This is a genomic window from Streptomyces sp. NPDC093097 (genome assembly GCF_044754325.1).
Classification (GTDB): domain Bacteria; phylum Actinomycetota; class Actinomycetes; order Streptomycetales; family Streptomycetaceae; genus Streptomyces.
Window position 1 is genome coordinate 167,720 of the sequence record NZ_JBIVOW010000003.1, and the last position, 56,518, is coordinate 224,237.

The 56,518-nt window shown below is 72.2% G+C and carries 49 protein-coding genes (1 of these 49 only partly in view); 23 read left to right on the forward strand and 26 right to left on the reverse strand.

Annotation, left to right across the window (positions count from 1 at the left end):
- Window positions 1-172: 172 nt before the first annotated feature.
- Window positions 173-706: a hypothetical protein gene (locus ACIQE0_RS06200; protein WP_366340088.1), complete on the reverse strand. Its 534-nt coding sequence runs from the start codon at window positions 704-706 to the stop codon at window positions 173-175.
- A 234-nt stretch (window positions 707-940) separates the two neighbouring features.
- Between ACIQE0_RS06200 and ACIQE0_RS06205 the strand changes: the two genes are divergently transcribed.
- Genes ACIQE0_RS06205 through ACIQE0_RS06215 form a run of 3 tightly spaced genes read left to right on the forward strand, consistent with a single transcriptional unit; the run spans window position 941 to window position 3,962 of the window.
- Entirely contained in the window at window positions 941-2,200 is a 1,260-nt protein-coding gene (locus ACIQE0_RS06205) for an ABC transporter substrate-binding protein (RefSeq protein WP_402329440.1), read from the forward strand.
- Entirely contained in the window at window positions 2,197-3,120 is a 924-nt protein-coding gene (locus ACIQE0_RS06210) for a sugar ABC transporter permease (RefSeq protein ID WP_366340084.1), read from the forward strand. The genes ACIQE0_RS06205 and ACIQE0_RS06210 overlap by 4 nt, the downstream gene beginning before the upstream one ends.
- Before the next feature lie 5 nt (window positions 3,121-3,125).
- Window positions 3,126-3,962, forward strand: a complete 837-nt coding sequence (locus ACIQE0_RS06215) for a carbohydrate ABC transporter permease (protein WP_402329442.1) — start codon at window positions 3,126-3,128, stop codon at window positions 3,960-3,962.
- 442 nt (window positions 3,963-4,404) lie between these two features.
- Here the strand turns inward: ACIQE0_RS06215 and ACIQE0_RS06220 are convergent, their stop codons facing one another.
- The 4 genes from ACIQE0_RS06220 to dusB all read right to left on the reverse strand — a co-directional run bounded on the left by ACIQE0_RS06220 (window position 4,405) and on the right by dusB (window position 11,055).
- Window positions 4,405-5,247, reverse strand: a complete 843-nt coding sequence (locus ACIQE0_RS06220) for a winged helix-turn-helix domain-containing protein (RefSeq protein ID WP_366340080.1) — start codon at window positions 5,245-5,247, stop codon at window positions 4,405-4,407.
- A gap of 645 nt (window positions 5,248-5,892) precedes the next feature.
- Window positions 5,893-8,628, reverse strand: a complete 2,736-nt coding sequence (ppdK, locus tag ACIQE0_RS06225; RefSeq protein ID WP_402329444.1) for a pyruvate, phosphate dikinase — start codon at window positions 8,626-8,628, stop codon at window positions 5,893-5,895.
- Window positions 8,629-8,953: 325 nt separating this feature from the next.
- Window positions 8,954-9,685, reverse strand: coding sequence for a glutamine amidotransferase-related protein (locus ACIQE0_RS06230; RefSeq protein ID WP_366340078.1), 732 nt, complete (start codon window positions 9,683-9,685; stop codon window positions 8,954-8,956).
- Window positions 9,686-9,867: 182 nt separating this feature from the next.
- Window positions 9,868-11,055, reverse strand: coding sequence for a tRNA dihydrouridine synthase DusB (dusB, locus tag ACIQE0_RS06235; RefSeq protein WP_402329446.1), 1,188 nt, complete (start codon window positions 11,053-11,055; stop codon window positions 9,868-9,870).
- Window positions 11,056-11,120: 65 nt separating this feature from the next.
- Here dusB and ACIQE0_RS06240 point away from each other — a divergent pair, with 65 nt between their 5' ends.
- A complete protein-coding gene (locus ACIQE0_RS06240; RefSeq protein ID WP_402329448.1) occupies window positions 11,121-12,578 on the forward strand; it encodes an MFS transporter in 1,458 nt (485 codons plus the stop codon).
- A gap of 24 nt (window positions 12,579-12,602) precedes the next feature.
- Here the strand turns inward: ACIQE0_RS06240 and ACIQE0_RS06245 are convergent, their stop codons facing one another.
- Window positions 12,603-13,586 (reverse strand): helix-turn-helix transcriptional regulator, encoded by a 984-nt coding sequence (locus tag ACIQE0_RS06245; protein ID WP_366340072.1) that lies wholly within the window; start codon window positions 13,584-13,586, stop codon window positions 12,603-12,605.
- Window positions 13,587-13,676: 90 nt separating this feature from the next.
- On the opposite strand from ACIQE0_RS06245, the gene ACIQE0_RS06250 reads away from it, so the two are divergent.
- Window positions 13,677-15,155: an MFS transporter gene (locus tag ACIQE0_RS06250; protein ID WP_366340070.1), complete on the forward strand. Its 1,479-nt coding sequence runs from the start codon at window positions 13,677-13,679 to the stop codon at window positions 15,153-15,155.
- 608 nt (window positions 15,156-15,763) lie between these two features.
- On the opposite strand, the gene ACIQE0_RS06255 is transcribed toward ACIQE0_RS06250, so the two are convergent.
- On the reverse strand, window positions 15,764-17,146 hold the full coding sequence (locus ACIQE0_RS06255) for a glycine--tRNA ligase (protein ID WP_366339970.1): 1,383 nt from the start codon (window positions 17,144-17,146) through the stop codon (window positions 15,764-15,766).
- A 221-nt stretch (window positions 17,147-17,367) separates the two neighbouring features.
- On the opposite strand from ACIQE0_RS06255, the gene ACIQE0_RS06260 reads away from it, so the two are divergent.
- From ACIQE0_RS06260 to ACIQE0_RS06275, 4 genes are all read left to right on the forward strand, one after another.
- On the forward strand, window positions 17,368-18,330 hold the full coding sequence (locus ACIQE0_RS06260; RefSeq protein WP_402329450.1) for a metal ABC transporter substrate-binding protein: 963 nt from the start codon (window positions 17,368-17,370) through the stop codon (window positions 18,328-18,330).
- A gap of 64 nt (window positions 18,331-18,394) precedes the next feature.
- Window positions 18,395-19,219: a metal ABC transporter ATP-binding protein gene (locus tag ACIQE0_RS06265; protein ID WP_402329452.1), complete on the forward strand. Its 825-nt coding sequence runs from the start codon at window positions 18,395-18,397 to the stop codon at window positions 19,217-19,219.
- Window positions 19,219-20,115: a metal ABC transporter permease gene (locus ACIQE0_RS06270; RefSeq protein ID WP_366339976.1), complete on the forward strand. Its 897-nt coding sequence runs from the start codon at window positions 19,219-19,221 to the stop codon at window positions 20,113-20,115. Before ACIQE0_RS06265 ends, ACIQE0_RS06270 begins: the two co-directional genes overlap by 1 nt.
- Window positions 20,116-20,264: 149 nt before the next feature.
- Window positions 20,265-20,702, forward strand: coding sequence for a transcriptional repressor (locus ACIQE0_RS06275; RefSeq protein WP_366339978.1), 438 nt, complete (start codon window positions 20,265-20,267; stop codon window positions 20,700-20,702).
- Window positions 20,703-20,802: 100 nt separating this feature from the next.
- On the opposite strand, the gene ACIQE0_RS06280 is transcribed toward ACIQE0_RS06275, so the two are convergent.
- Together ACIQE0_RS06280 and recO are read right to left on the reverse strand one after the other, a co-directional pair.
- A complete protein-coding gene (locus ACIQE0_RS06280) occupies window positions 20,803-21,627 on the reverse strand; it encodes an isoprenyl transferase (protein WP_366339980.1) in 825 nt (274 codons plus the stop codon).
- A gap of 87 nt (window positions 21,628-21,714) precedes the next feature.
- Window positions 21,715-22,461, reverse strand: coding sequence for a DNA repair protein RecO (gene recO, locus ACIQE0_RS06285; protein ID WP_366339982.1), 747 nt, complete (start codon window positions 22,459-22,461; stop codon window positions 21,715-21,717).
- Between the two features lie 693 nt (window positions 22,462-23,154).
- Here recO and ACIQE0_RS06290 point away from each other — a divergent pair.
- From ACIQE0_RS06290 to ACIQE0_RS06315, 6 genes are read left to right on the forward strand one after another with little or no spacing between them, the layout of a single operon-like run.
- Window positions 23,155-24,744 carry an ATP-binding protein gene (locus ACIQE0_RS06290; RefSeq protein ID WP_402329454.1) on the forward strand — a complete coding sequence of 530 codons (1,590 nt, stop codon included), beginning with the start codon at window positions 23,155-23,157 and terminating at the stop codon, window positions 24,742-24,744.
- Window positions 24,741-25,169 (forward strand): roadblock/LC7 domain-containing protein, encoded by a 429-nt coding sequence (locus ACIQE0_RS06295; protein ID WP_366339986.1) that lies wholly within the window; start codon window positions 24,741-24,743, stop codon window positions 25,167-25,169. The genes ACIQE0_RS06290 and ACIQE0_RS06295 overlap by 4 nt, the downstream gene beginning before the upstream one ends.
- Window positions 25,166-25,528, forward strand: coding sequence for a DUF742 domain-containing protein (locus ACIQE0_RS06300; RefSeq protein ID WP_016575340.1), 363 nt, complete (start codon window positions 25,166-25,168; stop codon window positions 25,526-25,528). The genes ACIQE0_RS06295 and ACIQE0_RS06300 overlap by 4 nt, the downstream gene beginning before the upstream one ends.
- A gap of 22 nt (window positions 25,529-25,550) precedes the next feature.
- Complete coding sequence (locus tag ACIQE0_RS06305) at window positions 25,551-26,129, forward strand: GTP-binding protein (RefSeq protein WP_402329456.1); 579 nt, start codon at window positions 25,551-25,553, stop codon at window positions 26,127-26,129.
- Complete coding sequence (locus tag ACIQE0_RS06310) at window positions 26,126-27,535, forward strand: cytochrome P450 (protein WP_402329458.1); 1,410 nt, start codon at window positions 26,126-26,128, stop codon at window positions 27,533-27,535. The genes ACIQE0_RS06305 and ACIQE0_RS06310 overlap by 4 nt, the downstream gene beginning before the upstream one ends.
- Entirely contained in the window at window positions 27,451-28,683 is a 1,233-nt protein-coding gene (locus ACIQE0_RS06315) for a cytochrome P450 (protein ID WP_402329460.1), read from the forward strand. Before ACIQE0_RS06310 ends, ACIQE0_RS06315 begins: the two co-directional genes overlap by 85 nt.
- A 138-nt stretch (window positions 28,684-28,821) precedes the next feature.
- Here ACIQE0_RS06315 and ACIQE0_RS06320 read toward each other — a convergent pair whose 3' ends face one another.
- Window positions 28,822-29,541 carry a TerB family tellurite resistance protein gene (locus ACIQE0_RS06320; protein ID WP_366340001.1) on the reverse strand — a complete coding sequence of 240 codons (720 nt, stop codon included), beginning with the start codon at window positions 29,539-29,541 and terminating at the stop codon, window positions 28,822-28,824.
- Window positions 29,542-29,778: 237 nt separating this feature from the next.
- Window positions 29,779-31,536 carry a 2-isopropylmalate synthase gene (gene leuA / locus ACIQE0_RS06325; RefSeq protein ID WP_402329463.1) on the reverse strand — a complete coding sequence of 586 codons (1,758 nt, stop codon included), beginning with the start codon at window positions 31,534-31,536 and terminating at the stop codon, window positions 29,779-29,781.
- Between the two features lie 292 nt (window positions 31,537-31,828).
- Between leuA and ACIQE0_RS06330 the strand changes: the two genes are divergently transcribed.
- Complete coding sequence (locus ACIQE0_RS06330; RefSeq protein ID WP_402329465.1) at window positions 31,829-32,917, forward strand: M4 family metallopeptidase; 1,089 nt, start codon at window positions 31,829-31,831, stop codon at window positions 32,915-32,917.
- A gap of 76 nt (window positions 32,918-32,993) precedes the next feature.
- Window positions 32,994-33,269 carry a protealysin inhibitor emfourin gene (locus ACIQE0_RS06335; RefSeq protein WP_402329467.1) on the forward strand — a complete coding sequence of 92 codons (276 nt, stop codon included), beginning with the start codon at window positions 32,994-32,996 and terminating at the stop codon, window positions 33,267-33,269.
- Between the two features lie 354 nt (window positions 33,270-33,623).
- Here ACIQE0_RS06335 and era read toward each other — a convergent pair whose 3' ends face one another.
- The 6 genes from era to ACIQE0_RS06365 form a co-directional block, all read right to left on the reverse strand.
- On the reverse strand, window positions 33,624-34,571 hold the full coding sequence (era, locus tag ACIQE0_RS06340; RefSeq protein ID WP_402329469.1) for a GTPase Era: 948 nt from the start codon (window positions 34,569-34,571) through the stop codon (window positions 33,624-33,626).
- Window positions 34,572-34,669: 98 nt separating this feature from the next.
- Window positions 34,670-35,032 carry a cytidine deaminase gene (locus tag ACIQE0_RS06345; RefSeq protein WP_366340250.1) on the reverse strand — a complete coding sequence of 121 codons (363 nt, stop codon included), beginning with the start codon at window positions 35,030-35,032 and terminating at the stop codon, window positions 34,670-34,672.
- Window positions 35,033-35,871: 839 nt separating this feature from the next.
- Entirely contained in the window at window positions 35,872-37,191 is a 1,320-nt protein-coding gene (locus ACIQE0_RS06350; RefSeq protein WP_366340251.1) for a hemolysin family protein, read from the reverse strand.
- A gap of 11 nt (window positions 37,192-37,202) precedes the next feature.
- The gene (ybeY, locus tag ACIQE0_RS06355; protein WP_366340253.1) at window positions 37,203-37,700 is read right to left on the reverse strand and encodes an rRNA maturation RNase YbeY; all 498 of its coding nucleotides are present in this window, start codon (window positions 37,698-37,700) and stop codon (window positions 37,203-37,205) included.
- Window positions 37,701-37,740: 40 nt separating this feature from the next.
- Complete coding sequence (locus ACIQE0_RS06360) at window positions 37,741-38,742, reverse strand: PhoH family protein (protein ID WP_402329471.1); 1,002 nt, start codon at window positions 38,740-38,742, stop codon at window positions 37,741-37,743.
- A 186-nt stretch (window positions 38,743-38,928) separates the two neighbouring features.
- Window positions 38,929-40,122, reverse strand: coding sequence for a carbohydrate kinase family protein (locus ACIQE0_RS06365; protein WP_402329473.1), 1,194 nt, complete (start codon window positions 40,120-40,122; stop codon window positions 38,929-38,931).
- A gap of 67 nt (window positions 40,123-40,189) precedes the next feature.
- Here ACIQE0_RS06365 and ACIQE0_RS06370 point away from each other — a divergent pair, with 67 nt between their 5' ends.
- Window positions 40,190-41,530, forward strand: a complete 1,341-nt coding sequence (locus tag ACIQE0_RS06370) for a 6-phospho-beta-glucosidase (RefSeq protein WP_366340259.1) — start codon at window positions 40,190-40,192, stop codon at window positions 41,528-41,530.
- A 9-nt stretch (window positions 41,531-41,539) separates the two neighbouring features.
- On the opposite strand, the gene ACIQE0_RS06375 is transcribed toward ACIQE0_RS06370, so the two are convergent.
- From ACIQE0_RS06375 to ACIQE0_RS06385, 3 genes are all read right to left on the reverse strand, one after another.
- A complete protein-coding gene (locus ACIQE0_RS06375; protein ID WP_402329475.1) occupies window positions 41,540-42,169 on the reverse strand; it encodes an MBL fold metallo-hydrolase in 630 nt (209 codons plus the stop codon).
- Window positions 42,169-43,254 (reverse strand): S-(hydroxymethyl)mycothiol dehydrogenase, encoded by a 1,086-nt coding sequence (locus ACIQE0_RS06380; RefSeq protein WP_366340263.1) that lies wholly within the window; start codon window positions 43,252-43,254, stop codon window positions 42,169-42,171. Before ACIQE0_RS06380 ends, ACIQE0_RS06375 begins: the two co-directional genes overlap by 1 nt.
- A gap of 162 nt (window positions 43,255-43,416) precedes the next feature.
- Complete coding sequence (locus tag ACIQE0_RS06385; RefSeq protein ID WP_402329478.1) at window positions 43,417-44,721, reverse strand: enolase C-terminal domain-like protein; 1,305 nt, start codon at window positions 44,719-44,721, stop codon at window positions 43,417-43,419.
- Between the two features lie 209 nt (window positions 44,722-44,930).
- Between ACIQE0_RS06385 and ACIQE0_RS06390 the strand changes: the two genes are divergently transcribed.
- Window positions 44,931-45,725 (forward strand): HAD family acid phosphatase, encoded by a 795-nt coding sequence (locus ACIQE0_RS06390; protein ID WP_402329480.1) that lies wholly within the window; start codon window positions 44,931-44,933, stop codon window positions 45,723-45,725.
- A 92-nt stretch (window positions 45,726-45,817) separates the two neighbouring features.
- On the opposite strand, the gene ACIQE0_RS06395 is transcribed toward ACIQE0_RS06390, so the two are convergent.
- Entirely contained in the window at window positions 45,818-46,723 is a 906-nt protein-coding gene (locus ACIQE0_RS06395; protein WP_366334712.1) for a ribonuclease Z, read from the reverse strand.
- Window positions 46,724-46,729: 6 nt separating this feature from the next.
- Window positions 46,730-47,089 (reverse strand): histidine triad nucleotide-binding protein, encoded by a 360-nt coding sequence (locus ACIQE0_RS06400; RefSeq protein WP_366334710.1) that lies wholly within the window; start codon window positions 47,087-47,089, stop codon window positions 46,730-46,732.
- Between the two features lie 195 nt (window positions 47,090-47,284).
- Here ACIQE0_RS06400 and ACIQE0_RS06405 point away from each other — a divergent pair, with 195 nt between their 5' ends.
- Window positions 47,285-47,716, forward strand: a complete 432-nt coding sequence (locus tag ACIQE0_RS06405) for an OsmC family protein (protein ID WP_366334708.1) — start codon at window positions 47,285-47,287, stop codon at window positions 47,714-47,716.
- Window positions 47,717-47,894: 178 nt separating this feature from the next.
- Window positions 47,895-50,375 (forward strand): hypothetical protein, encoded by a 2,481-nt coding sequence (locus ACIQE0_RS06410; RefSeq protein ID WP_402329483.1) that lies wholly within the window; start codon window positions 47,895-47,897, stop codon window positions 50,373-50,375.
- A 156-nt stretch (window positions 50,376-50,531) separates the two neighbouring features.
- On the opposite strand, the gene ACIQE0_RS06415 is transcribed toward ACIQE0_RS06410, so the two are convergent.
- The 4 genes from ACIQE0_RS06415 to hrcA all read right to left on the reverse strand — a co-directional run bounded on the left by ACIQE0_RS06415 (window position 50,532) and on the right by hrcA (window position 54,723).
- Window positions 50,532-51,275, reverse strand: coding sequence for a 16S rRNA (uracil(1498)-N(3))-methyltransferase (locus tag ACIQE0_RS06415; protein ID WP_402329485.1), 744 nt, complete (start codon window positions 51,273-51,275; stop codon window positions 50,532-50,534).
- A complete protein-coding gene (locus tag ACIQE0_RS06420) occupies window positions 51,272-52,381 on the reverse strand; it encodes a nitronate monooxygenase (protein WP_402329487.1) in 1,110 nt (369 codons plus the stop codon). The genes ACIQE0_RS06415 and ACIQE0_RS06420 overlap by 4 nt, the downstream gene beginning before the upstream one ends.
- A gap of 188 nt (window positions 52,382-52,569) precedes the next feature.
- Window positions 52,570-53,706: a molecular chaperone DnaJ gene (dnaJ, locus tag ACIQE0_RS06425; RefSeq protein WP_366334701.1), complete on the reverse strand. Its 1,137-nt coding sequence runs from the start codon at window positions 53,704-53,706 to the stop codon at window positions 52,570-52,572.
- The gene (gene hrcA / locus ACIQE0_RS06430; protein WP_366334699.1) at window positions 53,707-54,723 is read right to left on the reverse strand and encodes a heat-inducible transcriptional repressor HrcA; all 1,017 of its coding nucleotides are present in this window, start codon (window positions 54,721-54,723) and stop codon (window positions 53,707-53,709) included.
- 320 nt (window positions 54,724-55,043) lie between these two features.
- On the opposite strand from hrcA, the gene ACIQE0_RS06435 reads away from it, so the two are divergent.
- Entirely contained in the window at window positions 55,044-55,778 is a 735-nt protein-coding gene (locus ACIQE0_RS06435; protein ID WP_366334697.1) for an MBL fold metallo-hydrolase, read from the forward strand.
- A 144-nt stretch (window positions 55,779-55,922) separates the two neighbouring features.
- On the forward strand, window positions 55,923-56,518 hold the 5' portion of the coding sequence (locus ACIQE0_RS06440) for a DUF3097 domain-containing protein (RefSeq protein WP_366334695.1). 247 nt of this gene lie beyond the right edge of the window; the window shows 596 of its 843 coding nt (coding positions 1-596); the start codon lies at window positions 55,923-55,925; its stop codon lies beyond the right edge, outside the window.

The following is a 56,518-nucleotide window of genomic DNA, read 5'->3' on the forward strand; positions in this document are numbered from 1 at the left end:
GGGGGGGGGGGGGGGGGGGGGGGGGGGGGGGGGGGGGGGGGGGGGGGGGGGGGGGGGGGGGGGGGGTGGGGCCGCGGCGGGCCCCCCCCCCCCCCCCCCCCGGCCCCGAACCCTCCCGCCGGTGGATGCGCCCCCGCCCGGTGGGGGTGAGGGATGCGGAGCGGGGCCACGTTCACGTGCGGGTCGTCCAACCCGTGGCGGTGACCAACTCGGTTGCGATGTCCGGGACGGAGCGGTTGTCGGTCACCACCCGCAGCGTGTCGGCGGTTGCCCGGTCGTCCAGCATGCGGGCCTTGCGGGCGCTGTTCGCCAGCTCCCTGGCCAGTTCCGAACCACGCTCCCGGCCGGTCAGCCGGGCCTCGGCGGTGGCGTCGGTGGCGGTCAGCAGCACCCGGACGATCCGTACTCCGGGGCCCAGGGCCCGTTCGAAGATCCCGGCGCTCTCCGGCAGCACGCTGACGGTGTTGGTGTAGATCAGTCGTCGGCAGCCGACCCGGGCGTAATTGGCCCATACGGCGGCCAAGTTGAGCTCCGTGATCCTGGAGCGCGACGGGTCGCCCTCCGGAGCCGGATGCACCTGCCCCATGAAGTCCCCGTCCATCACGGCATGCCCCACCTCCGCGGCCCGCAACAGCGCAGAAACCTCCCACCCCACCGACGTCTTCCCGACCCCGGACCGCCCACCGATCAGCAGTAGTTCCGCCACCTGGCCGCTCTCTCTCCGTCGACTCCCCCCAGGGTGGCAGGCCCCACCGCCCGCGGACGAATGATTTCCAGCACCCCGTCCCGGCCTCTCTCCCCCACCCCCACCGGGGGGGGTGCGCGCCCACCGGCGCCCCGCCCAACACCCCTCCGCCGAAGGCGAAAGAAACCGCACCCCCACGGTGGGATAGCCAACAACCTGCTGCGCGCCCACGCCAGTTGCGGCAAAGTACCTGCCATGACGGTGATCGGCAGAAGACGGCTCCTCGCCGCCGGAGGCGGCATCGCGCTCACGGGGGCGCTGGCGACGGCGTGCGGGTCCAACACCGGCCGGAACGGCGGCGGTTCGGGCCCGGCGCTGGCGCAGTGGTACCACCAGTACGGCGAACCGGGCACCCAGCAGGCGGTGCAGCGCTACGCCGCCGCGTACAAGAAGGCGAGCGTCACCGTCCAGTGGCGGCCGGGCGACTACGACCGGCAGACCGCGGCGGCGCTGCTGACCGACGCCGGGCCCGATGTCTTCGAGGTCAACGGGCCGCTGCTGGAGCAGATCCAGACCGGCCAGGTGGTCGATCTGACCGACCTCGTCGAGCCGGTCAAGGACGACTTCAACCAGGCGGTGCTGGCGCCGAAGATCTGGCAGGACAAGATCTGGGGCATCCCCCAGGCCGTCGACACGCAGGTGCTCTACTACCGCAAGAGCCTGCTGAAGGACGCCGGGGTCCAGCCGCCGCAGAGCGTCGACGAACTGGTCGACGCCGCGGCCAGGTTGACCACCGGCAAGGTCAAGGGGCTGTTCCTCGGCAACGACGGCGGCGTCGGGGTGCTCAGCGGGACACCGCTGTTCGCCGCCGGGCTGAGCCTGATCACCGAGGACGGCAGGCCCGGTTTCGACGATCCGGCCGCGGCCCGGGTGCTGGCGAAGATGCGGCAGCTGTACGCCGACAGGTCGCTGCTGCTGGGGGCGCCCACCGACTGGTCCGACCCGGCCGCCTTCGTCCAGGGGCTGACCGCCATGCAGTGGTCGGGGCTGTGGGCGCTGCCGCAGATCAAGAAGGCGCTGGGCGACGACTTCGGCGTGCTGCCGTTCCCGAAGGACGGCGCGCACGGGAAGCCGACGGTGCCGGTGGGGGCGTACGCGTCCGCGGTGAGCGCCCGCAGCGGGCACCGGGCGGAGGCCAAGGCGTTCGCCGAGTGGCTGTGGATCGAACGGACCGACTTCCAGCAGGACTTCGCGCTGTCCTACGGGTTCCACATCCCGGCCCGGATCTCCCTGGCGAAGAAGGCCCGGCAGCTCCAGCAGGGGGCGGCGGCCGACGCGGTGCGGCTGGCCACCGAGCACGGCTACGCCGAGCCGCTGCTGTGGACCGGCGCGGACCGCAACGCCTATCAGGACGCGCTGAGCCGGATCATCAAGGACGGGGCGCATCCGGAGACCGAGCTGAAGGCCGTGCTGCGCACGGTCGACGCCGAGCTGTCGCGGGTCAAGAAGAAGTGAGCGCGCGCACGGCCCGGCTGCTCGGCCCGCAGCGGCGGAATCTGTGGTTCTGGGTGTTCGTCGGGCCGTTCGCGGTCGGGCTCGGGCTCTTCACCTACGTACCGCTGCTGTGGAGCGTCTACCTCAGCTTCTTCGACGCGCACAACACGGTGAACCCGACCGACTTCATCGGGCTCGACAACTACACCGCGATGCTGAGCGACGGCGCCTTCCTCAGCAGCCTCGGCACCTTCCTGCTCTTCACCGCGTTCATCGTGCCGGCCACCTTCGCGCTGTCGCTGGCGCTGGCCCTGATGGTGAACCGGCTGCGGGTGGCCCGCGCGTTCTTCCGGTCGGTGTTCTTCCTGCCGACCGCGTGCTCGTACGTCGTGGCGTCGCTGATCTGGAAGCTGTCGCTCTTCAACGGGGTGCGCTTCGGGCTGGCGAACACCGTGCTCGGGTGGTTCGGGATCGACCAGACGGCGTGGCTGTCCACGACCAGTCCGCCCTGGTACTGGCTGGTCATCGTGACCGTGCGGCTCTGGCTCCAGGCCGGCTTCTACATGATCCTCTTCCTGGCCGGACTCCAGCGGATCTCCCCGCAGTTGTACGAGGCGGCGGCGGTGGACGGGGCCCGGCCGGGCTGGCAGGTCTTCCGGCACATCACCTTCCCGCAGCTGCGGGCCACGTCGGTGGCGGTGGTGCTGCTCCTGGTCATCAACGCCTTCCAGGCGTTCGACGAGTTCTACAACCTGCTGAGCGACGCCCGCGGCTACCCCCCGTACGCCCGGCCACCCCTGGTGTACCTCTACTACACCGCGCTCGGCCGGGACCAGAACCTCGGTCTGGGCAGTGCCGGCGCGGTGATCCTGGCCCTGATCATCGCCGTGGCGACGGTGGTCCAGGCCCGCTGGTTCGGACTCGGCCGCAAGGAGGACTGAACGCCGTGCACGATGCCCTGACCCGGGCCGGCCGGGCCCTGCGGGTGGTCCTGCTGATCGCCCTGGCGCTGCTCTTCCTCGTCCCGTTCTATCTGCTGGTCCGCAACGGCCTGGCGAGCGAGGCCGACATCACCGCCCCCAGCTGGACGTTCTTCCCGCACGCACTGCACTGGTCCAACCTCACCGAGGTCTTCACCGACCCGAACCTGCCGCTGGCCCGGGCGCTGCTCAACTCCACGGTGATCGCGGTGTCGACGACGGTGGGCACGGTGGTGCTGGCCTCGATGGCCGGCTACGGCCTGGCCCGCGTCCCCTACCGCCACGCCTCGGCGGTCTTCTACGCCATCCTGGGCACGCTGATGGTCCCGGCGGCGGTGACCTTCGTCCCCAGCTTCGTCCTGGTCTCCACCCTCGGCTGGATCTCCACGCTCCGCGGCCTGGTCGTCCCGACCCTGTTCAGCGCCTTCGCCTGCTTCGTCTTCCGCCAGTACTTCCTCGGCTTCCCCCGGGAGTTGGAGGACGCGGCGCGGGTGGACGGCCTGGGCTACTGGCGGACGTACTGGCGGATCGTGGTGCCCAACGCACGGCCGGTGTTCGCGGCGGTCGGCACCATCGTCTTCATCGGGGCGTGGAACTCCTTCCTGTGGCCGCTGGTGATCGGCCAGGACCAGTCGGCGTGGACGGTGCAGGTGGCGCTCTCCACGTTCACCACCGCACAGAACCTCAACCTCCACGAGCTGTTCGTCGCCGCGGGCGTCTCGATCGTCCCGCTGGTGGTCGTCTTCCTGCTGCTCCAGCGGTACATCGTGGCGGGCGTGGAGCGCAGCGGCATCGACGACTGAGGGGTGGGCGCCGTTCTTCCACGACCGGCGCCCGCCCTCGGGACACCGCATCAATTCACGGCCCATTCAAGGGTGTTGACAATCACGCCCCAGCCGCCGATGACAACACGAAGAGTAGTGACGGGGTTTGGCAAGGGCCGTTCGGGGCGCCGGTGTTCGAGAACGAATGGCATACGCACGCAACTTCTCCGAACGGGCCGTGAGGGGGCGGTGTTGCGGTCACGAGAAGCATCGGCATCGGGCGAGGACACACCACGACCAATAAGTCCGCAGGGAATCTCTATTTGCCGCCGAAAATCCGGGCACGGATCAATGGCGTGCGGACGGTTTCGACTAACTCCGGTGGTTCCCCCTCATATTCCGCCGCTCAACCATCGCGGCGGGGGCGGCCGGGCGGGCGGCACGCTCCGCGCAACGGCCGTGCCGGGGGCCGCGGTCGGGCTCACCGCTCGAAGGCCGCCGTCCCGTCGAGCCGGGAGCCGCGCAGCAGGGCGGCGCCGAGCGGCGTCAGGGTGTGCAGCACGGCGTTGCCCTGGCGCAGCGTGGACAGCAGGCCGGCGTCCCGCAGGACGGTGGCGTGCTGGCTGGCGGAGGCCAGCGAGACGTCGACGCGGCGGGCGAGTTCACTGGTGGTGCAGCCGACGCCGATGCCGTGCAGTATCGCCGAGCGGGTCTGGCCCACCAGGCGGCCCAGCGAACGGTCCGGCGGGGCGGGCGCGGTGAGCCGGGGGGTGGGGTGCTCGACCGGGTAGACCAGGACGGGCGTCAGATCCGGATCGCAGTAGGTCACGGGGGTGCGGCGGCAGAAGTACGACGGCAGCAGGAGCAGTCCCCGGCCGCCGAGGTGGAGGTCCCGGTCCACCGGGTAGTCGGCCTCCAGGACGGGCGGGCGCCAGCGCATCATCGGGGGCAGCGACGCCAGCAGCCGGTCCGCGCCGCCGTCCAGGAGGGCCCGGCCGCGGGCCGCCCGGTCGGCCTCTATGCGGCTTTGCACCCGGTGCCAGTAGGGGGCGACGGCCGCATCGTGGTAGCGCTGGAGTATCCCGGCGAGCCGGCCCAGCGCGTGGCTCTCGCCGTCCGCCATGGCGCGTATCCAGGCGGGGAGCGGGCGGCCCGCGACGGGCGCGAGCCGGGAGAGTTCGCCGTGCAGACGGGCGGCGGGGGTCTCGCGCAGCGCGGCGAGCGCCTCGTCCATGCCGAGCAGTCCCTCGGCGGGCGTCAGGAAATCGGGGAAATACCCGCGGGCGGGCACCAGCGGCGCCAGCAGACGCGTTTCGCCATTCAACCTTCCGCGGGTTTCCGATCGCCAACCGCCGAAGGTGGAATCGTCACGCCGGTCGCGAAGTCGGTGAAAGCTTAAGACCGTCTCCCACAGGGCATCGGGGCGCGTGGCAATCCGCACCCGGGCCAGATCGAGTCCACTGAAATGGACGCGTAACACCGAACCCCCACTCTTTGGTTATCTCCGTCGCCCCCCGGCACGCCTGAGTATGCACGCCAACACGTGCGGTCACCATGCCCTTTTGGCCAGACTTGAAAAGGGTCGCGCGGGCCCCGCCGGGACGGAATGCTGGAGGCAATTCAACGGCGGTGCGCACGGCTCGGATTGCTCGATCCCGTGGGGGGTGATGGGCAAACAACCGGCCGCGCAGCCCCCCCGTTGGAGGCCGCCTCCCACGCCGACTGGGAGGACGGCAGCTCCCGAGGGGGGAGTCCGGAGAAAAGCGAAGGCGGCGCCCGTGCGCACGGGCGCCGCCTTCGCCGTCCCCGCGGACGCACGACGTATGACCCCGACGCGCACAAGGCCGAGGGCGGCACCTCCGCACAAGGTGCCGCCCTCGTCGGGTTCCGGAAGTGGTGGCGGGCGTTGAGGGTTGCGGGGTGCCCGCCGCCGGATCCGGGGGTTCGTAGGGCCGACGGCCCCGTGGGGTCAGCGGCTGTCGCTGCCGTGGGACTCGGCTGCCGCGCGCCCCGCTTCCAGGCGGGCGACCGGGATGCGGAACGGGGAGCAGGAGACGTAGTCCAGGCCGACCTCGTGGAAGAAGTGGACCGAGTCCGGGTCGCCGCCGTGCTCGCCGCAGACACCGAGCTTGAGGTCGGGACGGGTGGCCCGGCCGGCCTCGGCGGCGCTGCGGACCAGGGAGCCGACGCCGTCCCGGTCGATGGTCTCGAAGGGGCTGACGCCGAAGATGCCCTTCTCCAGGTACGCGGTGAAGAAGCTGGCCTCCACGTCGTCGCGGGAGAAGCCCCAGACGGTCTGGGTGAGGTCGTTGGTGCCGAAGGAGAAGAAGTCGGCGGACTCGGCGATCTGACCGGCCGTGAGGGCCGCGCGGGGCAGCTCGATCATGGTGCCCAGGGTGAGCTTGAGGTCGACGCCGCGGGCCTGCTCGACCTCGGCGATGACCTGCTCGGCCTCCTCGCGGACGATCTCCAGCTCCTGGACGGTGCCGACCAGCGGGATCATGATCTCCGCCCGCGGGTCGCCGTTGGCGTTCTTGCGCTCGGCGGCGGCCTCCGCGATGGCCCGGACCTGCATAGCGAACAGGCCGGGGATGACCAGGCCGAGGCGGACGCCGCGCAGACCCAGCATCGGGTTCTGCTCGTGCAGCTTGTGCACGGCCTGGAGGAGGCGGAGGTCGTTCTCGTGCTTCTCGTGGCGGGCCTCGGCGAGCGCGACCCGGACCGAGAGGTCGGTGATGTCGGGCAGGAACTCGTGCAGCGGCGGGTCGAGCAGCCGGACGGTGACGGGCAGGCCGTCCATCGCCTCGAACAGCTCGACGAAGTCGGCCTTCTGGAGCGGCAGCAGCTCGGCGAGGGCGGCGTCCTTGTCGGCGTCGGTGTCGGCCAGGATCAGGTGCTCGACCATCTCCCGGCGCTCGCCGAGGAACATGTGCTCGGTGCGGCACAGGCCGATGCCCTGGGCGCCGAACCGGCGGGCGCGGGCGGCGTCCTCGGCGTTGTCGGCGTTGGCGCGGACCCGCAGGCGGCGGACCCGGTCCGCGTACGCCATGATCCGGTGCACGGCCTGCACCAGCTCGTCGGCGTCGTCGGCGCCGGCGTGCATCCGGCCCTCGAAGTACTCGACGACCGGGGACGGCACGACCGGGACCTCACCGGCGTAGACCTTGCCGGTGGAGCCGTCGATGGAGACGACGTCGCCCTCCTCGATGACGGTGCCGTCGGAGGTGGTCAGCCGGCGGGTCTTGGTGTCGACCTGGAGTTCCTCGGCGCCGCAGACGCAGGTCTTGCCCATGCCGCGGGCGACGACGGCGGCGTGCGAGGTCTTGCCGCCGCGGGAGGTGAGGATGCCCTCGGCGGCGATCATGCCGTTGAGGTCGTCGGGGTTGGTCTCCCGGCGGATCAGGATGACCTTCTCGCCGGAGCGCGACCACTTGACGGCGGTGTAGGAGTCGAAGACCGCCTTGCCGACCGCCGCGCCCGGCGAGGCGGCGATGCCGCGGCCGATCAGCTCGGCCTGGGCGTTCAGGTCGAAGCGGGGGAACATCAGCTGCGCCAACTGCGCGCCGGTGACCCGCTGGAGGGCCTCGGCCTCGTCGATCAGGCCCTGGTCGACGAGCTGGGTGGCGATGCGGAAGGCGGCGCCGGCGGTGCGCTTGCCGACCCGGGTCTGGAGCATCCACAGCTTGCCGCGCTCGATGGTGAACTCGATGTCGCACAGGTCCTTGTAGTGCGTTTCGAGCGTCTCCATGATCCGCATCAGCTCGTCGTACGACGCCTTGTCGATCGACTCCAGCTCGGCGAGCGGAACGGTGTTGCGGATACCGGCGACGACGTCCTCGCCCTGCGCGTTCTGCAGGTAGTCGCCGTAGACGCCCTGGTGGCCGCTGGCCGGGTCGCGGGTGAAGGCGACGCCGGTGCCGGAGTCGGGGCCGAGGTTGCCGAAGACCATCGAGCAGACGTTGACCGCGGTGCCGAGGTCGCCGGGGATGCGCTCCTGGCGGCGGTAGAGCTTGGCGCGGTCGGTGTTCCAGGAGTCGAAGACCGCGCGGACGGCGAGGTCCATCTGCTCGCGGGGGTCCTGCGGGAAGTCCCGGCCGGTCTCCTTGGTAACGATCTGCTTGAACCGGTCGACCAGCGCCCGGAGGTCGGCGGCGTCGAGGTCGACATCGACGGTGACGCCCTTGGCGTGCTTGGCCTCCTCCAGCGCGTCCTCGAAGAGGTCGCCGTCGACGCCCAGCACGGTCTTGCCGAACATCTGGATGAGGCGGCGGTAGGAGTCCCAGGCGAACCGCTCGTCGCCGGCCTGCGCGGCGAGGCCGGAAACCGACGCGTCGGAGAGGCCGATGTTGAGGACGGTGTCCATCATGCCGGGCATGGAGAACTTCGCACCGGAACGTACCGATACCAGCAGGGGGTCATCGGCCTGACCGAGCTTCTTGCCCATCTTCTGCTCAAGGGCGGTGAGGTGCTCGGAGACCTCGGCACGCAGTGCCGCCGGCTCGCTGCCGCTCTCCAGGTACACCTTGCAGGCTTCGGTGGTGATCGTGAAGCCGGGCGGGACGGGAAGCCCGAGGTTGGTCATCTCCGCGAGGTTGGCGCCCTTGCCACCGAGGAGGTCCTTGAGGTCCTTGTTCCCCTCGGTGAAGTCGTAGACGAACTTCACCGACGAAGACTGGTTGACGTGGGGATCTTGTGTTTCCGACACGGCTCTGACTCCTCGCCGACGGGCTGCCCTGACGGCGAGGAACATACCCAGATCGAAGGCATATGGGTACGTCCACTTGGTCGACATGCGTGCGTAACCCGGTGTCAGCCAGCAGATCGAATGCGGTCGCACGTTTTCCACAGCGTTTACTTCCTGAACGCATGACTGCACTGTGCAGTCACAGGCAAGGCTTTCACTACACGGTGCAGCGGTTCACTTGATGGATTGAACGGGCTAGCAGTGGCACCGGGTGCCACCTATGCGAGAGATGGAGCCCGCCCCCACGTGCTCATTTGAGCGCAACCCCTATCAAGGGTGGCGAGAATCACGCGCTCATGTGTGCGCCAGTACCGTCATATGGACCCCCCGCCGCGATGTGATCAAGGAATGCGTCGACCAGTGCGCGGGCCCGTTCCCGGACCGCGGGAAGATCGGCGCGCAATTCGGCCACCAGTCGGTCCGGGTCGGCGCCGGCCCTGACCGGGAGCTGCGGATCGACCCCGTCGAACCAGGCCCGCAGCACCTCCGGCGTCAGTTCCGGGTGGAACTGCACGCCCAGCGAGCGGCCGCAGACGAACGCCTGGGAGCCGACCTCGTTGCGGGCCACCTCGCGGGCGCCGGGCGGCAGCTGCCAGCGGTCGCCGTGGAACTGGAACCACGGCCCGGGGCCCACCAGTTCCGGCGCGTCGGTGGCTATCCGGCTCCAGCCCAGTTCGAAGCGGGGCGCCGGCGCCACCTCGCCGCCCAGCGCGGCGGCCAGCGCCTGTCCGCCGAAGCAGATGCCGAGCACCGGGATGCCGGCGTCGTGGGCGGTGCGCAGCAGGGCCAGTTCCGCCTCGATCCAGGCGTTGCGGCGGGTCACCGACCACGGCGCGCCAAGCGTCAGTATCAGGCCATAGTTCGCCGCAGGCGGGAACACCACCTCGACGTCCGGAGCCGTATACCGGTCGGCGGGGACGACCAGCATCTCGTCGAGCCGATAGCCCCGCTCGGCCAGCCGTTCGCCGACGTGGCCGGCGGTGGACATGTGGTCGTGGGCGATGACCAGGGCGCGCATGGCCGTCACTTCCCTCCCCGAGGCGCGGGCCCGAGGGCCCGTGGCGGACAGCGCCCGTCGGGGCGCCTGTGCCGCATGCTGCCGCTCAGGGGGTCTGCTCGGAAGGGGTCGGGGCCGCGGGGCCGGACCGCCGCGGACCGGGCGGGCGCGCCGCGGCCCGGGAGCGGTCGGCCCGGGAGCGGTCAGCCGCCGGAGGTGTCCAGCTCGGCGTCCTCGCCGACGCCGGCGCAGTCGTACGGGTCGCGCAGCCAACCGTCCGGCAGCACCACGCGGTTGTTGCCGGAGGTCCGGCCGCGCGGGCCGTCGGCGCCGGTCGGCCACTGCTGGTCCAGGTCGAGTTCGTGCAGCCCCTCTTCCAGCTCGGCCAGCGACGAGCTGATCGCCAGCCGCTTGCGCATCTCGGAGCCGACCGCGAAGCCCTTGAGGTACCAGGCGACATGCTTGCGGAAGTCGATCACGCCGCGGGCCTCGTCGCCCAGCCACTCGCCGAGCAGGGTGGCATGCCGGACCATCACGGCCGCGACCTCGCGCAGGCCCGGGGCCGTGGGGGCGCCACCGCCCTCGAAGGCGGCGACCAGGTCGGCGAAGAGCCAGGGGCGGCCCAGGCAGCCGCGGCCGACCACCACGCCGTCGCAGCCGGTCTCGCGCATCATCCGCACCGCGTCGTCCGCCGACCAGATGTCGCCGTTGCCGAGCACCGGGATCTCCGGGACGTGCTCCTTCAGGCGGGCGATGGCGTCCCAGTCGGCGGTGCCGCCGTAGTGCTGGGCGGTGGTGCGGCCGTGCAGGGCGATGGCGGTGACGCCCTCCTCGACGGCGATCCGGCCTGCGTCGAGGTAGGTGAGGTGGTCGTCGTCGATGCCCTTGCGCATCTTCATCGTCACCGGCAGCGCACCGGCCCCGCTGACCGCCTCGCGCAGGATGGCGCGGAGCAGCGGCCGCTTGTACGGCAGGGCGGAGCCGCCGCCCTTGCGGGTCACCTTGGGGACCGGGCAGCCGAAGTTGAGGTCGATGTGGTCGGCCAGGTCCTCTTCGACGATCATGCGGACGGCCTTGCCGACGGTGACCGGGTCGACGCCGTAGAGCTGGATCGACCGCGGACGCTCGCTAGCGTCGAAGTGGATCAGCTGCATGGTCTTCTCGTTGCGCTCGACCAGCGCCCGGGTGGTGATCATCTCGCTGACGAAGAGGCCCTTGCCCCCACTGCTGCGATCTCCCGGGGGGCGGCCCCCGGCTCCCCAGCCCTCGCCTTCGGCGAATTCCCGGCACAGCGTCCGGAACGGGGCGTTGGTGATCCCGGCCATGGGTGCCAGTACCACGGGGGGCTGCACCTTGTGCGGGCCGATCAGCAGCGAACTCATGCACCCCATTGTCCCGCACCGGGCCGAACGCCCCGCCGGGGGCCGGACGGGCCGGATCGTTGTAGCGTTCAACCATGCCGGATCTCAGCCGTCGGCGGCGTCTGCTCGTTCTGGCGATCTGCTGCCTGAGCCTGCTGATCGTCAGTCTCGACAACACCGTCCTCAACGTCGCCCTGCCCTCGATGCAGCACGAACTGCACGCGTCGGTCTCCGGGATGCAGTGGACGATCGACGCCTACACCCTGGTGCTGGCCTCGCTGCTGATGCTCGCCGGCTCGACCGCGGACCGGCTCGGCCGCCGCCGGGTCTTCATGGCCGGGCTGGTGGTCTTCTCGATCGGCTCGCTGCTGTGCAGCCTGGCGCCCGACCTGGGGTGGCTGGTGGTGTTCCGGATGGTGCAGGCGGTCGGCGGCTCGATGCTCAACCCCGTCGCCATGTCGATCATCACCAACACCTTCACCGACCCCCGGGAGCGGGCCCGCGCCATCGGGGTGTGGGGCGGCGTGGTCGGCATCAGCATGGCCGCCGGGCCGGTGATCGGCGGGCTGCTGGTGCAGAGCGTCGGCTGGCGCTCGATCTTCTGGATCAACGTCCCGATCGGCGCGCTGGCGCTCTTCCTCACCCTCCGCTACGTGCCCGAGTCCCGCGCCCCGCGGCCGCGCCGGGTCGACCCGGTCGGCCAGCTGCTGGTGATCGCGCTGCTCGGCTCGCTGACGTACGCGATCATCGAGGCCCCGGACGCCGGCTGGGACTCGGCCGAGATCCTGATGTTCGTGCTGGTGGCGCTGGTCTCCCTGGTCGCCCTGATCGGCTACGAGCGGCGGCGCCGGGAGCCGCTGATCGATCTGCGGTTCTTCCACAGCGCCCCGTTCGCGGGCGCCACCGTGATAGCCGTCTGCGCCTTCGCCGCGCTCGGCGGCTTCCTGTTCGTCAACACCCTCTATCTGCAGAACATCCGCGGCCTGTCCGCCCTGGAAGCCGGCCTCTACATGCTGCCCATGGCCGGTATGACGCTGGTCTGCGCGCCGCTGTCCGGGCGGCTGGTCGCCGCCCGCGGGCCGCGCCTGCCGCTGCTGCTCGCCGGCTGCGCCATGGCGATCAGCGGCACCCTCTTCGCGGCCTTCAACACCGAGTTCGCCACCGGTCTGCTGCTCACCGGATACGTCCTGTTCGGCATCGGGTTCGGCCTGGTCAACGCCCCGATCACCAACACCGCGGTGTCCGGCATGCCGCGTACCCAGGCGGGCGTCGCGGCGGCCGTGGCCTCCACCAGCCGGCAGGTCGGGCAGTCGCTGGGGGTCGCGGTGATCGGCGCCGTCCTGGCGGGCGGGGCGCGCCCCGGCGCCACCCGTCCCGAGTTCCTGGCCGCCGCCCACCCGGCCTGGTGGATCATCGTCGGCTGCGGCACCGCCATCCTCGCGCTCGGCGCCCTGACCACCGGCCCCTGGGCCCGCGCCACCGCCCGGCACACCGCCGCCCTCTTCGAGGACGAACCGGCCCCCGACCACAGCCGGGCCCGCACCGGCTCCTGACGGCACGGTCCACCGGGCGGCGCCCTACGGCACCACCGCCCTCGCCCCCGCCGCCCCGCCCCCGGCCGCCCGCCGCGTCAGCGCCGCCAGCTCCACCAGACGCTCCCGGGAGACCTCGTCCACCGGCGTGTAGGTGAGCACCTTCGGGCCGGCGTTGGGCCCCAGCCACATATTGGTGCTGGTCAGCTGGAGGACACCGACGGCCGGATGCCGGAAGACCTTGACCGCGCTGGTCGGGCGCTCGACCTCGTGCTGCGCCCATATCCGGCGGAACTCCGGCGACGCCTCCGTCAGCCGCGCCACCAGCGCCTTCCAGCCGGGCTCGGCGATGTGCTCGGCCATCGCGGCGCGGAACTTGGCGGTCATGGTCCGGATCGTCGCCTCCCGATCCACCAGGATCGACCGCCACCCGGGGTGGGTGAACGCCAGCCACATGCAGTTGCGGTCCTCTTCGGGCAGCGTGTCCAGATCGCACATCAACTGCCCGTAGGTGCTGTTGTGGGCGAGGATGTCGAACCGGCTGTTGTGGACGGCGGCCGGGTAGGGCGCGAGCCCGTCGAGTATCTCCCGCAGCGCCCGGGGGACGCCGGTGCACTCCTTGCCCGGCACCGGATCGGCCGTCCCGGCCAGCGCGAAGAGGTGGCTGCGCTCGGCGCGGTCCAGTTGGAGGGCGCGGGCGACGGCGTCCAGCACCTGGGGGGAGACGTGGATGTCCCGGCCCTGTTCGAGCCAGGTGTACCAGGTGACGCCGACGGCGCCGAGCTGGGCGACCTCCTCGCGGCGCAGCCCCGGGGTGCGGCGGCGGGTGCCGCGCGGCAGTCCGACCTGCTCGGGGGTGATCCGCTCGCGCCGGCTGCGCAGGAAGGCGGCCAACTCCGCCCGGCGGACCGCGTCATCGGCGCGGTGCCCGGCGCCGCCGGCCGGCCCCGGCCCCGTCGTGCTCGTCGTACGCCGCGCCCCGGCACCCGGCTGGGCCGCCCCGGCGGCCTCGGTCACATCCACGGTCATGCGCCCCAGCGTGCCGCAGTGCGCAGCCGGTTGCCAGGTAGCGCTGATACCAGGATGCGAAGACTCTGGTACCCGGCTGAGCGGGGCGGAATGCTCGTCCCCGTGAGCGAAACCCCCATAGCCACCGCCGCCCCGGCCACCCCGTCCACCACCCCGACCGCCCCCGCCCGTCCCCACCCCGAGGCCGCGCCGCCGCTGACCCCGCTGGGCTTGCTGACCGTCCTCCTGGGTGCGGCCCTCCCCCTGATCGACTTCTTCATCGTCAACGTCGCCCTGCCGACCATCGACCGCGATCTGCACGCCGGCCCCGCGACGCTGGAGATGGTGGTGGCCGGCTACGGCGTCGCCTACGCCACGCTGCTGGTCCTCGGCGGCCGGCTCGGCGACATGGTCGGCCGGCGCCGGCTGTTCCTGTGGGGACTGGCCGCGTTCGGACTGACGTCGCTGGCCTGCGGGTTGGCCCCGAACGCCGGGACGCTGGTGGCCGCCCGGGTCGCCCAGGGCGCCGCCGCGGCGCTGCTGCTGCCGCAGGTACTGGCCACCATCCAGGCCACCACCACCGGCAAGCGGCGCGCCAAGGCCGTCAGCCTGTACGGCGGCACGGCCGGGGTCTCCAGCGCCGTCGGCCAGGTGCTCGGCGGGCTGCTGGTCTCGGTGGACCTGGCCGGCAGCGGCTGGCGCGCGGTGTTCCTGGTGAACGTCCCGATCGCCGCCGCGGCCCTGCTGCTCGCGGCCCGTACGGTGCCCGAGACCCGCTCGCCGCACCCCAGCCGCGTGGACGTCCCCGGCACCGTGCTGCTCGCCCTCGCGCTGGTCGCCCTGCTGCTGCCGCTGACCGAGGGCCGCGCCGCCGGCTGGCCCCTGTGGTCCTGGCTGCTGCTGGCCGTCTTCCCGTTCGCCGCCGGGGCGTTCGTGGCCGTGGAGCGCCGCGCGGAACGCACCGGCCGCACGCCGCTGGTCCCGCCCTCGCTCTTCGGCATCCCGTCCGTCCGCAGCGGCCTGGCCATGATCGTGCCGTTCTCGGTGGGCTTCGGCGGCTTCATGTTCGTGGTCGCGGTCGCCCTCCAGAGCGGACTGCACTACGGACCGCTGGCCGCGGGCCTCGCCCTCTTCCCGCTCTGCGTCACCTTCTTCCTGGCCTCGCTGGCCGGCCCCCGACTGGTGCAGCGCTTCGGGCGCAAGGTGGTCATCGCCGGCTCGCTGATCCAGGGCACCGGGCTCGTCGTCCTGGCCCTGACCGTCCACGCGGGCTGGCCCGCCATCCCGGTCGCCTCGCTCGCCCCGAGCATGGCGGTCCTGGGCCTCGGCCAGGGCCTGGTGCTGCCGGTACTGCTGCGGATCGTCCTGAGCGAACTCCCGGTCACCCAGGCCGGGGTCGGCGGCGGCGTCATGGTCACCACCCAGCAGTCGGGCCTGGCCCTGGGCGTCGCCACACTCGGCACGCTGTTCCTCGCGGTGCTGCCGGCGGCGGGCGTCCGCGACGCCCTCCTTGTCGCCCTGCTGACCCAGCTGGCGATCGTGGCGGGCACGACGACACTGGGACTTCGCCTTCCGCGGGCCCTTCGCTAGCGCGGTGACGCTTGCGCTGTGCCTGCCTCCCACGTTGCTGGCTTTCCCGCCATGCGGGGTGCCTGTCCGCTGCGCGGGGCTTGTCGGGTGCGGTGCCTGTCCGCTGCGCGGGGCGTTGTCGGGTGCGGTGCCGGGTCTGTGGTCGGTGAAACAGGCAAGTGGGGTCAACTCCCGGTGGTCAAGCGCGGGTTGTGTGTTGAGTGGCGACCGTCAGGCGACCACTCGCCTCAGCCTCAACCCACCGGAACCCCACCCACAACGGGAGGGGGCGGGGCTGTGGGGCTGGGGGTGTCCGGACGTAAAGCGAAGCAGTCCGGACACCCCCAGCCCCGCAGACCCGCCACCGCACCCAACAGCCCCGCGCAGCGGACAACAGCAACGCGCAGCGGACACCTCAGCCCGCGCCGCAGGCGCAAAGACAGCAACCCCCACGGCGGGAAAGCCAAAAACGTGGGAAGCAAACCCATCGCAAGCGCCACGCGAAACGGCCGGCCTCCGAAGAATCGGAGACCGGCCGGTGTCGTGTTGTGGCCTTACGAGGAGGTCCAGGCCACGGCCGCACGACCGTGGCGGTCACCACCCCGTCGGCAGCCCCGCCGTCAGGCGGATCAGCAGCCGAGCAGGCGCGACCCGAGGTAGGTCTGGATCTGGTCCAGGCTGACACGCTCCTGCTTCATCGTGTCGCGCTCGCGGACCGTGACCGCGTTGTCGTCGAGGGTGTCGAAGTCGACGGTGACGCAGAACGGGGTGCCGATCTCGTCCTGGCGGCGGTAGCGGCGGCCGATGGCGCCGGCGTCGTCGAACTCGATGTTCCAGAACTTGCGGAGGTCCGCGGCGAGCCCCTTGGCCTTCGGGGAGAGCTGCGGGTTGCGGGAGAGCGGGAGGACCGCGACCTTCACCGGGGACAGGCGCGGGTCGAGGCGCAGCACCGTGCGCTTCTCCAGCTTGCCCTTGGCGTTGGGCGCCTCGTCCTCGGTGTAGGCGTCGAGCATGAAGGCGAGCATGGTGCGGCCGACACCGGCCGCCGGCTCGATGACGAACGGGGTGTAGCGCTCGCCGGCCTCCTGGTCGAAGTAGGAGAGGTCCTGGCCGGACGCCTTGGCGTGCGAGGAGAGGTCGTAGTCGGTGCGGTTGGCGACGCCCTCCAGCTCGCCCCACTCCGAGCCGCCGAACTGGAAGCGGTACTCGATGTCAGCGGTGCGCTTGGAGTAGTGGGAGAGCTTCTCCGCGGGGTGCTCGTACCAGCGGATGTTCTCCTCGCGCAGGCCCAGGTCGCGGTACCAGTTCCAGCGCTGCTCCATCCAGTATTCCTGCCACTGCTCGTCCTCGCCCGGCTTGACGAAGAACTCCATCTCCATCTGCTCGAACTCGCGGGTCCGGAAGATGAAGTTGCCCGGGGTGATCTCGTTCCGGAACGACTTGCCCATCTGGGCGATGCCGAACGGCGGCTTCTTGCGGGAGGTCTGCTGGACCTGCGCGAAGTTGGTGAAGATGCCCTGGGCGGTCTCGGGGCGCAGGTAGGCGACCGAGGCGGTGTCCTGCGAGGGGCCGAGGTGGGTGGAGAGCAGGCCGGAGAACTGCTTGGGCTCGGTGAAGCCGCCCTTGTTGCCGCAGTGCGGGCAGTTGATGTCCGCGAGGCCGTTCTCGGGGAGCTTGCCGTGCTTGGCCTCGTACGCCTCCTCCAGGTGGTCGGCGCGGAAGCGCTTGTGGCAGGAGGTGCACTCGGTGAGCGGGTCGGTGAAGGTGGCGACGTGGCCGGACGCCTGCCACACCTCGGGGGCCAGGATCACCGAGGAGTCGAGGCCGACGACGTCCTCGCGGGAGGTGACCATGGCGCGCCACCACTGGCGCTTGATGTTCTCCTTGAGCTCGACGCCGAGGGGGCCGTAGTCCCAGGCAGCGCGGGATCCACCGTAGATCTCACTGCAGGGGTAGACGAAGCCACGGCGCTTGCTCAGGCTGACGATGGTATCGATCTTGTCGGCGGCCACGGTGCTCTCTTCAGTACGACGTCGGACAGTGATAGGGGCGCGGGGGGCGCCTCGGCGAAGGGTGCTGCTCAGAGATCGCGCGAGCGAATAGTTCAGGGTAGCGGCGTGCGTACCCCCCGGACCAAATCGGTTACGGATCGCTTCCGGCCGGTTCTGTTCGCTCTGTGACCTGGCACGCACTTTGTTGACAATCATTTCCACCTTTGTTGAAAATGAGTGTCATGAACGTACGCCCTCGGATATCCACCGCCGCCATCGCCGGAGCCGCGGTCCTCGGCCTGCTGGCCCTGTCCGCCTGCTCCCCCACCGCCTCCGGGCGATCCGATGACGGCAGGCTGAGGGTGACGGCCTCGTTCTATCCCCTCCAGTTCCTCGCCGAGCAGATCGGCGGCGACCACGTCGAGGTGTCCAACCTCACCAAGCCGGGCGTCGAGCCGCACGACCTGACGCTCACCCCCAAGCAGACCGCGCAGCTCGACGAGTCCGGCGCGATCGTCTACCTCAAGGGCCTCCAGCCCGCCGTGGACGACTCGGTGCAGCAGTCCGGGGTCAAGCACATCGCCGACGCGGCGGAGCTGACCTCCCTGGAGAAGCACGGCAACGAGGTGGACGGACACCACCACACCACCGGCGACAACCACTCGCACTCCGAGGGGGAGCCCGGCCAGGACCCGCACGTCTGGCTGGACCCGGTGAAGTTCGCCGAGGTCGCCAAGGGCGTCAACAAGACGTTCGCCGCGGCCGACCCCAAGAACAAGGCCGACTACCAGAAGAACACCGACGCCCTGGTGAAGAAGCTGGACGCGCTGAACAAGGAGTTCGCGGACGGCCTGAAGAACCGCGCCTCGGACACCTTCATCACCACCCACGCCGCCTTCGGCTACCTCGCCGAGCGCTACGGCCTGGTCGAGGAGGCGATCAGCGGCCTGGACCCGGAGTCCGAGCCCAGCGCCAACCGCATCAAGGAGCTGCACAGCCTCGCGCAGTCCCACCACGTCTCCACGGTGTTCTTCGAGACGCTGGCCAACCCGGCCACCGCCAAGACCCTCGCCGGCGACCTGCACCTGAAGACCGATGTGCTGGACCCGCTGGAGGGCATCACCAAGACGTCCCGCGGTACGGACTACTTCGCGGTGCAGCGCGCCAACCTCGCCGCGCTCCAGAAGGCGCTCGGCACCAAGTGAACCGGCCCGCACACCCCGTACCCACCGGGCACGCCACGACGCACCGCACGACGGAGGTCAGCAGATGAAGGACACCGGCCGGCCCGTCATAGAACTGGAGGCGAAGGAGCGGTCCGCCGCACCACCGTCGGCCGTCATCGAGCTGCGCGGGGCGACCGCGGCGCTGGGCGCCCGGCCGGTGCTGCGCGGGGTCGATCTGACCGTGCGGACCGGCGAGGTCGTCGCGCTGCTCGGGGCCAACGGGTCCGGGAAGTCCACCGCGGTCCGCTCGGTGATCGGGCAGGTCCCGCTGACCAGCGGGGAACTGGCGCTCTTCGGGACGCCGTTCCGCCGCTTCAAGGACTGGGCGCGGGTCGGCTACGTGCCGCAGCGCACCACGGCGGCCGGCGGGGTGCCGGCCACCGTCCGCGAGGTGGTCACGGCCGGCCGGCTGGCCCGGACGAAGCTGGGCCTGCTCCGCAAGGCGGACCGGGCGGCGGTGCAGCACGCGCTGGAACTGGTCGGACTGGCGGACCGGGTCAAGGACTCCGTCAACGCCCTGTCGGGAGGACAGCACCAACGGGTCCTGATCGCCCGGGCGTTGGCGGGTGAACCGGACCTGCTGATCATGGACGAGCCGATGGCCGGCGTGGACCTGGCGAGCCAGGAGGTGCTGGCCGCCGCGCTGCGCGAGCAGGTCGGCCGCGGCGCCACGGTCCTGCTCGTCCTGCACGAACTGGGGCCGCTGGAGCCGCTGATCGACCGCGCCGTGGTGCTGCGGGACGGCTGCGTCGTCCACGACGGCCCGCCGCCGGAGGCCGTGGGGCAGCACGCCCTGCCCGGCCACGACCATGTCCACCCGCACGCCGACGCGGCGGCCGAACCGCTCCGAACGGGGTTGCTGAGCTGATGGAGATCCTGAACTACGCCTTCATGCAGCGGGCGCTGATCGCCGCCCTGATCGTCGGGATCACCGCACCCGCCATCGGCATCTACCTCGTCCAGCGCCGCCAGGCACTGATGGGCGACGGAATCGGCCATGTCGCGCTGACCGGTGTCGGCCTGGGCTTCCTGCTCAACACCAGCCCGGTGTGGATGGCCACCGTGGTGGCCGTCGCCGGCTCGGTGGTGATGGAGCTGATCCGCTGGTACGGGAAGACCCGCGGCGATCTGGCGCTGGCCATGCTGTTCTACGGCGGCATGGCGGGCGGTGTGATGCTGATGAACCTCTCCGACGCCGGCTCCAACGCCAACTTGGGGACCTACCTGTTCGGTTCGATCACCACCGTCTCGCCGCAGGACATGACGACGATCTACGTGCTGGCCGCGCTGGTGCTGGCGATCACGATCGGGCTGCGCCGCCAGCTGTTCGCGGTCTGCCAGGACGAGGAGTTCGCCCGGGTCACCGGCCTGCCGGTGCGGCTGCTGAACCTGCTGGTCGCGGTGACCGCCGCGGTCACCGTCACGGTCGCCATGCGGGTCGTCGGCCTGCTGCTGGTCAGCGCGCTGATGGTGATCCCGGTCGCGGCCGCCCAGCAGATCAGCCGCAGCTTCGCGGTGACCTTCGCGACCGCGGTGGGGATCGGCGTGGCGGTGACCCTGACCGGCACCACCGCCTCGTACTACGTCGACGTGCCGTCCGGCGCGACCATCGTGCTGTTCGCCATCGCCCTGTTCGTCGGCTTCACGGCGCTGGCCACCCCGCTGGCCAGAAAGCGGGCCGGGGCCGCCGCGGCGTCCGAAAAGGGGTGCACCCTGGAGGTACCGGGCAGCCGCCCCGCCACCGAGGACGACGTCCGGGTATGACGGTGGCACGGAAACGATGGTGTGGGACGCCCTGGACGAGGGATACATAGAGAGGCAGCTGTAAGCACCGCACAGGGCCTCCGGTCATCACCTGGCACAATGGCCAAACGCATGCGCGGGAGAAGTCCTGACGTCCTAGGGAGGCAACGGTGGCGACGAGCGCGGGTTCTCCGGTACGCGGCCGGTCGACACGGCAGCGCACCGCGGTTTCGGCCGCACTCGACGAGGTCAACGAGTTCCGCAGCGCGCAGGAACTCCACGACATGCTCAAGCACCGGGGCGACTCGGTGGGGTTGACCACCGTCTACCGGACGCTCCAGTCCCTCGCCGACGCCGGTGAGGTCGACGTCCTGCGCACCAGCGAGGGCGAGGCCGTCTACCGCCGGTGCAGCTCCGACGACCACCACCACCATCTGGTGTGCCGGGGCTGCGGCACGGCCGTCGAGGTCGAGGGCCCGGCGGTGGAGAAGTGGGCCGACCAGATCGCGGCCGAGCACGGCTTCCGCGATGTGGCGCACACCGTCGAGATCTTCGGCACCTGCGGGGACTGCGCGGTGAAGGCGCAGGCGGGAAGCCCGGACGCCTGACACCGCGCCGGGAGCCCGCGGGGCCCCGCACACCGGCAGCACGGACGGGCCGCCTCCCTCGCGCGAGGGAGGCGGCCCGTCCGTCGTCGTACGGCGCGGCTCAGGTCGTCGTCGCCGACTCGCCGTCGGCCAGCGGCGCCGCCCCGAACCGGCGGTCGCGCTTGGCGTACTCCAGGCACGCCTCCCAGAGGTTCCGGCGGTCGAAATCCGGCCAGAGGATGTCCTGGAACACCATCTCGGCGTAGGCGCTCTGCCAGATCAGGTAGTTGGACGTGCGCTGCTCACCGGAGGGCCGGACGAAGAGGTCCACATCGGGCATGTCCGGGTAGTACATGTACTTCGCGATGGTCTTCTCGTTGACCTTCGACGGGTCCAGCTTCCCGGCCCGGACGTCCGCCGCGATGGCCGCAGCGGCGTCCGCGATCTCCGCCCGACCGCCGTAGTTCACGCAGAAGTACAGCGTCATCGCGTCGTTGTTCTTGGTCTGCTCCTGGGCGATCTGGAGCTCCTGGACGACGGACTTCCACAGCTTCGGCATCCGGCCCACCCACCGGATGCGGATGCCCAGCGCGTCCATCTCGTCCCGGCGCCGGCGGATCACGTCCCGGTTGAAGTTCATCAGGAAGCGGACCTCGTCCGGCGACCGCTTCCAGTTCTCGGTGGAGAAGGCGTAGAGCGAGAGGTTCTTCACGCCCATCTCGATGCAGCCCTTGAGGACGTCCATCACGACGCCCTCGCCCACCTTGTGGCCCTCGGTGCGCGGCAGCCCGCGCTCCTTCGCCCACCGCCCGTTGCCGTCCATCACGACCGCGACGTGGTTCGGGACGAGCTCGCCGGGGATCCTCGGCGGGCGGGCACCCGAGGGGTGCGGCTCGGGCGTCTGGTATCCACGTCGGTTGCGCCCCAGAATCCCGCGTACTGCCATGCGCCCCACGTCTCCTATGCAATGTCGATGGACGGTTCGTTCGGTGGCCGGACCACCGGGTGGCCGGGCCGCGCGGTGCGAGGACCGCTATTTCTCCACGTAGCGCAGGGACCGCAGACCGCGCTCCAGGTGCCAGTGCAGATACGCCGCGACGAGGCCGCTGCCCTCCCGGACATGCCGCGCCTCGCAGGCGTCCGCGGTCTCCCAGTCGCCGGTCAGCAGCGCACCCAGGAGCCCGATGGCCTCCGAGGAGGGTACGACGCTTCCGGGCACCCGGCAGTCACCGCACACCACCCCGCCGGACGCGACCGAGAAGAACCGGTTCGGACCGGGCATTCCGCACCGCGCACAGGCGTCGAAACTCGGCGCATAACCGTTCACCGCCAGCGAGCGCAGCAGGAACGCGTCCAGCACCAGGTGCGGGGCGTGCTCCCCGCCCGCCAGCGTCCGCAGCCCGCCGACCAGCAGCAGGTACTGCTGGACGGCCGGTTCGCCCTCGTGGTCGGTGAACCGCTCGGCGGTCTCCAGCATCGCCGTCCCGGCGGTGTAGCGGGCGTAGTCGGTGACGATCGCGCCACCGTACGCGGCGATCGTCTCGCTCTGCGTGCACAGCGGCAGCCCGCGCCCGATCAGCTCCCCGCCGCGCGCGAAGAACTGCACGTCCACGTGCGAGAACGGCTCCAGCCGGGCGCCGAACTTCGACTTCGTCCGCCGGACGCCCCGCGCCACCGCCCGGACCCGACCGTTGCCGCGGGTGAGCAGGGTGATGATCCGGTCCGCCTCGCCCAGCTTCTGGGTGCGCAGCACGATGCCGTCGTCGCGGAACAGAGTCATACGGCCATTCTCGCGCACCCGCGGACCGGTCCGACCCGGGGCCCGGCCGGCCCTCGGGCCCGCTCTCCCGGGGGTGGGGCGCGCGGCTCGGCGCCCGGGGCCCGGGGCCCGGCCGACGGCGGCACCCCGTCCCGCCACCCGCGGTGATCGTCCGCTGAGGCGCCTGCCGGATCGGTCCGGAGGGGAGCGGACGACGTCCCGGGCCCGGACGGTCCGCTGCCGGAGGTCCCCGAGGGCTGCCGCGGGCCCGGCGCCCGGTCCGCTTCCCGTCGAGGCGCTCCGGCACCGGACCGGACCGCGCCCCAACTCCACTGACGGGCACACGGTTCCTCGCGCGGCGAACCCAACACCGGTGCGGCGCGGAGCCTCTCACCCCCTGTCAGGTCGTCCGGGCGCGCGGGCGGCGGCAGCCGCCGTGGCGGCGGACCCCCGCCAACCGCAGCCGTTTCGCGGCGGCCTGACCCCGTTTCACCCGTAAGGCCCGCACGGCCCCGGAGTCCCTTTCCGAAGAGCGGGGCCGCGGCACGTTACCGGGGAGTCATGAACGGATAACGTGACCTTCGGTACTTCTCAGTCTTCGCACGTCAAGGACCCTCACAGCGTGTCGACTGACAGGTAGCATCCGGTGAGGTTCGGCGGCACGGCAGCCGTGGCGACCGAGACATCCCCGTCAGTCCCCAAACGAGGATCTCGATGACATCCATACCGCAGGCGCTGTTGTGGTGCCTTGGCGCAGGTACGGCCGCCGCCGTGGTGCTGGCGGCGCTCCTGGTCCGCGTGCGCAAGGAGCGTGCCGGGCTCAGAACCCGCCTGACCGCCGCCGAGGAACACAACAGCGCCACGCTCCACAGCAACACGGAGTTGACGGCCAGGCTGCGGGCCACGGAGGCCGAGATCCGGCACCTGGCCGAGGCCCGGCTGCCCGACCTGACCCTGGCGCTGGCCCACCCGCACGTGCCCGTTCGCGGGCTGTCGGACAAGCGGTTCGCCGACTCGGCGACCGACCAGGCGCTGAACGCCGTACTGGAGCAGGTCAGCGAGGCGATCACCAAGGAGCGCACCCGGGTCGACGCGGCGGCGCAGTCCACGCTGCGCGGTGCGACCACCACCATCCAGGCGCTGCTCTACCAGGTGCAGACCTCGCTCCAGGAGATGCAGCACCGGTACGACGACCCGCAGATCGCGCAGGACCTGCTGGACGCGGACTTCCTCAACGAGCAGGCGCTGCGGCGCGTGCAGGCCACCGGCGTGGTGTGCGGTGCCTGGCCGGGCCTGACCCGCCAGGACTCCTACCTCGCCGAACTGGTGGTGGGCGCCAGTTCGCGGCTGCGCGGCTACGAGCGGGTGCAGATCAGCAACCAGCTCCGCGACCCGGTCGCGGTGGTGGCCCGGGCCGTCGAGCCGATCGCGATCACCGTCACCGAGCTGCTGGCCAACGCGCTGCACCACTCGCACCGGGAACTGCCGGTCTCCGTCACGCTCCAGCAGGGCAACCGCGGCGCCTCGGTGATCATCGACGACTACGGCGTCGGCATGCACGACGACGAGCTCAAGCACGCGATGGAGCTGCTGGCCGGCGCCGACGCCCTGCTGCTGACGCAGCTGGGCGACCCGCCGCGGTCCGGTTTCGCGGCCGCCGGCCAGCTGGTGCGGCAGTACGGCTTCGGGGTGCACGTGGAACCCTCGCCGTACGGAGGGGTGCGCGCCGTGGTCTACATCCCGGGCGATCCGCTGCTGACCGTCCTCGACGCGGGCGCACGCCCGATCTCGGTGATGGCGCCGATGCCGCACCGCGCCCCGGGCGGGCCGCGGGACCGGGCGGCGGCGCCGGCCACGATGCCGACCGGGGCCGGCGTGCCGGCCACCCCTGCCGGGGCCGTGCCGCCCGCCCCGCCGGCGTCCCCCGCGCACCCCGCCCACGCTGCCCCGCCGATGGCCGCGGCGCCTGCCGTGCCCTCCGCGCCGGCCGCTTCCGCTGTGCCCGAGCAGGCGCAGCCGCTCGCCGAGGGCGAGTTGCCGCGCCGGCGGCGGCGCCGGCCGCAGTCCGAGCAGCCGGCCGAGCAGCGCTCGGACACCCTCAACCTGCGCTCCCCGGAGGAGACCGGGTCCCGCTGGGCGGCGCTCCAGCGCGGCACCGAGTCCGGCCGGGCGGCCGCATACCAGCCCGAACCCCAGCAGTCCGACGTCCCGCAGTCCGGCTCGATGCAGCCCGACCTCGCGCAGTCCGATGTCCCGCAGCAGTCCGATTCGCCGCGTAGTCCCGGAGGGAACGCCCAGTCATGAACAGCCCCACCCGCCGCCGTGTCACCGAGGACAAGTCCTGGGTGCTGGCTCCCCTGTTGGAGCTGCCGCATGTCGTCCACGCCGCCGTCATCTCCGGCGACGGCTTCATCGAGGGGGCCTCGCCGGGCCTGTCGCGCGAGGCCGCGGAGGGCGTCGCGGCGATGATGTCGGCGCTCCAGGGCGCGGGCCGCGCGGTGACCGCGGCCTTCGTCGAGAAGGACGACGCCCGGCTGCGGCAGACGGTGATCGAGTCCGAGGAAGGTTTCGTTTTCGCGATCCCGGCGGGCGAGAACACCTGCCTGGCCGTTTTCGCCGATCCGGAGGTGAACATGGGCGTCGTCGCGCACCACATGCAGATCCAGGTGACGACCCTGGGCAAGAAGGTCATGAACAGCCCGGCTCGGGACCTCGGCAGCCAGGCATGACACCGCGCCAGAGCAGCGGACGCCGCCTCGTACCGGCCTATCTGGCGACCGGCGGGCGAGCCCGTCCGAGCCGCAACACACTGGACCGGTTGACCGTGCTGATCGGTGTGGACATGCCGATCACCAGTGAGGTTCGCCCCGAAGAGCACCGGATCCTGGAGCTGCTCCAGCCCGGGGCGCTGACTCTGGCCGAGGTGGCCGCCCACCTTCACCTGCCCGTCAGCGTGGTGAAGGTGCTGGTGGCCGATCTCGTCGATGCCGGGCGCCTGCACGCCCGAGTCCCCATACCCGAAGCCGAGCAATTCGACCGGCAGATCCTGGAGAGGGTTCTCGATGGACTCCGCTCTCTCAAGTCCTAGCCCCGGCGCCGGGACCGGCAGCATGTACCTCCGCGGCGCGGACCAGACCCTGGTCAAGCTGCTGGTCGCCGGCCCCTTCGGGGTCGGCAAGACCACGCTGATCCGGGCGCTCTCGGAGACCCCGCCGCTGCACACCGAAGAGGTGATGACGCAGTCCGGCGCGATGGTCGACGACCTCGCCGGCGTGCGGGACAAGACCACCACCACCGTCGCCATCGACTTCGGGCGGCTGACGCTGCCCGGGGACCTGGTGCTGTACCTGTTCGGCACCCCCGGGCAGAAGCGGTTCCGCCCGCTGTGGCAGGACATCGCCCGCGGTGCGCTGGGCGCCCTGGTCCTCGCCGACACCCGCCGGCTGGCGGACTCGTTCGAGGTGATGGACATCGTGGAGGAGGCCGGGCTGCGCTACGCGGTCGCGGTCAACACCTTCCCCGACGCCCCGCAGTACGACGTGGAAAAGCTCCGCGAGGCGCTCGACCTGCACCCGGACACGCCGTTGGTGCTGTGCGACGCCCGCGACCGGGAGCAGTCCGTCGACGCGCTGATCGCACTGGTCCGCCACGTCCTGGCCCACACGCCCGAGGAGAATCCGAAGCCGTGACATCGCCGCACCAGCCGGGCGCCGCCCCCTCGCCGTCCTGCCCCGAGCAGGCCGCCGTCCCGCCGCCGGGCTGCCCGGCGCACGCGGCACCGCAGCAGGCCCCGGCCGCACCGGACGCGCACGCGCCGGTGCGGCTGTACGGACCGGACTTCGCCGCCGCCCCGCACGGCGTCTACGCGTGGCTGCGGCAGTACGGGGCGCTGGCACCGGTGGAGATCGCACCCGAGGTGCCGGCACTGCTGGTGACCGACTACCGGGCGGCGCTGGAACTGCTCAACGACGACGCGACCTGGTCCCGGGACTCCCGGGCCTGGATGCAGACCGTCCCGCCGGACTCCCCGATCCTGCCGATGCTGGGCTGGCGGCCGAACGTCTTCTTCAGCGACGGCCCGGCGCACGTCCGCTACCGGGACGTCATCGTCGACAGCTTCCGGCTCGTCGAACCGCACGAGCTGCGCGCCCGGGTGCACCACGCGGCGGACACCCTGATCCAGCGCTTCGGGGACCGGGGCGAGGCGGATCTGATCGCGGACTACGCGCGGCTGATCCCGCTGCTGATGTTCAACACCCTCTTCGGACTGCCCGATTCCTACAGCGACCGGCTGATCGACGCGATCTCGGGGATGCTGGAGGGCAATTCGCCGGAGGAGGCGACGGCCGCCAACGAGGCGTTCACGCAGTACATCATGGAGCTGGTCGGCGCCAAGAAGGTACAGCGCGGGCCGGACCTCACGTCGTGGTTCATGGACCACCCCAACGGTCTGAGCGACGAGGAACTGATCCACAACGTCATCCTCGTGATGGGCGCGGGCAACGAGCCGCTGGCCAACCTGATCGGCAACGCGCTCGCCCGGATGCTGTCCGACGACCGCTACTACAGCACCGTCTCCGGTGGCGCACTGACCGTGCACGACGCCATCAACGAGGTGCTGTGGAACGACCCGCCGCTGACCAACTACTCCGCCCACTTCCCGGTCCGGGACGTCTTCTTCCACGGCACCTGGGTGCGCGCCGGGCAGTTGGTGATGGTCTCCTACGCCGCGGCCAACAGCCAGTTCGACACCACGGCCGGGCACGGGCCGGGGGCCGGCGGCGGATCGCACCTGTCGTGGTCGGCGGGCCCGCACGCCTGCCCGGTCAAGCGGCACGCGCTGTTGATCGCCACCACCGCGATCGAGCGGCTGACCGCATGGCTCTCGGACATCGAACTCGCCGTCGACGCCGAGGCGTTGCAGTGGCGCAACGGGGCCTTCCACCGGGCCCTGGCCACCCTCCCGGCCCGCTTCACCCCCATCACCCCGGATCAGGCAGGAGCCACGCCATGGCACAACAGCGACAGCGGCCCGTCGTCATCGACCCGGCCGGAACCGACATCCACGGCGAAGGCGCCCGCCTCCGCGCGCTAGGCCCGGCGGCCCGGATCGAACTGCCCGGCGGCATCGAGGCGTGGGGGGTCACCAGCCACGCCCTGCTCAAGGAACTCCTCACCGACGACCGGGTCTCGAAGAACCCGCGGGCCCACTGGCCGCAGTGGCAGCGCGAGGAGATCCGCGGCAGCTGGCTCCAGTCGTGGATAGGCGTGACAAACATGTTCACCGCCTACGGCCCCGACCACCGCCGGCTGCGGAAGCTGATCGCCCCGGCGTTCACCGCGCGCCGCACGGACGCCATGGTGCCGCGGGTGGCGCAGATCACCCGGGAGCTGCTGGACGGGCTGGCGTCGCGCCCGGCGGGCGAGGTCGTGGACCTGCGGGAGTCCTTCAACCACCCGCTGCCGATGCAGGTGATCTGTGAGCTGTTCGGCTACCCGGAGGGCGAGCCGCGGGTCGAACTGGCCCGGCGCATCGCCGAGATCTTGGACACCACGGCCACGCCGGAGCAGGCCACCGCGACCTGGGTGGCGGTCAACGAACTGCTCGGCTCCCTGGTGGCGGCCAAGCGCGCGACGCCCGGGGAGGACCTGACCAGTGTGCTGGTCGCGGCCCGGGACGACGAGGGCCAGGGGATGACCGAGCAGGAGCTGCTGGACACCCTGCTGCTGGTCATCGGCGCCGGCCACGAGACCACCGTCGACCTGCTGGGGAACGCGGTGTACGCGCTGCTGACCCACCCCGAGCAGCTGAAGCTGGTGCGGGCGGGCGAGGTGTCGTGGAACGACGTGATCGAGGAGACGCTGCGCTGGACGCCGAGCATCGCGAGCCTGCCGCTGCGGTTCGCGGTGGAGGACATCGCGCTGCCGGACGGTGAGGTGATCCGCAAGGGCGAGGCGATCCTGGCGATGTACGCGGCGGCGGGCCGGGACCCCGAGCAGTACGGGGCGGACGCCGCCACGTTCGACGTCCGGCGGGCGAGCCAGGAGCACCTGGCGTTCGGGCACGGGGTGCACCACTGCATCGGTGCGCCGCTGGCCCGGCTGGAGGCGCGGACCGCGCTCCCGGCGCTCTTCGAGCGGTTCCCCGGCCTGCAACTGGCCGTCCCCGCCGAGGGGTTGGCGCCCGCGGGCGGCTTCATCGCGGGCGGGCTGGCGAGCCTGCCGGTGCGACTGACGGCGTGAGGCCGCAGGCGGTGTGACGGTCGCCGGCCGGCGGCCGGCCGAGGTACGGCGCCCCGCGCCGGCCGGGTCCTCCCCGGGCGGCGCGGGGCGTCGGCCGTTCGGGGCCGGCGCGGCCGGTGCCCGGGCCGGACCCGGCGCTCAGCGCGGGTGGCGCGGCTGGCGCGCGGCCGCGGCCAACAGCCGTTCGACATCCTCCGGGCGGAGCATGAGGGCGGCGCCGGCGGTGCTGAGCGCCTCGCGCTCGGCGGGGGTGCAGGGGCCGTCGGCGAGGGCGATCCGGGCGCCCTGGAGGAGCAGCGACTCCCGCCCGGCGGGGGCGAGATGGGGCGCCAGCGGCTCCAGCGCCTCATGGAGCTCTATGGCCAGCGCGGTGCCGCAGGGGTCCATCCCCTGGTGTGCGCAGTGGCCGCCGGTGACCGCCTCGTAGGTGCCGGTCATCCGGCCGGTGTCGGCGGCGAGCGCGGCGAGCAGGGTCAGCAGGTGGTCCTCGGTGCAGTCGGCGGAGCCGGCCGCGCGGACCGCGTCGACCGCGGCGTCCCGGACCGTGCGGGAGGCCGTGCCGCCGGCCGCCAGCAGCGCCAGGGTCAGGGTGTGGACGGCGTCCCGGAGCATCGCGGAGAACCGGACGGTGGTGGGGTGGTCGAGGGCGTCCAACCCGAAGTGGCCCTGGCAGGCGGAGCATTCGAGGACCGGCCCGGCATCGCCGCGGGCCAGGACGGGGATGCCCAGGACGGTGAAGCGGCGCCGGCCGGTGCGGCGGAGGTAGTTGCGGTCGCCGCCGCAGTCGGGACAGAAGAACTCGCCGTCGGCGACGGTCCGCCACGATGTGCGCACCCCCACCACACATACGTTGCGCATCACGTCAGCCCTCCGTAGTCCCCGACGCCTTCAGGGCACGGGGGTACCCCCACCGGCGCCCGCGCCGTTCGTTACGTGATGTTAGCCACACCAGTGAGACGCCGTCAGCACCTCGTATCGGACAACGGACGGACAGCTGGCCGAGATGTGCGCGCGGGGTGTACGCGATATGAACGGCCCCGCCGCTTTCGTCTGTACGGAGCGGCGGGGCCGTTGCGGGCGGTGGCGCGAACCGGCTCAGCGCGCCGCGCGGTTGACCGCGGAGACCACGGCCTTGAGGGAGGCGCGGGTGGTGTTGGCGTCGATGCCGATGCCCCACAGCACCTTGCCGTCGATGGCGCACTCGATGTACGAGGCGGCCTGTGCGGAGGCGCCCTCGCTCATGGTGTGCTCCTGGTAGTCCAGCAGGCGGGCGTCGATGCCCAGGTCCTGGAGGGCGTGGAAGAACGCGGAGATCGGACCGTTGCCGGAGCCGACCAGCACGGTCTCGGTGCCGTCCACCTCGGCCTGGACGGTGAGGGTGTCCACGCCGTCGGTGTCGGTGGTGGTCTGCCCGGCCCTGACCTGGACGCGGCCCCAGGGGTTCTGCGGGTTGGGCAGGTACTCGTCCCGGAAGGTGTCCCAGATGTCCTTCGGGGTGACCTCGCCGCCCTCGGCGTCGGTCTTCTCCTGGATGATCCGGGAGAACTCGATCTGCATCCGGCGCGGCAGGTCCAGCTTGTGGTCGTTCTTCAGGACGTAGGCGATACCGCCCTTGCCGGACTGCGAGTTGACCCGGATGACCGCCTCGTAGGAGCGGCCCACGTCCTTGGGGTCGATGGGCAGGTACGGCACCGCCCACTCGATGTCGTCGACGGTCTTGCCCTGGGCGGCCGCGTCGGCCTCCATGGCGTCGAAGCCCTTCTTGATGGCGTCCTGGTGGGAGCCGGAGAAGGCGGTGTAGACCAGGTCGCCCGCATAGGGGTGGCGCGGGTGGACCTCCATCTGGTTGCAGTACTCGCTGGTGCGGCGGATCTCGTCGATCTGCGAGAAGTCGATCTGCGGGTCGACGCCCTGGGAGAAGAGGTTCATGCCCAGCGTCACCAGGTCGACGTTGCCGGTGCGCTCGCCCTGGCCGAACAGGCAGCCCTCGACGCGGTCGGCGCCGGCCATCACGGCCAGTTCGGCGGCGGCCACCGCCGTCCCGCGGTCGTTGTGCGGATGCGCAGACAGGCACACGAACTCCCGCCGGGACAGGTTCCGGCTCATCCACTCGAACCGGTCGGCGTGCGTGCTGGGCGTCGAACGCTCCACGGTGGCCGGCAGGTTGAGGATGATCTCGCGGCCCTCCTCCGGCTGCCAGACGTCCATCACCGCCTCGCAGACCTCCAGCGCGAAGTCCAGCTCGGTGTCGGTGAAGATCTCCGGGCTGTACTGGTAGCCGAAGACGGTCTCGTCGGCCAGCAGCTTCTCGGCGTACTCCACCACCAGCCGGGTGCCGTCCACCGCGATCTGCTTGACCTGCTCCTTGGAGCCGCGGAAGACGACCCGGCGGAAGGTGGGGGCGGTGGCGTTGTAGAGGTGGACGGTGGCCCGGGGGGCGCCGCGCAGCGACTCCACGGTCCGCTCGATCAGCTCCTCGCGCGCCTGCGTCAGCACCGAGATCGTCACGTCGTCCGGGATCGCGCCGTCCTCGATGATCGACCGTACGAACGCGAAGTCGGTCTCACCGGACGACGGGAAGCCGACCTCGATCTCCTTGTAGCCCATGCGCACCAGCAGGTCGAACATCTCGCGCTTGCGGGCCGGCGACATCGGGTCGATCAGCGCCTGGTTGCCGTCGCGCAGATCGGTGGAGAGCCAGCGGGGCGCCTTGGTGATCCGCTGGTCCGGCCAGGTGCGGCCGGGCAGGTCCACGGCCTCGAACGGGCGGTACTTGTGGATCGGCAGGCCGGAGGGTGCCTGCGTGTGGGTGGCGTTGGTGATCGGGGTGGGGCGGCCGACGGGCTGCGACATTGCGTGGGGCTCCTCGGGGAGGTCCGTTGGACGGCCGACAGTCGAAACGCAGCACCAGATCCCGCGGGGAGGGGGTCGGCCTACGACTACAGGCCCTCACCGCGGCAGCTAAGGAGAAGCAGCCCGTAACGCATGATGGGCAGCACGTTAGCTGAGGCGAAGAAGATCCGCAGACGCGTATCAGTATGCGGGACCGCACGGACGTAAGGGGAAGAATGCGACCAACCACACATATTCAGGAACTTCGGCCGCTGACAGTGACAGACGCCTTACACAGTGCCACCGTTTCCTTATGAAGGATTTCGCGACCCAGAAGCACCCCGCAACCGCCGCCTCGCCCGTCTTCTGCACGATCGTGCCGCCGCACATCCTCGGCAAACTCGCCGAGTCCGACGACCCGTCCCGGCACGAGCCCGCCCGCCGCACCCTGGAGCACGACGCCCTCCACCGCACCCGGCGCGCCGACCTGACCGCGCAGCTGATCGCCCCGCAGGAGGCCCGGGTCGCCGCCGACAAGCCGAACCGCACCATCTACGACGCCGGCCACCAGCAGAACCTCCCCGGCAACAAGGTCCACTCCGAATCCGAGGGCCCCGCCAAGGACGCCTCGGTCAACCGCGCGCAGACCGGCCTCGGCGCCACCTTCGCCTTCTACCTGAAGGCCTACGGCCGCAAGTCCATCGACGGCGCCGGCCTCCCGCTCAACGCCACCGTCCACTACGGCGAGAAGTACGACAACGCCTTCTGGGACGGCCAGCGGATGGTCTTCGGCGACGGCGACGGCACGCTCTTCAAGGACTTCACCATCCCCGTCGACGTCATCGGCCACGAACTCACCCACGGCGTCACCCAGTACACCGCCTCCCTCGACTACCAGGGCCAGTCCGGCGCCCTCAACGAGTCCGTCTCCGACGTCTTCGGCTCCCTCATCAAGCAGTACGCCCTGAACCAGACCGCCGACAAAGCCGACTGGCTGATCGGCGCGGACCTGCTCGCCCCCGGCGTGCACGGCCAGGCCCTGCGCTCCATGAAGGCCCCCGGCACCGCCTACGACGACCCGCACCTGGGCAAGGACCCGCAGCCCGCCACCATGGCCGGCTTCGTCCAGACCAGCGAGGACAACGGCGGCGTCCATGTGAACTCCGGCATCCCCAACCACGCCTTCTACCTCGTCGCCAGCGCACTCGGCGGCAAGGCGTGGGAGCGCGCCGGCCAGATCTGGTACGACGTCCTCACCGGCGGCCACCTGGCCAAGAACGCCCAGTTCGCCGACTTCGCCCACCTCACCGTCCAGGCCGCCCAGGCCCGCTACGGCGGCTCGGGCGCCGAACACGAGGCCGTGGTCAAGGCGTGGTCCACGGTCGGCATCACCGGCAAGTAGCCCCTTCGGGGCCGGAGTGGTCGCGTGCCACCTGCCCGCACGCGACTACTCCCACCCCACCGGGTAGGAACACCCCATGCGTATCCACATCCGCCGCACGGGCGGCTTCGCCGGCATCGCACGGCAGGCCGAGATCGACACCGCCGACGGCGCCCTCGGCGCCGAGGCCACCGACTGGCACGCCCTCGCCGACCGCGCCATGGCCGCGGCACACACCGCGCCACCCCCCGGCGTCCCCGACGGCTTCCGCTACACCCTCACCGTCGACGGCAGGACGGCGTACTGCGCGGACCCCGATCTCACGGACGACCAGCGGGAGTTGATCACGCGCGTACTGAAGGAAGGCGCCTAGTCCCCCCTTCGCCCGGCTGAGCCGAGCGGACCACCAACGGTCACCACTCACCACACGACCCGCACCGCCCCACCAACGGACAGCCACAGCATGGGACTTACCCCCCACAACGGGAGGGGACGGGTCTGCGGGGCAGGGGTGTGCCGGACGTAAAGCGCAGCAGTCCGGCACACCCCTGCCCCGCAGACCCGGCACCGCGGCCGAACAGCCCCGCGCAGCGGACCCGCCCCGCGCAGCGGCAACGTGACGCGCAGCGGACAACGCCAACGCGCCGCAGGCGCGAAAAACGGCACCCCCGCGGCGGGAAACCCGACAACGTGGGAAGCAGGCCCAGCGCAAGCGCCCCGTGGAGGGCTAGAAGCCCAGCTTACGAAGCTGCTTGGGGTCGCGCTGCCAGTCCTTGGCGACCTTGACGTGCAGGTCGAGGAAGACCGGCGTACCCAGGAGCGCCTCGATGTGCTTGCGGGACTTGGTGCCGACTTCCTTCAGCCGCTTGCCCTTGGGACCGATGATGATCCCCTTCTGACTGGGGCGCTCGATGTAGACGTTGGCGTGGATGTCCAGCAGCGGCTTGTCGGCGGGGCGGTCCTCGCGCGGCAGCATCTCCTCGACGACGACGGCGATGGAGTGCGGCAGCTCGTCGCGGACGCCCTCCAGCGCGGCCTCGCGGATCAGCTCGGCGACCATCACCTGCTCCGGCTCGTCGGTGAGGTCGCCCTCCGGGTAGAGCGCCGGACCCTCGGGGAGCAGCGGGACGAGGAGGTCGGCGAGGAGCGCGACCTGCTTGTCGCCGACGGCGGAGACCGGGACGATCTCGGCCCACTCGATGCCCAGTTCCCTGCCGAGCTGGTCGATGGCGAGCAGCTGGGCGGCCAGCGTCTTGGAGTCGACCAGGTCGGTCTTGGTGACGATGGCGACCTTGGGGGTCTTCTTGATGTCGGCCAGCTCGCCGGCGATGTAGCGGTCGCCCGGGCCGATCTTCTGGTCGGCGGGGAGGCAGAAGCCGATCACGTCGACCTCGGACCAGGTGGTGCGGACCACGTCGTTGAGCCGCTCGCCGAGGAGGGTGCGCGGCTTGTGCAGGCCCGGGGTGTCGACCAGGACCAGCTGGGCGTCGGGGCGGTGCACGATGCCGCGCACGGTGTGGCGGGTGGTCTGCGGGCGGTTGGAGGTGATCGCCACCTTCGTCCCGACGAGAGCGTTCGTCAGGGTGGACTTGCCCGCGTTGGGGCGGCCGACGAAGCAGGCGAAGCCGGCGCGGTGCGGGACGGTGGACTCTGTACGAACGCTCATGGCGCCCATTCTCCCCGATCCCCGCGGCGGCTCCGACCATCCGCCGCTCCGTCGCCGGACGCGGCCGGGCGGGCACGCCGGGTGCGGCGCGCCGGCCCGTGGTGCGGTCAGGCCGACGGGCCCGCCGGGACGCTGGCGCGCAGGGTGCCGTCGGGGGCGGCGACCAGGACGGGGGTGTCCGGGCCGCCGAGGTCGCGCACGGCCGCCCGGTCGGCGTCGGCGGCCTGTTCGGCGTCGGTGACCACGGCCGCGGCCTCCAGGGACGTGGCGCCGCTGGCGACGGCCATCGCGACGGCCGTCTGGAGGGCGCTGAGCTTGAGGGAGTCCAGGGCGACGGTGCCGGCGACGTAGGTGCGGCCGGTCTCGTCGCGGACGGCGGCGCCCTCGGGGACGCCGTTACGGGCCCGCGCCGAGCGCGCGAGCGTGATGATCTTGCGGTCTTCGGGGTCCAGCGGTGCGGCTTCGGTCATACGGGCGAGCATATGCGGGGCCGGGAGAAGGGAGGCGACGTGTCTCCCCCTGGTTGCCGCGGCGGCTGCCCGGTGGTGCGGGCCGGACGGCAAGTGCGCGCTCCCCAGGGGCCGTTGCCCGGATGCGGCCGCCGGCCGGTCCGCCGCCGGCACCGTGGCCCGACGCACGAAGGCTGAAGAGTCCGGTTGCCCCGCTCCCCTGTGCCGGGGCACCCGGCTCTTCAGCCAACGTCGTTTCCGGATCCGCCTCGGGCGGCGGCGCCCCGCTCGTGGTGCGTGCGGGGCCGTGGCCCGTTGTCGGAGTCCGGTGTGACCACCGGGCCGCCGGCCACCGTCCGACGGTGTGCCGGCACCGGGCCCGGTGCTCGTTCTTGCGATGTCCGCGGCCGAGCCGGACGTCATCGCAGGTCTCGCGGCGGCCTTTCCGTCACCGCCCGGCGGCTGAGATCGACGAAACCGCTTCCGGGAAGTCAGCGGCGCCATCGCCACTGTCCCCGGAATCCTCATATCTGGTGTTTCCGCTGGTATTTCCGCTCGCGGCGGGGGCGTCGATTCCGCCCGGACAGTCCGTCCGCAGAGCCGCCGCGACGGTGGGCACCACCACGGCTTTTCTTCCACGCATTCCGTTCGACTTCCCTCTGCCGCAAAGTGCCGGCGCCTTTTCCGGCGCCGGCTCGAAGATCTTTCCACGGAATTGGTGAAGGAATCCAGCGCAGTCGGAAATGGCTTTGAGGATATTTCCGCTGTACTGCAGATCAGTAGCCGTGCGGGGTGGCCCGGCCCCGCGACGGCGGGCGCCCGCGGCCGTGACCGCGGGCGCGAGGGGGTGGGGCGGACGGTCAGCGACCGGTGCCGTCACCCTCCGCGTCCGCCGCGCGGACCGGTTCGCAGAGCACCGTGACGATCTTGTTGCGGCGGCCGGCCGGCGATTCGGCGATCAGCCGCAGCGACTTGAGATCCGGGTCCGAGGTGTCGTCGGAGAGGTCGATCTCGGCGGTCGCCCCGGCGATCGGGACCCGGCCCAGCAGCTTCGCCAGCAGCCCGCCGACGGTCTCCACGTCCTCGTCGTCCAGCTCCGCCAGGCCGTACAGCTCGCCCAGCGCACCGATGTCCAGCCGGGCGGTGACGCGGTACCGGCCGCCGCCCAGGTCCTGCACCGGCGGCAGCTCCCGGTCGTACTCGTCGGTGATCTCGCCGACGATCTCCTCCAGGATGTCCTCGATGGTCACGATGCCGGCGGTGCCGCCGTACTCGTCGATCACCACCGCGACGTGGTTGCGGTCCCGCTGCATCTCGCGCAGCAGGTCGCCGGCGTTCTTGGTGTCCGGGACGAACACCGCCGGGCGCATCGCCGTGGACACCAGCTCGTTCTCCGCGTCCCGGCTGATGTGCACCTTGCGGGCGAGGTCCTTGAGGTAGACGACGCCGACGACGTCGTCCTCGTTCTCGCCGGTCACCGGGATCCGGGAGAAGCCGGAGCGCAGCGCCAGGGTCAGCGCCTGCCGGATGGTCTTGAACCGCTCGACGGAGATCAGGTCCGTGCGCGGCACCATCACCTCCCGCACGAGGGTGTCGCCGAGCTGGAAGACCGAGTGCACCATCCGGCGCTCCTCGTCCTCGATCAGCGACTCCTTCTCGGCCAGGTCCACCAGGGACCGCAGCTCCGCCTCGGAGGCGAACGGGCCCTTGCGGAAGCCCTTGCCGGGGGTGAGGGCGTTGCCGAGCAGGATCAGCAGCTGCGGCACCGGGCCCATCACCCGGGCCAGCGGCAGCAGGACATAGGCCGCAGCGGTCGCGGTGTTGAGCGGGTGCTGGCGGCCGATGGTGCGCGGGGAGACCCCGACGGCGACGTAGGAGACCAGCACCATCACCGCGATGGCGACGGTCAGCGCCTGCCAGGTCGTGTCGAACGCGCGCAGGCAGGCGTAGGTCACCAGGGCGCCGGCGGCCACCTCGCAGCCGACCCGCACCAGCAGGGCGACGTTGAGGTAGCGGGTGGGGTCGGCGGCGACCGCGGCGAGCTTGGCGCTGCCGCGGCGGCCGGAGCGGACCGCCTCCTCGGCGCGGAAGCTGGTCGTCCGGGTCAGTCCGGCCTCCGCGCAGGCGGCGAGCCAGGCGATCACGACGAGCAGCACCGCGACGGCGATCAGAGTGGTCATCGCGCGCCCCGTCAGGTGACGGTGGGGGCCGGCGAGGGACCGGTCAGGCCCCGCTCCGCCCGCCAGCCGTCGACGATCGCGGCCTGGAGGCCGAACATCTCGGCCTTCTCGTCCGGCTCCTCGTGGTCGTAACCGAGCAGGTGCAGGACGCCGTGCACGGTCAGCAGCTGGAGCTCCTCGTCCATGCTGTGCCCCGTCGGGGCCGCCTTGCCCTGCTGCTCGGCGACCTCCGGGCAGAGCACGATGTCGCCGAGGAGCCCCTGCGGGGGCTCCTCCTCGTCCTTGGACGGCGGCCGCAGCTCGTCCATCGGGAAGGACATCACGTCCGTCGGGCCGGGGAGGTCCATCCACTGGAGGTGGAGCTGCTCCATGGCCTCGGCGTCCACGACGATGATCGACAGCTCGGAGAGCGGGTGGATCCGCATCCGGGCCAGGGCGTGGCGGGCGACGTCCAGGATCGCCTGCTCATCGATGTCCGTACCGGACTCGTTGTTGACGTCGATCGACATGGGGAAGGTCAGGTCTCGCTTCTTGGTCGCGCAGCGCGGGCTATTTGCCGTTGCGGCTGTCGTACTTCTCGTAGGCGTCGACGATACGGCCGACGAGCTTGTGCCGGACCACGTCCTTGCTGGTGAGCTCGGAGAAGTGGACGTCGTCGACGCCGGTCAGGATCTCCCGGACCTGGCGCAGACCGCTCTTCGTGCCGCCCGGCAGGTCGATCTGGGTCACATCGCCGGTGATGACTATCTTCGAGTCGAACCCGAGCCGGGTGAGGAACATCTTCATCTGCTCGGGGCTGGTGTTCTGCGCCTCGTCGAGAATGATGAAGGCGTCGTTGAGCGTCCGGCCGCGCATGTACGCCAGCGGCGCGACCTCGATCGTCCCGGCCGCCATCAGGCGCGGGATGGAGTCGGGGTCGAGCATGTCGTGCAGGGCGTCGTAGAGCGGGCGCAGGTAGGGGTCGATCTTCTCGTAGAGGGTGCCGGGCAGGAAGCCCAGGCGCTCGCCGGCCTCGACCGCGGGGCGGGTGAGGATGATGCGGTTGACCTGCTTGGCCTGGAGTGCCTGGACGGCCTTGGCCATGGCCAGGTAGGTCTTGCCGGTGCCGGCCGGCCCGATCCCGAAGACGATGGTGTGCTTGTCTATGGCGTCGACATAGCGCTTCTGGTTGAGGGTCTTGGGGCGGATGGTGCGGCCGCGGTTGGAGAGGATGTTCTGAGTGAGCACCTCGGCCGGGGTCTCGGGGGCTCCCTCGCCGTTCTCCGCCGCGCGCAGCATGGCGATGGAGCGTTCCACTGCGTCCTCCGTCATCGGTTGCCCGGTGCGGAGCACCAGCATCATCTCGTCGAACAGGCGCTGGACGAGGGCGACTTCCCGGGCGTCGCCGACCGCGCTGATCTCGTTGCCCCGGACGTGGATGTCGGTGGCGGGGAAGGCGTCCTCGATCACACGCAGGAGCGAGTCGCCGGATCCCAGGACCGTCACCATCGGGTGCTTGGCCGGGACGGTGAACTGGGCGCTCGCCTGCGCTCGTGTGGGTGTCTGCGTCATGGGTAGGCCGGGTGGCCTGCTCAACCCCCATCCTTTGCTCATCACAGCTGCGGCTCTTCGAGGAAGGCGTCCGCACGGGCCCCTTGCGCTACCAGAGTACGACGGGGCACTGACAAGCCGGTCGGGTTTTCCCGCGGGCGGGGGCGCAGGCCCGGGCGGGCCGCGGCCGGGGTCTGCGGGCGCGGCTCAGACCGGGCGGCGGAAGCCGATCGTGGGGACCGCACGGGCCAGCGGGGACGGGCCGGCGGGGCGCACGGCCTCGGCCGCCTCACCGGGGCCGGCGACCGCACCGGGGGCCGGCAGCAGCCCGTCCAGGAAGCCGTACTGGCGGCGCAGCCCGGCGCCCACCTCGGTGTCGCAGACCCGCGCCCGGCGCCACCAGGCGGCGATCTCGGCCCATCCGGGCGCGGAGAGCGAGCCCCCGAACTCCTGCACCGACAGGGCGGCGCTCAGCCCGGCGAACGCCAGCCGGTCGGCCAGCGGCCAGTCGGCGAGGGTGCCGGTGACGAAGCCGGCGACGAAGACGTCCCCGGCGCCGGTCGGGTCCAGCGCCTCCACGACGATGGCGGGCACCTCGGCGCTCTCCCCGCTGCGGGCGTCCACCGCGTAGGCGCCCTCCGAGCCGAGCGTGACCACGGCGAGCGGGACCAGGTCGGCGAGCTTGCGGGCGGCGGCGCGCGGGCAGTCGGTGCGGGTGTAGCGCATCGCCTCCTCGGCGTTGGGCAGGAACGCCTCGCAGTGCTCCAGGTCGGCGAGGTCGGCCGGGTCCCAGCGGCCGGAGTCGTCCCAGCCGACGTCGGCGAAGATCCGGGAGCCGCGGCCGGCCGCGCAGCCCAGCCAACTCTCCCGGCGGCCGGGGACGAGCGAGGCGACGCAGGCCCGGGTCGGCGGCGGGCAGCCGGGCGCGTGCCGGCCGTCGAAGACGAAGTCCGGCGGCGGGGCCTGGTGGCCGTGCGAGACCATGGTCCGCTCGCCCTCGTAGGCCATCGAGACGGTGACCGGGGAGTGCCAGCCGGGGACCTTGCGGGAGAAGGACAGGTCGATGCCCTCGCCCTGTGCCAGCGCCTCCCAGCAGTACTCGCCGTACATGTCGTCGCCGAACGCGGCGGCCAGGGAGGTGCGCAGCCCGAGCCGGGCCAGTGCGGTGGCCATGTTGGCGACGCCCCCGGGGCTGGACCCCATGCCGCGGGCCCAGGATTCGGTGCCGCGGACCGGGGCGGAGTCCAGGCCGGTGAAGATGATGTCGAGGAAGACGGTGCCGGTGAGGTAGACGTCGGTGGGCGGGTCGCCGTCGCGGCGCACCCCGGCCAGCGGATCGAGCCCGGGCGGCGCGGCGGACGGCCCCGCGGGCGGTTGCACTTCGCGTCGGCCAGTGTTCACCGCGCTCGCCCCTCTCGTACGCGACTCGTGCCGCCAGTGTGCCTGATGCTGCGGTACGTTCCGCCCCATGAGGCTCTCCGTTCTCGGCGGTGGCGGCTTCCGGGTGCCGCTGGTCTACCGCGCGCTATTGGACGATCCGACACGCTCCGTCTCCGAGTTGACGCTGTACGACACCGATCCGCGCCGGGTCGCGGTGATCTCCGACGTCCTGGCCCGGCTGGCACGGGGGCGTACCGAAGCGGTACCCGTACGGGTGGCGAAGACTCTCGACGCGGCGCTGACCGGCGCCGACTTCGTCTTCTCCGCCATCCGGGTCGGCGGCACCGCGGGCCGTATCCGGGACGAGCGGATCCCGCTCTCCGAGGGCGTCCTGGGCCAGGAGACGGTCGGCGCGGGCGGGGTCCTCTACGGGCTGCGGACGATCCCGGTGGCGCTGCACATCGCCGAGCGGGTCGCGGCGCTCTCCCCGGGGGCCTGGGTCATCAACTTCACCAATCCCGCGGGGATGGTGACCGAGGCGATGGCGCAGGTGCTGGGCGACCGGGTCATCGGGATCTGCGACTCACCCGTGGGGCTGGTCCGCCGGGCGGCGCGGGCGGCCGGCGGGGACCCGGCGGCCCTGGAGGACCCGGACCGGTCCGGTTACGACTACGTGGGCCTCAACCACCTCGGCTGGCTGCGGTCGTTGACCCTCGACGGCACCGACGTGCTGCCCGGCCTGCTGACCGACGGGGCGGCCCTGGGCTCCTTCGAGGAGGGCCGGCTCTTCGGGCCGGACTGGCTGCGCGTCCTCGGCGCCCTCCCCAACGAGTACCTGCACTACTACTACTTCCGCCGGGAGACCCTGCACTCCGTACGGGACACCGCGCAGACCCGCGGGGAATTCCTGGACCGGCAGCAGGGCGGCTTCTTCGAGCGGGCCACGGCGGCCGGCTCCCCGGACGCGGTGTACGACCTGTGGGAGCGGACCCGGCTGGAGCGCGAGGAGACGTACATGGCGCACAGCCGCGAGGCCACCGGCGGCTGGCAGCGCGACAGCCAGGACCTGGAGGGCGGCGGCTACGACCGGGTCGCGCTCGCCCTGATGCACGCCATCGCCGGCGACACCGGGCGGCGGCTGATCCTCAACGTCCGCAACGGGACGACGGTGCCGGAACTGCCGCCGGACGCGATCGTGGAGACGGTGTGCGAGGTGACCGCCAAGGGGGCGCGCCCGCTGCCCTGCGCGCCGCTGCGCGCCGACCAGTTGGGGCTGATGCTCCAGATCAAGGCGGTCGAGCGGGCGACGGTGGACGCCGCCCTGTTCAAGGACCGCGACGCGGCCCTGCGGGCGCTGGCCCTGCACCCGCTGGTGGACTCCGCGGCGGTGGCCGCCCGCATCCTTGAGCGGGCGGCCACGGGGGCGTGAGCGGGGCTGCTAGTGCCCCCGCGACACCCACTCCGCCAGGTGGGGCGCCTCCGCGCCGATGGTCGTCGAGTCGCCGTGGCCGGTGTGGACCACGGTGTCCGGCGGCAGGGTCAGCAGCCGGTCGCGGATCGAGTCGATGATCGTCGGGAAGTCGGAGAAGGACCGGCCGGTGGCGCCGGGGCCGCCCTGGAAGAGGGTGTCCCCGGTGAACACGGTCTTCAGGTCGGGGGCGTGGAGGCAGACCGCGCCGGGCGCGTGGCCCGGGGTCTGCAGCACGGTCAGGTCGACGCCGGCGATGGTCAGCACCTGACCGTCCGACAGGTCCCCGTCGGGGGCGGTGTCCGGATGGGTCTGCTTCCACAGCGGCAGGTCGTCGGGGTGCAGCAGGATCCGCGCGCCCGTACGGGCGGCGAGCGCCGGGGCCGCGTCGATGTGGTCGTTGTGCGCGTGGGTGCAGATGATCGCGCGCAGGGTGCGTCCGTCGAGGGCCCGGAGGATGGCGTCGGCGTCATGGGCGGCATCGATGACCACGGCCTCCGAGCCGTCGCCGATGATCCACACGTTGTTGTCGACGTCCCAGGTGCCGCCGTCGAGCGAGAACGTCCCGGAGGTGACGAGGTGGTCGATGCGGGCGGTCATCACAGCACCACCACCGAGCGCAGCACGTCGCCGGCGTGCATCCGGTCGAAGGCCCGCTCCACCTCGTCGATGCCGATGGTCTCGGTGACGAACCCGCCGAGGTCGATCCGGCCCTGCTGGTGGAGGTCGATCAGCATCGGGAAGTCCCGGGACGGCAGGCAGTCGCCGTACCAGGAGGACTTCAGGGCGCCGCCGCGGCCGAAGACGTCCAGGAGCGGGAGTTCCAGGGTCATCTCGGGGGTGGGCACGCCCACCAGGACGACCGTGCCCGCCAGGTCGCGGGCGTAGAACGCCTGCCGGTAGGTCTCCGGGCGGCCGACCGCGTCGATGACGACGTCGGCGCCGAAGCCGCCGGTGAGCTCCCGGACGGCCTCGACGGGGTCGGTGGCATGGGAGTTGACGGTGTGGGTGGCGCCCATGGAGCGGGCGGTCTCCAGCTTGCGGTCGTCGATGTCGACGGCGATGATCTTCGCCGCTCCGGCCAGCCGGGCCCCGACGACCGCCGCGTCCCCGACGCCACCGCAGCCGATGACCGCGACCGAGTCGCCGCGGCCGACGCCCCCGGTGTTGATCGCGGCGCCGATACCGGCCATCACCCCGCAGCCCAGCAGCCCGGCGACGGCCGGCGCGACCTCCGGGTCGACCTTGGTGCACTGGCCGGCGGCGACCAGGGTCTTGTCGGCGAACGCCCCGATGCCCAGCGCCGGGGTCAGCTCGGTGCCGTCCTTGAGCGTCATCTTCTGCCGGGCGTTGTGGGTGTTGAAGCAGTACTGGGGCCGCCCGCGCAGGCACGCCCGACAGGAGCCGCACACCGCGCGCCAGTTGAGGACGACGAAGTCCCCGGGAGCGAGGTCGGTGACGCCCTCGCCCACCGACTCCACCACGCCGGAGGCCTCGTGGCCCAGCAGGAACGGGAAGTCGTCGTTGATCCCGCCCTGCTTGTAGTGCAGGTCGGTGTGGCACACACCGCACGCCTGGATCTCGACCACGGCCTCGCCCGGTCCCGGATCGGGCACCAGGATCGTCTCCAGCCGGACCGCTTCGTTCTTCCCCGGCGCAACGACGCCGCGCACTTCCTGTGCCATCGGTACCGCCCCTCTCAAAAGATCACGTACGGGACCACTGTGGCGCACCGCCACCGGGTCGTGCCACACCGTACGCGGACGGGGCGGGCGGCGCGCAGCAGGAGGCGCCCGGCCGGAGAGGCGGCGTGCGCCCCTCCGGCGGGGCGCGAAGGCCCGCCCCGGTCACCAGCGGGGCACCGCGGGGGTGGTCCAGCCGGGGTCGGCGCGGCGCATCGCGGCGGCGTCGTCGCGGTCCCGGTAGGTGCCGCCGTCGGCCAGCCAGCGGTGGTGCAGGGCGGCGAGCCGGTCGCGGTCGAGGGTGACGCCGAGGCCGGGGGCGTCGCCGACCTCCAGGTGGCCGTCGTGGAAGGCGGGGCGCTCGGTGAGGACGTCCTCGGTCTGCCAGGGGTAGTGGGTGTCGCAGGCGTGGTCCAGGTTGGGCACGGTGGCCGCCACGTGGTTCATCGCGGCGAGGCTGATGCCCAGGTGGGTGTTGGAGTGCATGGCCAGGTCGAGGCCGAAGGTGCGGCAGAGGGCGGCGAGTTCGCGGGTGGCGTGCAGGCCGCCCCAGTAGTGGTGGTCGGAGAGCACGATCCGTACGGCGTCGCGGGCGAGCGCCTCGGGGAGCTCCTCGAAGGTGGTGACACACATGTTGGTGGCGAGCGGGACCGGTGTACGGGCCGCGACCTCGGCCATCGCCCCGGTGCCGGACACCGGGTCCTCCAGGTACTCCAGGACGTCCGCGAGCGCGTGCGCCACCTGGAGCGCGGTGGGCACCGACCAGGCGCCGTTGGGGTCCAGCCGCAGCGGCCGCCCGGGGAACGCCTCGGCCAACGCCCGGATCGCGGCGGTCTCCTCCTCTGGTGCGAAGACCCCGCCCTTGAGCTTGAAGGACGTGAAGCCGTGGCGGTCGGCGAAGCGGCGGGCCTGGGCGACGATGCCGGCCGGATCGAGGGCGGCGCCCCAGTCGTCGGCCTCGCCGAGGCCGTCGGGGTGCCGCCGCCACCGGTAGAAGAGATAGGCGCTGTAGGCGACCCGGTCGCGCACCGCGCCGCCGAGCAGGGCGTGGACGGGCAGGCCGGCGGCGTGCCCCCAGGCGTCCAGGAGGGCGACCTCGAAGCCGGAGCGGACCGAGCGGCGGAGCTTGCCGGCGGTGCGGACGCCGCGCAGCCCGGCGGCGTCCACGCCGTCCGCGCCGTCTCCCACGGGGGCGGCGGTCCGGTCGGTGAGCACCGCCAGACCGTTCAGGTCGGTGACTGATCGGCCGACGAGGGCGGCGGCCAACGGGCGGGCCAGGGCGAGGTATTCGGTGTCCCCGTAGGTCTCCCCCAGGCCCGTGGCGCCGCCCGCGGTGACCACTTCGATGATCAGGCGCGGGGTGTACGGCTGGTGCACGCCTTGGGTGTTGAGCAGTGGGGGGTCGGCGACCAGGACCGGGGTGAGCCGGACCTCGGTGACGACCAGGTCCGCGGGGCGGTGGGCGACCATCGGCGTTCGTCTCCATATGTGGACAACATCCGTGGATCGGAAGGGAGGGTAGGGAGTGCACCGACGCACCGTCAACAGCGCCTCATATCAGGCCAGTTGAGAATCCGCCCACACCCTTTAACAACCCTTTAATCTTCGCGCGTAGATGACCACCCATCGGCTCTGTTACACCTACCCGGGACCACCCTCGCTTCCTGAAGGAGCCGTGCATGCCCCGCCCCGTCCTCTCCCGCCGTGTCCGCCTGGGCGGTGCGGTGGCCGCCGCCCTCGTCGCCGGGACCGCGGTGTTCGGCGCCGGCCAGGCCACCGCCGAGCACTCCGTGCCGCGCACCGACAAGGAGATCCCCAACCTCACCCAGGTGCAGGACAAGATCAAGGCGTACTACGGCGACACGGTGACGGCCGACGGCGAGCACTACGCCTCCCCCACCAGCAACTACGCCCGCCAGGTCCGCGGCATCGAGGCCAAGGCGCGCGCCTACCTGGCGGGCGCGCTCGCCAAGAAGGACACCGGGAAGGCCAAGCCGGCCATCGTCCTGGACATGGACGACACCACCCTGCTGACCTACAACTACGAGCTGAAGGTCGGCTTCAACTTCACCCCGGCGTCCCAGGACGACTACCTGGAACACACCGACATGGCCCCGGTGTTCGGCATGAACGACCTGGTCAACTGGGCGCACAAGAAGGGCGCCGAGGTCTTCTTCCTCACCGGCCGCAAGGAGGCGCAGCGCGACTGGAGCGTGCGCAACCTCAAGAACGTCGGCTACGACGTCCCGCTGGACCGCACCCATGTCTACCTGCGGGACAAGGAGCACCCGCCGGCCTACCTGCCGTGCGGTACGACCTGCTCGACCATCGGCTTCAAGTCGGGCACCCGCAAGCACATCGAGTCGCTCGGCTACCGCGTCGTCGCCAACTTCGGCGACCAGTACAGCGATCTGGAGGGCGGCGCCGCACAGCGCGGCTTCAAGCTGCCGAACCCGATGTACTACCTGCCGTAGGGCGGCCGCCCCGGCGCACTGCCTTACGGGCAGGCAGCAGCCCCGGCGCTCCCTCAGGGGCGCCGGGGCTGCTCGGGTATACGGGCCGCGGGTCAGCGCCTCTTGGGGAGCGGGACCCGCAACAGGTCCCTGGCGACGGTGAGTTCGCCGGCGAAGCCCGCCGCGCGGGCCTGCCGCTCGAAGTCCGCGGGGTCGGCGTAGCGCTGCGAGAAGTGCGTCAGCACCAGATGGCGCACCCCGGCCTCGGCGGCCACCCGGGCCGCCTGCCCGGCCGTCAGGTGGCCGTGGTCCTCGGCCAGTTGGACGTCCTCGTCGAGGAAGGTGGACTCGATCACCAGCATGTCCACCCCGGCCGCAAGGGCGTGGACGCCCTCGCACAGCCGGGTGTCCATGACGAAGGCGAAGCTCTGCCCGGGCCGTACCTCGCTGACCTCGTCGAGGGTGACGCCGTTCAGTGCACCGGCCCGCTGGAGGCGCCCGACGTCCGGTCCGGCGATGCCGTGGGCGGCCAGCCGCTCCGGGAGCATCCGGCGGCCGTCCGGCTCGGTGAGGCGGTAGCCGTACGACTCGACCGGGTGCGAGAGCTTGCGCGCCGTCAGGACGTACCCCTTGGCGCGGTCCAGTTCACCGTCGGCGGAGACCGGCCGCTGGGCGATCTTGACGGTCTCGCGGTAGGCGGTGGCGTACCGCAGCCGCTCGAAGAACCGCTCGCCGCTGGCCGGGTAGTGGGCGGTCACCGGGTGCGGCACCCGGTCGAGGTTGATCCGCTGGATCACCCCGGCCAGGCCCAGCGAGTGGTCACCGTGGAAGTGCGTGATGCAGATCCGGTTGAGGTCGTGGGCGGCGACGCCGGCCCGCAGCATCTGGCGCTGGGTGCCCTCGCCGGGGTCGAAGAGCAGCCCCTGGCCGTCCCACCGCAGCAGATAGCCGTTGTGGTTGCGGTGCCGGGTGGGGACCTGGCTCGCGGTCCCCAGGACGACCAGTTCGCGTACCGACATGGCTCGTTACCCGGGGGGCCACTGGAGGCCGCGGCCCCCGAGGACGTGCAGATGCGCGTGGAAGACGGTCTGGCCGACGCCGGCGCCGGTGTTGAAGACGACCCGGTAGCCGGTCTCCTCGATCTCGTCGGCGAGGGCGACCTCGCGGGACTCGCACAGTATGTCGGCGATCACCTTGGGCTCGGCGGCGGCGAGCGACGCCGCGTCCGGGTAGTGCACCTTGGGGATCACCAGGACGTGCGTCGGTGCCTGGGGGTTGATGTCGCGGAACGCGACGGTGGTCTCGGTCTCGCGGACGATCGTCGCCGGCACCTCCCCCGCCACGATCTTGCAGAACAGGCAGTCGGCCTGCGGTTCTCCCGCCACCGGTGGGCTCCTCCCGGGTCGCGCGGCTTGCGCCGTACGCACCGTGCGTACGCCCTCCGGATGCTAGCCGATCACCCCGGCCGGCCCCGGGGCCCGGTCGGGGGCGGCGACGGGGTCGGTCCCGCGGATCGCGGCCCACCTGACCCTAAGCTGACCGCTCAGACCGCATTCACCCACACATGGGAGTTATGCACCATGGCAACCACCCGCACCGCCAAGACCCACTGGGAAGGCAATCTCCTCCAGGGCAAGGGCACCGTCGCCCTGGAGTCCTCCAAGGTCGGCACCTACGACGTGAACTGGCCCGCCCGCGCGGAGCAGCCGAACGGCGTCACCAGCCCCGAGGAACTGATCGCGGCGGCCCACTCCGCCTGCTACTCGATGGCCTTCTCGCACGGCCTGGCCGGCAAGGGCCACACCGTCGAGAGCCTCGACACCCAGGCCGACGTCACCTTCCAGCCGGGCGAGGGCATCACCAAGATCGCGCTGACCGTCAGGGCCCGGGTCCCCGGCCTGACCGAGGAGGACTTCCAGGCCGCGGCCCAGGACGCCAAGCAGAACTGCCCGGTCAGCCAGGCACTGGCGGGCGTCAAGAACATCACGCTGGCGGCGGAGCTGCTCGGCTGACGGGGCGTGGGGCGGCCGCCGGCCCAACGTCCCGCCGAGGGGCGGGGGTTCGGGCCGGCGCCGCCCGTGCGCCGCGGCGTTGTCAGTGGTGCGTGCCACGATCGGAACGTGCGGATCACTGCGCGGCCCAGCCGTGCACGGACCGCCGTGCGCCGCCCGCCACTGAAGGGATCCGCCCGTGACCGCCCTCCCCGCCCCCGCGCTCCGCCTCGCGCTGGGCCTCGTCGATCCGGCCGCCGCCGACGCGCTCGCCGAGCGGCTGCGCCCCGAGCTGCTGGCCCACCTCGGCGCGCGGTTCGGGCTCCCCGCGGAGCTGGTCGCGGAGCTGGCCGGCACGGACGGCGGCGGGCTGCGGGCCGCGCTGGCCGCCGATCCCCGGGAGTTCCTGCTGCGGGCCGCGGAGACCGGCGACCCGCGGATCGCCCGCGCCCTGTGGAGCGCGCGGTACCGCCCCACGCCCGAGGTGGTGCGGCGCGCCAAGGACGACATCCCGGAGCTGCTGACGGTCGCCCTGCGCGCCGCCGACCCCGCGGACCCGCGCTGGTACGAGGAGGACGGCCTGGTCCAGGTGCTCCAGGACGATGCCACCGGCGCCGATCTGCTCGCCGCCCTGACCGGCCGGTTCCCCGAGCTGATCGGGTACACCCTGGGCGTGCTCGGGCCCTACCTCCCGCCGCCGGTCGTGCTCGACGCCTGCCTCCAACTCGCCGGGCTCGGCGGGCCGGACGCGATCACGGAGCTGCACGGCGGCCTCGAAGGGCGCGCGGACGCCGACCCCCTCGGCCACCCCTGGCTGCCGGCCACCCTCAAGGAGGCCGCCGCCGCGCCCGACCCGGAGTCCTTCCTGCGGGCGCGGCGGCCGGCCGGCGAGTGGACCGATCCCGCGCATCTGCGCGCCCTGGTGGAACTGCGCCTCGGCTCCGGCCCGTTGTCCCGGCCCGACGGCCTGGACTGGGAGCCGGTCCTCCGCGAGCACCAGCGGCTCCCGTTCGGCCAGGAGACCCACCGCAGCCCCGGATTCCGGCACAGCCAGCGGCTGGAGGTGCTCATCCGGTGGGACGGATGCCCCGCGGAGCTGGTGACGGAGTGCTTCCGCACCGAGCCGCGCTGGACCGCGCGGTACGCCGACACGCTGCCCCTGGAGCTGCTGTCCGGCCCCGAGGCCCGGCCGGACCAGGTGTATCTGCCCGAGGTCCTCGACCGCGGCGTCCGTGCGGGCTGGCTGCCGGCCGACCGCCTCCTGACGGAGCTGTCCCCGGCGGCGGAGGTGCTCACCGCGCTGCCCTACGACCACGCACCGACCCGCAGGGCGGTCGGCACGCTGCTGGCCCCGCTGGGCACCGACCCGGTCAACTGGCTGACGCTGTACGCCCGGACGGGCCGCGCCCGGGGCACCGCCGCCGAGCTGGTGGCCGACGCGCTGGCGACCGTCGCCGCGGGGAAGGGCAGCACGACCTGGCCCTGGCGCAAGGACGCGACCTTCCCGGCGACCCGGCCGGAGCGCTCCCGCACGGTCTTCCTGGAGCTGTTCCGGTGCGCCCCCGAGGCGGCCCGGATCGCCGTGGTCCCCCATCTCGACTCCCGGGCGGTGCAGCACCTGATGGTGTTCGGGGACCCCACCCCGGCCGTCGAGGAGGCGGTGGTGGCCGCGCACGGCACGGAGGCCCGCGTCGCCCAGGCCGCCGGCGGCCACCACCTGCCGCCCGAGCGCCTCACCGGGCTGCTGGAGCTGGACGAACCGGCCGTCGACGCCGCGCTGTTCGCGTACGCGCCCCTCGACCGCGCGGAACGGGAGCGGCTGCTGGCCGGCCGGCTGCGCCGCGGCGGCACCCGCCCGGTCCCCAGGGCCCTGTGCTCCGCCCTCGACATGACCTTCCTCGGCCACCACCGCGACCGGCTGATGGCCGGCCTGGAGTCCGGCGATCTCGGCGTGGCCCGTGCGCTCGTCGGCCGTCTCCGGCTGCGCCACCCGGCCGCCCGGCTGCGGCTGCTGATCGCCGTGTGGGAGCGCGGCGGCCCGGACGCGGTGCGCGAGATCCTCGCCATGGACCGGCTCCCGGCGACGCTCCGCCGCCAGACCACCGCTCTCCTGGACGCCCCCGACGGGCTGCCCCGGCTGCAGGCCCGACTCGCCGCCGCCGAGGCCCCGGAGCTCCTGCTGGCGCAGCTCAACGCCTCCGACGCCTACGACGGCGAGCTGCTCCCCGACAGGCTCGCCGGCGAGGGCGTCCCCCTCCCCTGGCCCGCGCTCCTCGCCGCCCAGCGGGCCGGCACGCTGGCCCCGCATCTCCCCGAGGCGCTCGCGCAGCGGCCGGACTGCCCGCGCGAGATGCTGCTGGCGCTCCTCGGCGGCACCCCGTCCGCCGACACCCGCTGGGTCCAGGACGCCCTGGAGCGCGGCGCCCTCACCCCCGAGGACCTCCTCACCCACTGCGCTCCCGCCCGTACGACCCTGCCGCACCTCATAGGCACCGCCGAATCGCCCGCGGGGCCCGGTGACCGGTGCGCGCTGCGGGAGCGGGTCCGCGCCCTGACCGCCGAGCATCTGGGCACCGACCCGGAGACCTGGGCGGTCTGCCTCCAACTCCTGCCGACGTTCGCCGGCACCCTCCCGGAGCTGATCACGACGGCCGGGGCGCTCCTCCAGCCGGCGGCGTAGGAGTACGGGGCGACCGGCGGCGCGCCCACTCCGCGCCCGCCCACGCCCCGACACCCCTGCGGACGGCGGGAGTTGGGACCGTCACCGGCGGGCTCCCGTCAGCGCGGGAGCCCGGGTGCGCCGGAGCCCGGGTGCGCGGTGCCTGTCCGAAAAGCCCTAACTCCAGCGGCCCGTACGGCCCAGCAGCAGGGCGGTCGCCGCGGTGCCGGCCGTGGAGGTCCGCAGCACGGTCGTGCCCAGCCGGTACGGCTTGGCGCCCGCCTCGGCGAAGACCGCCAGCTCTTCCGGCGAGACGCCGCCCTCGGGGCCGACGACCAGCACGATCGAGCCCTCGGTGGGGAGTTCGGCGGTGGCGAGCGGGGTGCTGCCCTCCTCGTGGAGGACGGCGGCGAAATCGGCGTCGGCGAGCAACGCGGCGACCTGCTTGGTCGACATCGGGTCGGCGACCTGGGGGAAGGCCAGCCGGCGGGACTGCTTGCCTGCCTCCCGCGCCGTGGCCCGCCACTTGGCGAGCGACTTGGCGGCCCGCTCGCCCCTCCACTGGGTGACGCAACGCGCCGCGGACCACGGCACGATGGCGTCGACCCCGGTCTCCGTCATGGTCTCCACGGCCAGTTCCCCGCGGTCGCCCTTGGGCAGCGCCTGGACGACGGTGAGGGTGGGCGCCGGCGGCTCCTCGGTGCGCAGCGCGGTGACGGCGACGGTGAGCCGGTCCTTGCCCTCGACGGCGGCGACGGTGCCCTCGGCCCCGGTCCCGGTGCCGTCCGTGAGCACGACCTCCTCACCGACCCGGAGCCGCCGCACCGACACCGCGTGCCGGCCCTCGGGGCCGTCCAGGGTCAGCGTGCCGCCGGCCCGTACACCGGTGAGCGTCTCGACGAGGAAGACGGGCGCGGTCATGCCGCACCTCCCGTGCCGTAGCCCGCGCCGGCCGGACCGCCCGCGGCCAACGCGGCGCGGGCGGCGTCGAGTTCGGCCACCAGCAGCTCCACCAGCTGCCCGGCGGGCAGCTCCCGCGCCAGCCGGTGCCCCTGCCCCGCCCAGAGGTTCAGCCCCTGGGCGTCGCCCGCCTTGGCTGCGGCCTTGCGGACCGGGGAGGTGAGGTAGTGCACGGCGGGGTAGGCGGCCGGGGCGTAGGGGCCGTGCTCCCGCAGGAAACGATTCACCAGTCCGCGGGCCGGCCGCCCGGAGAACGCCCGGGTCAACTCGGTATGGGTGAACAGGGGGTTGGTCAGCGCCTGCTTGTGCAGCGGGTTGGCGCCGGACTCCGGGGTGATCAGGAAGGCGGTGCCCAGCTGCGCCATCGCGGCGCCGGCGGCCAGTACCGCGGCGATCTGGGAGCCGCGCATCAGCCCGCCGGCCGCGATCACCGGGATCCGCACCGCCTCCCGCACCTGCGTGAGCAGCGCCAGCAGCCCCAGCCCGGCACCGGTGCCGTCGGCGTGCGGATCGTCCCGGTGGGTGCCCTGGTGGCCCCCCGCCTCCACGCCCTGCACACACACCGCGTCAGCGCCCGCCGCCTGCGCGGCCTGCGCCTCGGCGGCGGTGGTGACCGTCACGACGGTGTACGTACCGACCCTGGCGAACGCCTCAAGGACCGCCCGCGAGGGGCAGCCGAAGGTGAAGGAGACCACCGGCACCGGATCGTCGCGGAGGATCGCCAGCTTGGCCTCGTAGCCGTCGTCGATCGGACCGTCCGTTTCGCCCAGCTCGGTCTCGTACCAGGTGGCCTCGCCGGCGAGCTGCTCGCGGTAGACCGTGACGGCGCCGGCGTCGGCCAGCGGCGGCTGCGGCAGGAAGACGTTGACGCCGAAGGGCCGGCCGGTCAGCGCCCGCAGCCGCTTGATCTCCTGGTACATGCCGTCGGCGGTCTTGTAACCGGCGGCCAGGAACCCGAGGCCGCCGGCCTCACAGACGGCGGCGGCCAACTCGGGTACCGAGCCGCCGCCCGCCATCGGGGCCTGCACGATGGGGTGGCGGCACAGATCGGTGAGAGCGGTGGGCATGCCCACATCGTGTCACGCCCGATGCCCTCCCCAGAACCGGGGCGGCGGCCGCGGAAAACCCCCCGGACCCCGCCCCGGCCGGTCACGGCCAACGCCCGCCGGAGGCGTCCTCAAGGCACGCGAACCGTCCTTGCGGCCCCGGCCGACCGAGCCGGCCCGGGGGCCGGCCCGGGCCTCCGGCCCCACGCCTACCGCCCGTTGAACGCATCCTTCAACCGCGAGAACAACCCCTGCTGCCCCGGCTGAAACTGGCCCTGGGGGCGCTCCTCGCCACGCAGCTTGGCCAGTCGGCGCAGCAGCTCCTCCTGCTCGGGGTCGAGCTTGCCGGGAGTCTGCACCTCGACGTGGACGATCAGATCGCCCCGGCCGTTGCCGCGCAGATGGGTCACGCCGCGGCCGTGCAGCGGGATCGACTGGCCGGACTGGGTGCCGGGCCGGACGTCGACCTCCTCCATGCCGTCGAGCGTCTCCAACGGGCACTTGGTGCCCAGCGCCGCCGCGGTCATCGGGATGGTGACCGTGCAGTGCAGATCGTCACCGCGGCGCTGGAACACCGGGTGGGGCAGCTCGTGGATCTCGACGTAGAGGTCGCCGGCGGGGCCGCCGCCGGGGCCCACCTCGCCCTCGCCGGCCAGTTGGATCCGGGTGCCGTTGTCGACACCGGCCGGGATCTTGACCGTGAGGGTGCGGCGGGAGCGGATCCGGCCGTCGCCCGCGCACTCGGGGCACGGCGTCGGGACGACCGTGCCGAAGCCCTGGCACTGGGGGCAGGGCCGGGAGGTCATGACCTGGCCGAGGAAGGACCGGGTGACCTGCGAGACCTCACCGCGGCCGCGGCACATGTCGCAGGTCTGCGCCGAGGTGCCCGGCGCCGCACCCTCGCCGCTGCACGTGGTGCAGACGACGGCGGTGTCGACCTGGATCTCCTTGGTGGTGCCGAACGCGGACTCGCCGAGCTCGACGTCGAGGCGGATCATCGCGTCCTGGCCGCGGCGGGTCCGCGAGCGCGGGCCGCGCTGCGAGGCCGTGCCGAAGAACGCGTCCATGATGTCGGAGAAGTTCCCGAAGCCCGCGCCGAAGCCGCCCGCGCCGCCGGCTCCGCCGGACTGCGAGAGGGGGTCGCCGCCGAGGTCGTAGACCTGCTTCTTCTGCGGGTCCGACAGGACCTCGTAAGCGGCGTTGATCTCCTTGAACCGCTCTTGGGTCTTGGGGTCCGGGTTCACGTCCGGGTGGAGCTCGCGCGCCAGCCGGCGGAAGGCCTTCTTGATCTGGTCCTGCGAGGCGTCACGGCTGATGCCGAGGACCGAGTAGTAATCCGTGGCCACTTACGACTCCGCGAGGATCTGTCCGACGTAACGTGCCACTGCGCGTACCGCTCCCATCGTTCCGGGGTAGTCCATGCGGGTCGGTCCGACCACGCCCAATTTCGCGACGGCCTCGTCGCCCGAACCGTATCCGACGGTGACGACCGAGGTGGACGTCAGACCCTCGTGGGCATTCTCATGCCCGATGCGTACGGTCATGCCCGAGTCCTTGGCCTCCCCGAGCAGCTTGAGCAGCACCACGTGCTCCTCAAGGGCTTCCAGCACCGGCCGGATGGTCAGGGGGAAATCATGCCCGAAGCGCGTCAGATTGGCGGTACCGCCGATCATCAGCCGCTCTTCGGTCTCCTCCACCAGAGTCTCCAGCAGCACCGACAGTACTGTCGAGACGGTGGCCCGGTCGTCCTGTTCGAAGGATTCCGGAAGATCCTGCACCAACTGCGGGACGTCTGTGAAACGGCGGCCGACGACCCGGCTGTTGAGCCGCGCCCGCAGGTCCGCCAAAGACGTCTCGCCGAACGGCGTCTGACAGTCGATCAGCCGCTGCTCGACCCGCCCGGTGTCGGTGATCAGCACCAGCATCAGCCGGGCCGGCGCCAGAGCCAGCAGCTCGACGTGCCGGACCGTGGATCTGGTCAGGGACGGGTACTGCACCACGGCCACCTGCCGGGTCAGCTGCGCCAGCAGCCGCACCGTGCGGCCCACCACGTCGTCCAGGTCGACGGCGCCGTCCAGGAAATTCTGGATCGCCCGCCGCTCGGGGACGGACAGCGGCTTGACGCCGGCCAGCCGGTCGACGAAGAGGCGGTAGCCCTTGTCGGTCGGGATGCGCCCGGCGCTGGTGTGCGGCTGGGCGATGAAGCCCTCTTCTTCCAGGGCCGCCATGTCGTTGCGGACGGTGGCCGGGGAGACGCCCAGCTTGTGGCGCTCGGTGAGGGCCTTGGAGCCGACCGGCTCCTCCGTCCCGACGTAGTCCTGGACGATGGCGCGCAGCACCTCGAGCCTGCGTTCACTGAGCATTTCGCCACCTCCAGTCGGCTTGTCCCGCCGCGTCGTCTCTTTCCTGGCACTCACCTGGCCCGAGTGCCAGACCCGGAGCCAGTGTACGGCCGGGCAGCGCGGATGCGGCAAGGGCGGGCGTACTGAGGGCTTACCCACAGCCGCCGGATCCGACCCCGGGCCGACCCCGGGACTTCCCCCGCCGATCCCCCGGACATCCCTTGCGCGAACCCTGGCCCGGACCCCGAAATGCGGCGGAACCGGACCGCCGCGGACTGTGCGGAACGGCCGTTTCCGCCGGGCGCCGGGCAACGCTATCGCGAGGGCGCTAGCGTCCTGCCATGCGCACCACATGGGAAGAGGCCGGCTGGGAGCAGCTCGGCACCGGGGTCGTCCGGCGCCGGATGCCCGGCTGGGACGAGACGATCGGCGTGATCGCCGGTTCCGAGGGGGTGTTGCTCGTCGACACCGGGCCGACCCTCGCCGCCGGGGCGGAGCTGCGCCGCACGATCCGCGGGGTGCTGGGCCGCGATGTGACACATGTCGCGCTCACCCACCCGCACTTCGACCACGTACTGGGCACCGCGGCCTTCGCCGGCGTGACGGTGTACGGCGCGGCGGGGGTGGGCGAACTCCTCCGGCAGAGCAAGGACGTGCTGCGGCACGACGCGGTCCGGCACGGCGTGGACCCCGACGCCGCCGAGGAGGCCGCGGACCTGCTGGTCGCCCCGCACCACGAGGTGCACGACCGGCTGACCGTCGACCTCGGGGACCGGACGGCGCTGCTGGCCGGCATCGGCCCCGGCCACACCGCCCACGACCTGGCCGTCCTGGTGCCCGGGCGGGCCGGTGAACGGGAGATCGTCTTCTGCGGCGACCTGGTCGAGGAGTCCGGCGAACCGCAGGCCGGCCCGGACGCGCTGCCCCGGCGGTGGCCCGCCGCGCTGGACCGGCTGCTGGCACTGGGCGGCGAGGACGCCCTTTATGTACCGGGCCACGGCGCGGTGGTCGACGCCGGTTTCGTCCGCGCCCAGCGCGACGCCCTGGCCGCCCGCTTCGGGCCGAACTCCCCCTGAGGCGCGGCCCGTTGCCCTGACCACCGGCCGCCGCCGTCCCCATGGGCGGCCCGGCCCGCCCGCGCCCTGTGGGCCCGTCCCGTGGCCCGTGCCCCGTAGACCCGTATCCCGCCGAACCGCCGACCCGTAGGGAAGCAGACCCGCATGCACAGCAGGCACTACAGCCCCGACCTCACTCCCCCCTGGAAGAAGCCGAAGCCGGTGCCCGAGGTGCCGGCCGATCCCGGGCTGGTCGTGGAGGAGGTGGCGACGGGCTACTGCGGTGCCGTCATCCGCTGCGAGAAGACCGCCGAGGGAGCGACGGTGACCCTGGAAGACCGCTTCGGCAAGCACCGGGTGTTCCCGATGGCGCCGCGCGGCTTCCTCCTGGAGGGGCGGACCGTCACCCTGGTACGGCCGCCGGCCCGGCCGGCGGCGAGCGGTCCGGCGCGCACCGCCTCCGGCTCGATCGCGGTCCCCGGGGCCCGCGCCCGGGTCGCCCGGGCCGGCCGCATCTATGTGGAGGGCCGGCACGACGCCGAGTTGGTGGAGCGCGTCTGGGGCGACGACCTGCGGATCGAGGGCGTCGTCGTGGAGTACCTGGAGGGCGTCGACGACCTCCCGGCGATCGTCGAGGCGTTCTCCCCCGGTCCGGACGCCCGCCTCGGCGTCCTGGTGGACCATCTCGTCCCCGGCTCCAAGGAGTCCCGGATCGCCGCGTCGGTGACGGACGCGGACGTGCTGGTCGTCGGCCATCCGTA

Bases quoted from the DNA above. Each gene is read 5' to 3' on its own strand.
- ACIQE0_RS06205 (WP_402329440.1), top strand. From the start codon at position 941: ATGACGGTGATCGGCAGAAGACGGCTCCTCGCCGCCGGAGGCGGCATC.
- ACIQE0_RS06230 (WP_366340078.1), bottom strand. From the start codon at position 9,685: ATGCGCGCCCTGGTCATCGCCCACGACCACATGTCCACCGCCGGCCAC.
- dusB (WP_402329446.1), bottom strand. From the start codon at position 11,055: ATGGGGTGCATGAGTTCGCTGCTGATCGGCCCGCACAAGGTGCAGCCC.
- ACIQE0_RS06240 (WP_402329448.1), top strand. From the start codon at position 11,121: ATGCCGGATCTCAGCCGTCGGCGGCGTCTGCTCGTTCTGGCGATCTGC.
- ACIQE0_RS06245 (WP_366340072.1), bottom strand. From the start codon at position 13,586: ATGACCGTGGATGTGACCGAGGCCGCCGGGGCGGCCCAGCCGGGTGCC.
- ACIQE0_RS06250 (WP_366340070.1), top strand. From the start codon at position 13,677: ATGCTCGTCCCCGTGAGCGAAACCCCCATAGCCACCGCCGCCCCGGCC.
- ACIQE0_RS06260 (WP_402329450.1), top strand. From the start codon at position 17,368: ATGAACGTACGCCCTCGGATATCCACCGCCGCCATCGCCGGAGCCGCG.
- ACIQE0_RS06265 (WP_402329452.1), top strand. From the start codon at position 18,395: ATGAAGGACACCGGCCGGCCCGTCATAGAACTGGAGGCGAAGGAGCGG.
- ACIQE0_RS06270 (WP_366339976.1), top strand. From the start codon at position 19,219: ATGGAGATCCTGAACTACGCCTTCATGCAGCGGGCGCTGATCGCCGCC.
- ACIQE0_RS06280 (WP_366339980.1), bottom strand. From the start codon at position 21,627: ATGGCAGTACGCGGGATTCTGGGGCGCAACCGACGTGGATACCAGACG.
- recO (WP_366339982.1), bottom strand. From the start codon at position 22,461: ATGACTCTGTTCCGCGACGACGGCATCGTGCTGCGCACCCAGAAGCTG.
- ACIQE0_RS06290 (WP_402329454.1), top strand. From the start codon at position 23,155: ATGACATCCATACCGCAGGCGCTGTTGTGGTGCCTTGGCGCAGGTACG.
- ACIQE0_RS06295 (WP_366339986.1), top strand. From the start codon at position 24,741: ATGAACAGCCCCACCCGCCGCCGTGTCACCGAGGACAAGTCCTGGGTG.
- ACIQE0_RS06300 (WP_016575340.1), top strand. From the start codon at position 25,166: ATGACACCGCGCCAGAGCAGCGGACGCCGCCTCGTACCGGCCTATCTG.
- ACIQE0_RS06305 (WP_402329456.1), top strand. From the start codon at position 25,551: ATGTACCTCCGCGGCGCGGACCAGACCCTGGTCAAGCTGCTGGTCGCC.
- ACIQE0_RS06315 (WP_402329460.1), top strand. From the start codon at position 27,451: ATGGCACAACAGCGACAGCGGCCCGTCGTCATCGACCCGGCCGGAACC.
- ACIQE0_RS06320 (WP_366340001.1), bottom strand. From the start codon at position 29,541: ATGCGCAACGTATGTGTGGTGGGGGTGCGCACATCGTGGCGGACCGTC.
- leuA (WP_402329463.1), bottom strand. From the start codon at position 31,536: ATGTCGCAGCCCGTCGGCCGCCCCACCCCGATCACCAACGCCACCCAC.
- ACIQE0_RS06330 (WP_402329465.1), top strand. From the start codon at position 31,829: ATGAAGGATTTCGCGACCCAGAAGCACCCCGCAACCGCCGCCTCGCCC.
- ACIQE0_RS06335 (WP_402329467.1), top strand. From the start codon at position 32,994: ATGCGTATCCACATCCGCCGCACGGGCGGCTTCGCCGGCATCGCACGG.
- era (WP_402329469.1), bottom strand. From the start codon at position 34,571: ATGGGCGCCATGAGCGTTCGTACAGAGTCCACCGTCCCGCACCGCGCC.
- ACIQE0_RS06345 (WP_366340250.1), bottom strand. From the start codon at position 35,032: ATGACCGAAGCCGCACCGCTGGACCCCGAAGACCGCAAGATCATCACG.
- ACIQE0_RS06350 (WP_366340251.1), bottom strand. From the start codon at position 37,191: ATGACCACTCTGATCGCCGTCGCGGTGCTGCTCGTCGTGATCGCCTGG.
- ybeY (WP_366340253.1), bottom strand. From the start codon at position 37,700: ATGTCGATCGACGTCAACAACGAGTCCGGTACGGACATCGATGAGCAG.
- ACIQE0_RS06360 (WP_402329471.1), bottom strand. From the start codon at position 38,742: ATGACGCAGACACCCACACGAGCGCAGGCGAGCGCCCAGTTCACCGTC.
- ACIQE0_RS06370 (WP_366340259.1), top strand. From the start codon at position 40,190: ATGAGGCTCTCCGTTCTCGGCGGTGGCGGCTTCCGGGTGCCGCTGGTC.
- ACIQE0_RS06375 (WP_402329475.1), bottom strand. From the start codon at position 42,169: ATGACCGCCCGCATCGACCACCTCGTCACCTCCGGGACGTTCTCGCTC.
- ACIQE0_RS06380 (WP_366340263.1), bottom strand. From the start codon at position 43,254: ATGGCACAGGAAGTGCGCGGCGTCGTTGCGCCGGGGAAGAACGAAGCG.
- ACIQE0_RS06385 (WP_402329478.1), bottom strand. From the start codon at position 44,721: ATGGTCGCCCACCGCCCCGCGGACCTGGTCGTCACCGAGGTCCGGCTC.
- ACIQE0_RS06390 (WP_402329480.1), top strand. From the start codon at position 44,931: ATGCCCCGCCCCGTCCTCTCCCGCCGTGTCCGCCTGGGCGGTGCGGTG.
- ACIQE0_RS06395 (WP_366334712.1), bottom strand. From the start codon at position 46,723: ATGTCGGTACGCGAACTGGTCGTCCTGGGGACCGCGAGCCAGGTCCCC.
- ACIQE0_RS06405 (WP_366334708.1), top strand. From the start codon at position 47,285: ATGGCAACCACCCGCACCGCCAAGACCCACTGGGAAGGCAATCTCCTC.
- ACIQE0_RS06415 (WP_402329485.1), bottom strand. From the start codon at position 51,275: ATGACCGCGCCCGTCTTCCTCGTCGAGACGCTCACCGGTGTACGGGCC.
- ACIQE0_RS06420 (WP_402329487.1), bottom strand. From the start codon at position 52,381: ATGCCCACCGCTCTCACCGATCTGTGCCGCCACCCCATCGTGCAGGCC.
- hrcA (WP_366334699.1), bottom strand. From the start codon at position 54,723: ATGCTCAGTGAACGCAGGCTCGAGGTGCTGCGCGCCATCGTCCAGGAC.
- ACIQE0_RS06435 (WP_366334697.1), top strand. From the start codon at position 55,044: ATGCGCACCACATGGGAAGAGGCCGGCTGGGAGCAGCTCGGCACCGGG.